Annotated in this window: 39 protein-coding genes, 1 pseudogene and 1 riboswitch; of the genes and pseudogenes, 29 read left to right on the top strand and 11 right to left on the bottom strand. The window is 69.3% G+C overall.

The features are described from left to right. Together lysX and HMPREF0321_RS03230 are read left to right on the top strand one after the other, a co-directional pair. Positions 1–3,169: bifunctional lysylphosphatidylglycerol synthetase/lysine--tRNA ligase LysX (gene lysX, locus HMPREF0321_RS03235; RefSeq protein ID WP_006944097.1), on the top strand; the 3,169-nt coding region annotated here is incomplete at its 5' end. A 148-nt stretch (positions 3,170–3,317) separates the two neighbouring features. After that, on the top strand, positions 3,318–5,009 hold the full coding sequence (locus tag HMPREF0321_RS03230) for an alpha/beta fold hydrolase (protein WP_006944131.1): 1,692 nt from the start codon (positions 3,318–3,320) through the stop codon (positions 5,007–5,009). A gap of 119 nt (positions 5,010–5,128) precedes the next feature. Here HMPREF0321_RS03230 and HMPREF0321_RS03225 read toward each other — a convergent pair whose 3' ends face one another. The 3 genes from HMPREF0321_RS03225 to HMPREF0321_RS03215 are packed head-to-tail and all read right to left on the bottom strand — an operon-like array spanning position 5,129 to position 7,871. Continuing rightward, entirely contained in the window at positions 5,129–5,797 is a 669-nt protein-coding gene (locus HMPREF0321_RS03225) for a methionine ABC transporter permease (RefSeq protein ID WP_006944079.1), read from the bottom strand. Then, a complete protein-coding gene (locus HMPREF0321_RS03220; protein WP_006944102.1) occupies positions 5,794–6,867 on the bottom strand; it encodes a methionine ABC transporter ATP-binding protein in 1,074 nt (357 codons plus the stop codon). Before HMPREF0321_RS03220 ends, HMPREF0321_RS03225 begins: the two co-directional genes overlap by 4 nt. Then, positions 6,864–7,871 carry a MetQ/NlpA family ABC transporter substrate-binding protein gene (locus tag HMPREF0321_RS03215; protein WP_006944087.1) on the bottom strand — a complete coding sequence of 336 codons (1,008 nt, stop codon included), beginning with the start codon at positions 7,869–7,871 and terminating at the stop codon, positions 6,864–6,866. Before HMPREF0321_RS03215 ends, HMPREF0321_RS03220 begins: the two co-directional genes overlap by 4 nt. 171 nt (positions 7,872–8,042) lie before the next feature. Beyond that, positions 8,043–8,154, bottom strand: a riboswitch (SAM riboswitch). A 212-nt stretch (positions 8,155–8,366) separates the two neighbouring features. Here HMPREF0321_RS03215 and HMPREF0321_RS15330 point away from each other — a divergent pair. Further along, a pseudogene (locus tag HMPREF0321_RS15330) lies at positions 8,367–8,748 on the top strand (neutral/alkaline non-lysosomal ceramidase C-terminal domain-containing protein). Positions 8,749–8,815: 67 nt separating this feature from the next. On the opposite strand, the gene msrA reads toward HMPREF0321_RS15330, so the two are convergent. Continuing rightward, positions 8,816–9,463 (bottom strand): peptide-methionine (S)-S-oxide reductase MsrA, encoded by a 648-nt coding sequence (msrA, locus tag HMPREF0321_RS03205; protein ID WP_006944083.1) that lies wholly within the window; start codon positions 9,461–9,463, stop codon positions 8,816–8,818. 154 nt (positions 9,464–9,617) lie between these two features. On the opposite strand from msrA, the gene HMPREF0321_RS03200 reads away from it, so the two are divergent. From HMPREF0321_RS03200 to HMPREF0321_RS03180, 5 genes are all read left to right on the top strand, one after another. Continuing rightward, the gene (locus HMPREF0321_RS03200; RefSeq protein WP_006944089.1) at positions 9,618–10,679 is read left to right on the top strand and encodes a GNAT family N-acetyltransferase; all 1,062 of its coding nucleotides are present in this window, start codon (positions 9,618–9,620) and stop codon (positions 10,677–10,679) included. Beyond that, complete coding sequence (locus HMPREF0321_RS03195; protein ID WP_006944113.1) at positions 10,676–11,470, top strand: hypothetical protein; 795 nt, start codon at positions 10,676–10,678, stop codon at positions 11,468–11,470. Before HMPREF0321_RS03200 ends, HMPREF0321_RS03195 begins: the two co-directional genes overlap by 4 nt. Before the next feature lie 55 nt (positions 11,471–11,525). Beyond that, positions 11,526–14,591 (top strand): glycine--tRNA ligase, encoded by a 3,066-nt coding sequence (locus tag HMPREF0321_RS03190; RefSeq protein WP_006944144.1) that lies wholly within the window; start codon positions 11,526–11,528, stop codon positions 14,589–14,591. Positions 14,592–14,732: 141 nt separating this feature from the next. Further along, entirely contained in the window at positions 14,733–15,941 is a 1,209-nt protein-coding gene (locus HMPREF0321_RS03185) for a cystathionine gamma-synthase (RefSeq protein ID WP_040014377.1), read from the top strand. After that, positions 15,938–16,282, top strand: coding sequence for a hypothetical protein (locus HMPREF0321_RS03180; RefSeq protein ID WP_006944126.1), 345 nt, complete (start codon positions 15,938–15,940; stop codon positions 16,280–16,282). Before HMPREF0321_RS03185 ends, HMPREF0321_RS03180 begins: the two co-directional genes overlap by 4 nt. Positions 16,283–16,393: 111 nt before the next feature. Here the strand turns inward: HMPREF0321_RS03180 and greA are convergent, their stop codons facing one another. Then, entirely contained in the window at positions 16,394–16,885 is a 492-nt protein-coding gene (gene greA, locus HMPREF0321_RS03175; RefSeq protein WP_006944071.1) for a transcription elongation factor GreA, read from the bottom strand. Positions 16,886–17,093: 208 nt separating this feature from the next. After that, complete coding sequence (locus tag HMPREF0321_RS03170) at positions 17,094–17,483, bottom strand: DUF4307 domain-containing protein (RefSeq protein ID WP_006944133.1); 390 nt, start codon at positions 17,481–17,483, stop codon at positions 17,094–17,096. 80 nt (positions 17,484–17,563) lie between these two features. On the opposite strand from HMPREF0321_RS03170, the gene mca reads away from it, so the two are divergent. The 5 genes from mca to HMPREF0321_RS03145 all read left to right on the top strand — a co-directional run bounded on the left by mca (position 17,564) and on the right by HMPREF0321_RS03145 (position 21,795). Next, positions 17,564–18,505 (top strand): mycothiol conjugate amidase Mca, encoded by a 942-nt coding sequence (gene mca / locus HMPREF0321_RS03165; RefSeq protein WP_006944130.1) that lies wholly within the window; start codon positions 17,564–17,566, stop codon positions 18,503–18,505. Next, on the top strand, positions 18,505–18,717 hold the full coding sequence (locus HMPREF0321_RS03160) for a hypothetical protein (RefSeq protein ID WP_006944099.1): 213 nt from the start codon (positions 18,505–18,507) through the stop codon (positions 18,715–18,717). The genes mca and HMPREF0321_RS03160 overlap by 1 nt, the downstream gene beginning before the upstream one ends. A gap of 77 nt (positions 18,718–18,794) precedes the next feature. Further along, a complete protein-coding gene (locus tag HMPREF0321_RS03155; protein ID WP_006944141.1) occupies positions 18,795–19,559 on the top strand; it encodes an isoprenyl transferase in 765 nt (254 codons plus the stop codon). A gap of 162 nt (positions 19,560–19,721) precedes the next feature. Next, positions 19,722–21,134 carry a PhoH family protein gene (locus tag HMPREF0321_RS03150; RefSeq protein ID WP_006944060.1) on the top strand — a complete coding sequence of 471 codons (1,413 nt, stop codon included), beginning with the start codon at positions 19,722–19,724 and terminating at the stop codon, positions 21,132–21,134. Between the two features lie 244 nt (positions 21,135–21,378). Then, positions 21,379–21,795 (top strand): hypothetical protein, encoded by a 417-nt coding sequence (locus HMPREF0321_RS03145; protein WP_006944082.1) that lies wholly within the window; start codon positions 21,379–21,381, stop codon positions 21,793–21,795. A 150-nt stretch (positions 21,796–21,945) separates the two neighbouring features. Here HMPREF0321_RS03145 and coaA read toward each other — a convergent pair whose 3' ends face one another. Then, complete coding sequence (gene coaA, locus HMPREF0321_RS03140; RefSeq protein WP_006944139.1) at positions 21,946–22,908, bottom strand: type I pantothenate kinase; 963 nt, start codon at positions 22,906–22,908, stop codon at positions 21,946–21,948. 89 nt (positions 22,909–22,997) lie between these two features. Between coaA and glmS the strand changes: the two genes are divergently transcribed. From glmS to HMPREF0321_RS03095, 9 genes are all read left to right on the top strand, one after another. Beyond that, positions 22,998–24,851: a glutamine--fructose-6-phosphate transaminase (isomerizing) gene (gene glmS, locus HMPREF0321_RS03135; RefSeq protein WP_006944070.1), complete on the top strand. Its 1,854-nt coding sequence runs from the start codon at positions 22,998–23,000 to the stop codon at positions 24,849–24,851. 158 nt (positions 24,852–25,009) lie between these two features. Continuing rightward, positions 25,010–25,360: a holo-ACP synthase gene (locus tag HMPREF0321_RS03130; RefSeq protein ID WP_038569133.1), complete on the top strand. Its 351-nt coding sequence runs from the start codon at positions 25,010–25,012 to the stop codon at positions 25,358–25,360. A 77-nt stretch (positions 25,361–25,437) separates the two neighbouring features. After that, positions 25,438–27,069 carry a bifunctional ADP-dependent NAD(P)H-hydrate dehydratase/NAD(P)H-hydrate epimerase gene (locus tag HMPREF0321_RS03125; RefSeq protein ID WP_083803183.1) on the top strand — a complete coding sequence of 544 codons (1,632 nt, stop codon included), beginning with the start codon at positions 25,438–25,440 and terminating at the stop codon, positions 27,067–27,069. Between the two features lie 75 nt (positions 27,070–27,144). Continuing rightward, positions 27,145–28,347, top strand: a complete 1,203-nt coding sequence (gene alr, locus HMPREF0321_RS03120; RefSeq protein WP_006944117.1) for an alanine racemase — start codon at positions 27,145–27,147, stop codon at positions 28,345–28,347. Then, positions 28,344–28,832, top strand: a complete 489-nt coding sequence (tsaE, locus tag HMPREF0321_RS03115) for a tRNA (adenosine(37)-N6)-threonylcarbamoyltransferase complex ATPase subunit type 1 TsaE (protein ID WP_006944134.1) — start codon at positions 28,344–28,346, stop codon at positions 28,830–28,832. Before alr ends, tsaE begins: the two co-directional genes overlap by 4 nt. A 255-nt stretch (positions 28,833–29,087) precedes the next feature. Beyond that, the gene (tsaB, locus tag HMPREF0321_RS03110) at positions 29,088–29,864 is read left to right on the top strand and encodes a tRNA (adenosine(37)-N6)-threonylcarbamoyltransferase complex dimerization subunit type 1 TsaB (RefSeq protein WP_006944143.1); all 777 of its coding nucleotides are present in this window, start codon (positions 29,088–29,090) and stop codon (positions 29,862–29,864) included. 50 nt (positions 29,865–29,914) lie between these two features. Next, complete coding sequence (gene rimI / locus HMPREF0321_RS16940) at positions 29,915–30,586, top strand: ribosomal protein S18-alanine N-acetyltransferase (protein ID WP_006944125.1); 672 nt, start codon at positions 29,915–29,917, stop codon at positions 30,584–30,586. Continuing rightward, on the top strand, positions 30,583–31,641 hold the full coding sequence (gene tsaD / locus HMPREF0321_RS03100; RefSeq protein WP_006944093.1) for a tRNA (adenosine(37)-N6)-threonylcarbamoyltransferase complex transferase subunit TsaD: 1,059 nt from the start codon (positions 30,583–30,585) through the stop codon (positions 31,639–31,641). The genes rimI and tsaD overlap by 4 nt, the downstream gene beginning before the upstream one ends. Beyond that, entirely contained in the window at positions 31,638–33,488 is a 1,851-nt protein-coding gene (locus tag HMPREF0321_RS03095; protein WP_006944078.1) for a glycoside hydrolase family 3 protein, read from the top strand. The genes tsaD and HMPREF0321_RS03095 overlap by 4 nt, the downstream gene beginning before the upstream one ends. Positions 33,489–33,616: 128 nt before the next feature. On the opposite strand, the gene HMPREF0321_RS03090 is transcribed toward HMPREF0321_RS03095, so the two are convergent. Together HMPREF0321_RS03090 and HMPREF0321_RS03085 are read right to left on the bottom strand one after the other, a co-directional pair. Continuing rightward, positions 33,617–34,387, bottom strand: a complete 771-nt coding sequence (locus tag HMPREF0321_RS03090) for a hypothetical protein (RefSeq protein ID WP_006944111.1) — start codon at positions 34,385–34,387, stop codon at positions 33,617–33,619. A gap of 313 nt (positions 34,388–34,700) precedes the next feature. Beyond that, the gene (locus tag HMPREF0321_RS03085) at positions 34,701–35,960 is read right to left on the bottom strand and encodes a class I SAM-dependent methyltransferase (protein WP_006944100.1); all 1,260 of its coding nucleotides are present in this window, start codon (positions 35,958–35,960) and stop codon (positions 34,701–34,703) included. A 291-nt stretch (positions 35,961–36,251) separates the two neighbouring features. Between HMPREF0321_RS03085 and groES the strand changes: the two genes are divergently transcribed. Together groES and groL are read left to right on the top strand one after the other, a co-directional pair. Then, positions 36,252–36,545: a co-chaperone GroES gene (gene groES / locus HMPREF0321_RS03080; protein ID WP_006944132.1), complete on the top strand. Its 294-nt coding sequence runs from the start codon at positions 36,252–36,254 to the stop codon at positions 36,543–36,545. A 145-nt stretch (positions 36,546–36,690) separates the two neighbouring features. Then, positions 36,691–38,304, top strand: coding sequence for a chaperonin GroEL (groL, locus tag HMPREF0321_RS03075; RefSeq protein ID WP_006944135.1), 1,614 nt, complete (start codon positions 36,691–36,693; stop codon positions 38,302–38,304). Between the two features lie 195 nt (positions 38,305–38,499). On the opposite strand, the gene HMPREF0321_RS03070 is transcribed toward groL, so the two are convergent. Next, entirely contained in the window at positions 38,500–38,718 is a 219-nt protein-coding gene (locus HMPREF0321_RS03070; protein ID WP_006944081.1) for an RNA-binding S4 domain-containing protein, read from the bottom strand. 228 nt (positions 38,719–38,946) lie between these two features. Between HMPREF0321_RS03070 and shbA the strand changes: the two genes are divergently transcribed. The 3 genes from shbA to guaB all read left to right on the top strand — a co-directional run bounded on the left by shbA (position 38,947) and on the right by guaB (position 42,582). Next, positions 38,947–39,624, top strand: a complete 678-nt coding sequence (gene shbA, locus HMPREF0321_RS03065; protein WP_006944091.1) for an RNA polymerase sigma factor ShbA — start codon at positions 38,947–38,949, stop codon at positions 39,622–39,624. Next, a complete protein-coding gene (locus HMPREF0321_RS03060; protein ID WP_006944072.1) occupies positions 39,621–40,916 on the top strand; it encodes a hypothetical protein in 1,296 nt (431 codons plus the stop codon). The genes shbA and HMPREF0321_RS03060 overlap by 4 nt, the downstream gene beginning before the upstream one ends. 139 nt (positions 40,917–41,055) lie before the next feature. Then, entirely contained in the window at positions 41,056–42,582 is a 1,527-nt protein-coding gene (gene guaB / locus HMPREF0321_RS03055; RefSeq protein WP_006944074.1) for an IMP dehydrogenase, read from the top strand. Between the two features lie 324 nt (positions 42,583–42,906). On the opposite strand, the gene HMPREF0321_RS03050 is transcribed toward guaB, so the two are convergent. Next, entirely contained in the window at positions 42,907–43,479 is a 573-nt protein-coding gene (locus tag HMPREF0321_RS03050) for a hypothetical protein (protein ID WP_006944069.1), read from the bottom strand. 72 nt (positions 43,480–43,551) lie between these two features. On the opposite strand from HMPREF0321_RS03050, the gene HMPREF0321_RS03045 reads away from it, so the two are divergent. After that, positions 43,552–44,541: a bile acid:sodium symporter family protein gene (locus HMPREF0321_RS03045; RefSeq protein ID WP_006944076.1), complete on the top strand. Its 990-nt coding sequence runs from the start codon at positions 43,552–43,554 to the stop codon at positions 44,539–44,541. A gap of 9 nt (positions 44,542–44,550) precedes the next feature. Beyond that, positions 44,551–45,294 (top strand): GuaB3 family IMP dehydrogenase-related protein (locus HMPREF0321_RS03040; protein ID WP_006944128.1); only part of this gene is annotated, 744 nt, incomplete at its 3' end.

Genomic DNA, 45,294 nt, shown 5'->3' with positions numbered 1-45,294 from the left:
CCGGAACTCGGAAGAGCCCGGTATCCGCCGTCGTTTCCGTCCGGCGCACACCGTCCTCGCCGTCGTCATGGGGCTTTCGGTGTTGGACTCGCTCGCGCGTCTCGTGTTCGCGCACCAGGTCACCCAGATGATCAACCGTCTCCACGTGCGCGGCGTCTATCGCGACTGGGCGCAGTTCCAGACGTCGCCGGGTGTGTCCGCGGCCATCCTGGCTCTGAGTGTCACGTCGTTCGTCGTCGTGCTCCTCGCACGCTCCGCGTTCCGAGCGCGGTTCAGTTCCGGCTCGAAGGCGGCGGCACTCATCAGCCTCATCGGAGGTCTGTTCCTGTCGTTCGTCGTCGCGTTCTTGCTCACCCTGTCGTTCCCGCGTGATCTCGACACCCTCGGGCAGAAGTTCGTCTGGTCGGTCCGCAGCACGTTCGGCGTCAGGACGCCGCCGGCCAGCCCGGGTTTCGGAGGGCACCAGGGGTACGAATGGACCTTCGTCGTCGCGAGCACGGTGTCGACCCTCGTCCTCATCTTCTCGCTGCTCGTCCTCTGGCGTTCGGGCCGCGGCTCCGGGCTGATCGACGCCGACGAGGAACTGCGCATCCGCCGTCTCCTGCTCGAGCACGGCGAGGACGACTCCCTGGGGTATTTCGCCACGCGTCGGGACAAGGCCGTCGTCTTCGCCCCCGACGGCCGCGCCGCCGTCACGTTCCGCAACGAGGGGAGCGTCAGCGTCGCGTCCGCCGACCCCATCGGGCGAGCTGAGTCCTGGGACGACGCCATCGCCGTGTGGCTCGGCCAGTGCCGCGAGCACGGGCTGTACCCCGCCGTCCTCTCCGCCAGCACGAGGGGAGCGCGCGCCTACATCGAGGCGGGGCTCAAGGCGTGGTCGCTCGGTGACGAGGCCATCATCGACACCGACACCTTCTCCTTGCGCGGGCGCTCGATGCGTCCCGTCCGCCAGGCCGTCACCCGCGTCGAACGCTGCGGCTACACGACCCAGGTACGCCGCCACGACGAACTGGGCGACGACGAACTGGCCGAACTCTCGCGGCTCGCCGACAAGTGGCGCGGCAACGAGACCGAGCGCGGATTCTCGATGGCCCTCAACCGGCTTGGTGACCGCGCGGACGGGCGCTGCGTCGTCATCACCGCCCACGACGCCCGTGGCGCCGTGCGGGGGTTCCTGTCCTTCGTCCCGTGGGGCTCGCGCGGGCTGTCGCTCGACCTGATGCGCCGCGACCGTCAGGCCGAGAACGGCCTCAACGAGTTCATGGTCACGCACCTCGCCGAAGCGGCACCCGCACTGGGCATCCGGCGCATCTCGTTGAACTTCGCAGTCTTCCGCAACGTCTTCGCCGATGCGGACGAGGTGGGCGCCGGCCCCATCACCCGCGTCACGGACAAGGCGCTCTCGATCGCGTCGAAGTTCTGGCAACTGGAGACGCTCTACCGCTCGAACGACAAGTACCACCCCGAATGGGTGCCGCGCTTCCTCTGCTACGACGCCGAGCTCACCGTCCCGCGTGCCGGTTTCGCGACGGGTGTGGCCGAGGGTTTCGTCCCCCTCATCGGGCCGCGATTGCTCGTCGGGCCCAAGCCGGCCGACCATCAGCCGCCGCGCCCCGAAGCCGTCTTCGTCGAGCGAGTCCAGGCCCTCGAGGCGGACGCACTCACCCCGCGGATGCCCGAGCCGCGCCGCAGCGAACAGCAGCGCGTGCGCCGCGAGAAGCTCGCCCGCATGGAGGCCGGCGGCGTCGAGGGCTACCCCGTCGCAGTGCCGCGCACCGCGCGCATCGAGGACGTCGTCACGGCGCACGGCCGGCTTCCCGCCGATCACCGCACGGGCGAGCGCGTCTCCGTCACGGGGCGGGTGCGGGCCCTGCGTGACTTCGGTGGCGTCAGCTTCGTCGTGCTCGACGAGGACGGCGCCCGCCTCCAAGCGATGGCGACGCGCGACGTCACCCCGGCCGAGAAGTACGAGCACTGGCGACACTGGATCGACCTCGGGGACATCGTCTCGGTGACGGGCGAGATCGTCACGTCGAAGCACGCAGAGCTGTCGGTGCACGTCAGCGACTGGCAAATGGCGGCGAAGTGCCTGAGCCCGATCCCCGACCTGCACTCACCGTTCTGCGACCCCGACGCGCGCATCCGCAACCGCTCGCTCGACCTGATCGTCAACCGTGACTCGATGGACACGCTGCTGCGCCGATCACGTGGCGTGCGGGCGTTCCGTGACGCGTTCGACGCACTCGGGTACACCGAGGTGGAGACGCCGATGCTGCAGGCGGTGCACGGTGGGGCGTCCGCGCGCCCGTTCAAGACTCACATCAATGCTTACGGCATGGAGCTGTTCATGCGCATCGCTCCCGAGCTGTACCTCAAGCGGCTCGCCGTCGGCGGCATGCAGAAGGTGTTCGAGCTGAACCGAAACTTCCGCAACGAGGGCGCAGACGCGACCCACAACCCCGAGTTCACCTCGCTCGAGGCCTACGACGCCTACGGCGACTACCTGACGATGCGCGACCTGACGCGCGAGGTGCTCCTCGCCGTCGCGAGGGCCGTCAACGGTGGGGAGTTCGCCGAACGCCCCCGCCCCGACGGCACGATCGAGCGTGTCGACCTATCCGGACAGTGGCCGACGATCCCCGTGCACGAAGCCGTCTCCAGGGCCTGCGGGGTGACGCTGACGTCGGCGTCGTCGCGGGACGAGGTGGCTGCGGTCTGCGCGGCGCACGGCGTCGACGCGCCGCGCGAGAAGAGTGCGGGTGAACTCGTCGTCGAGCTGTACGACGAACTCGTCGAGGGCCAGACCATGTTCCCGACGTTCTACATCGACTTTCCCGTCGAGACGTCACCGCTCGCCCGCGCGCATCGCGGCGACCCCAGGCTGTCGGAGCGCTGGGACCTCGTCGCGTTCGGCGCCGAGATCGGCACCGCCTACTCGGAGCTCGTCGACCCGATCGAACAGCGAAAGCGCCTGACGGAGCAGTCCCTCAAGGCCGCGGCCGGTGACGTCGAGGCGATGTCGCTCGACGAGGCGTTCCTCAGCGCTCTCGAGTACGCGATGCCGCCGACGGGTGGGCTCGGCATCGGCGTCGACCGCTCCATCATGATGATGCTCGGTGCGCCGATCCGTGCGACGCTCGCGTTTCCGTTCGTGCGCCCTCAGGGTTGATCACACTTGTCGAGCGACATGCCCAGTGTGACGAACTTTACACAAAGGTTACACAGGGGAGACACACAGCGCATTCCAAGGGGCATGATCGAACACGGCGCCACACGCTCGTGGACGCGCGGTTCACCAGGCCATCCAGGGAGTACGCATGAAGAAGACCATCGGCGCCGTGGGCGCTGCGTTCAGCCTGCTGGGCGTCGGGCTGTCGGCCCCCGTCACGGCGGCGAGTTCCGTTCCCGCTCAGGGCGCGACGCCCACTGCGGACGCCTCCTCGTCCTACACCCCGCCGCCGGTCACCTGGGGTACCTGCGCGAACGCGCGCCTGAGCAAGGCCGGCGCCCAGTGCGGCTTCGTCGAGGTGCCCCTCGACTACGCCAAGCCCAAGGGCGAGAAGATCAAGATCGCCGTCTCCCGCATCAAGCACAAGACGAGCGACGCCAAGAAGCAGGGCATCATGCTCGTCAACCCAGGTGGCCCGGGCGGCTCCGGTCTGACGCTGTCGCGCCTCGGCGGCGCCGTGCCCAACAAGGGCGGCGACCCGTACGACTGGATCGGCTTCGACCCGCGCGGCGTGGGCTCCAGCGTCCCGACCCTGGCCTGCGACGGCAACTACTTCGGCTACAACCGCCCTGACTACCGGGTGACGAAGGCCGGCACGTCGCAGGCCTGGCTGAAGAAGTCGGCCGCCTATTCCGCGTCGTGCTCCAAGGCTGCCGGTGCGAAGCTCATGCCGCACATGAAGACGATCGACAACGTGCGCGACATGGACTCGATCCGCAAGGCGCTCGGTGAGAAGCAGATCAACTTCTACGGCTTCAGCTACGGCACGTACCTCGGCCAGGTCTACGCCACGATGTTCCCGAAGCAGACGCGTCGCATGGTCATGGACGGTGTCGTCGACCCGCGCGACGTCTGGTACGACGCGAACCTCAACCAGGACATCGCGTTCGACAAGAACATGGACGTCTTCTTCGACTGGGTCGCGGGCAACGACGCGACGTACCACCTCGGCACGAGCGGCAAGGCCATCAAGAAGCAGTGGTATTCGATGCGCGACAAGCTCGCGAAGAAGCCCGCAAACGGCAAGATCGGGCCTGACGAGTGGACCGACGCCTACCTCAACGCCGGTTACTACGTCTTCGGCTGGGAGGACGACGGCGCCGCCCTGGCCGCTGCGCTGCAGAAGGGTGACTTCGGCCCGACGACCGCGTTGTACGACGACGCCAACGGCTCCGGGCCGGGCTCGGACAACAGCTACGCGGTCTACCTCGGCACGCAGTGCACCGACATCAAGTGGTCGAACGTGTGGAGCAAGTGGCTCTCGGACAACTCGAAGGTCGACAAGAAGGCGCCCTTCGAGACGTGGGCGAACGCCATGTTCAACCTCCCGTGCACGAGCTGGCCGGTCAAGGCGACGAACGCGCAGGCCATGAAGATCGACGGTTCGAAGGTCGGGCCGGTGCTGCTCATCGCCGAGACCCACGACGGTGCGACGCCGTTCCCGGGCGCGCTTGAGGTGCGCAAGCGCTTCCCGAAGAGCGCTCTCATCGAGGGCGTCGGTGGAACGACGCACTCCGGTTCGCTCAATGGCATCGCCTGCACGGACGACAAGATCTCCGCCTACCTCCTCACTGGCGCGATGCCCGCGCGGGCGGGTGGACCGGGCCACGCCGACGTCGAGTGCGACCCCGTGCCCCAGCCGGAGCCCGGCCCCGCCAACGAGGTGACGGAAAGCGCGTCCAGCACGAAGAAGAAGCACCACCACGTCCAGCAGCGTGAGGGCATGCAGGCCGACCTGCGCTCGAGCCTGCAGAAGGTCGCCACCGTCGGCGCTCGCTGACGCACGGTTGGTCTGACGGACGCTGGTCTGACGCGTCCTGACGGCGAAGGGCCGCGATCATCCTCTTCGGATTCTCGCGGCCCTTCGTCATGCTCGCGCCGAGCAGCGCGGAGGGTGTCTCAGTGACGCAGCGCCTTGCGGGCCAGAGCGTTGCCGATGAACTGGGCGATCTGAACGAAGACGATGATGACGACGACGGCGGCCCACGTCACGGCCCAGTCGTAGCGGCGGTAACCGTAGGACAGGGCGAAGTCACCGATGCCGCCGCCGCCCATGGCGCCGACGACGGCCGTCATGTCGATGACCGCGACGAGCGCGAACGTGTAGCCGAGGATCAGCGGCGCCAGCGCCTCGGGGATGAGCACGGTGCGGATGATGCGCCACGGACTCGCCCCCATCGCTTGCGCCGCCTCGATGACGCCGGGGTCGACGCTCACGAGGTTCTGCTCGACGATGCGGCTGATGCCGAAGGTCGAGGCGATCGTCAGCGGGAAGATCATCGACTTCGCACCGATCGTCGAGCCCGTGACGGCGAGCGTCAGCGGCCCGAGAGCGGCGGCGAAGATGATGAACGGGATCGGTCGGATGATGTTGACGAGAACGTTGAGCACCGTGTGCAGAACTCGGTTCTCGAGGATGCCGCCGCGTCGTGTGGTGTTGAGCAGCACGCCGAGGGCGAGGCCGAGCAGGCCGCCCATGATGATCGTCGCGCCGACCATGAGCAGCGTCTCGCCCACCGCGGTGACGATCGTGGGGCGCAGCGCCTCCCAATCGGTTGCGGGCATCATGCGGCGACCTCCTCGACGTCGGCGGCGAGACGCAGTTCGTCGAGCACGGTGGTGACGGCGGCGTCGTCGCCGCGCAGGGCGAGCGTCAACGTCGTCAGGGTGTCGTCCTTGAGCGGTGTGAGGCCGCCGTGCACGATCTCCGGTTCGACGCCGTGTGCGGACATGCCGGCCAGGACACGGCCGAACTCGCGCGGGTCGTGAACCGTCAGCGTCGCGAGGCGCCCGTCGTGGGCAGCGCGCAGCCGGGCGCTCTCGCGTGCGTCGGGCACGTTGCGCAGGGTGGCGTCGACGAGGCGGCGCGTCGCGTCCGCCTTCGGCGCGCCGAGGACGTCGACGGTGCGCCCGGACTCGACGATGCGGCCGGCCTCGAGGACGACGACGGCGTCGGCGAGTTCACGCACGACGTCCATCTCGTGGGTGATGACGACGATCGTCACGCCGAGCTCGTCGTTGACGCGGCGCAGCAGCGCGAGGACGTCCTTCGTCGTGTCGGGGTCGAGCGCGGACGTGGACTCGTCGGCGAGCAGGATCTCCGGGTTCGTCGCGAGCGCACGGGCGATGCCGACGCGCTGCTTCTGCCCGCCGGAGAGCTCGTCGGGGTAGGCCCACGCCTTCTCGGTGAGCCCGACGAAGCTGAGCAGCTCGGTGATGCGCGCCTCCTGGCGCGCCTTGTCCCAGTCGGCGACCTCGAGGGGGTAGGCGACGTTGGCGTACACCGTGCGCGAGCGGATGAGGTTGAACTGCTGGAACACCATGCCGATGCGACCGCGCAGCTCGCGCACCTGCTTCGCGGACAGCGACGCGAGGTCGACGCCGTCGATCTCGACGTGGCCGCGCGTCGGCGTCTCCAGGCCGTTGATGAGACGGACGAGGGTGCTCTTGCCGGCGCCGGAGAAACCGATGACGGCGACGATGCGTCCGCGCTCCACCTGCGTCGTGATGCCGTCGAGAGCCGTCACCTGGTTCTTGCCGCGGGTGAACGTCTTGCCGACATCGTGGAAGGCGACGGCGGGCGGGGTGTCACTCGCCGGCGCGGCGGCCTTCGTCAGTGTGGGGGAGGGGCCCGTCACTTCGATCCCTTCGCCTTGATCTGGGCCTCGAGCTTCGCGAGGATGCCCTGCACGTCGGAGGCGGAGTTGTTCACGAGGACGCTCGTGCCCTTCGTGCGCTCCTCGATGAGCTTCTCGACGCTCGGGTCGTGGTAGGCCTTGACGAACTTGGCGTAGTCGGCGTTGTCCTTGTCCGCGGCGCGCGCGACGACGACGTTGATGTACGGCTTCGACGAGGCCGCATGCGGGTCGTCCTTGAACAGGGCCTTGCTCGGGTCGAGCTTCGCATCCGCGGCGAAGTTGTTGTTGACGATCGCGCCGTCGACGGACGGCAGCGCAGCGGCGGTCTGCTCGGCGTTGACCGCTGTGACGGTGACCTTCGAGGCGCCGGCGTCGATGTCGGCCGGGGTCGACAGCGAGGTGCCACCACCCTTGAGCTTCAGCAGTCCGGCGCTCTGCAGCAGCAGCAAGGCGCGTGCCTGGTTCGTCGGATCGTTGGGGATGGCGATCTTGCCGCCCTGGGGGAACTGGCCGACGCTCGTGTGCTTCTTCGAGTACAGCGCCAGCGGGACGATGTACGTCGCCCCGATGGGCGTGAGGTTCTGCTTCGCCTTGGTGTTGTAGTCGGCGAGGAATTGCAGGTGCTGGAACTGGTTGAGGTCGACCTGGCCCTCGGAGAGCGCGGGGTTGGCCTGGGTGTAATCAGAGAAGTTGACCGGCTCGATGTCGAGGCCGTACTTGTCCTTGCCCACCTTGACGAGCTGGTTCCAGTACGGGTCCGACGCCTCCGTCGTGCCCACCTTGAGGTGGGTCAGCTTGTCGTCACTGCTCCCGCCGAACACCTTGGCCCCGATGCCGGCGGCCAGCGCGACGACGAGGACGCCTGCGCCGATCGCGACGTACTTGCCGGTGTTGTTCTTCGGTTTCGGGGGCAGGGCGCTCGCGCCGTTCTCGGCGCTCGTGGCGTCATGCGTGGACGAGGCGGGCGTCGAGGTCTCGTCGGCGGGGGTGTGCTTGTCGGTCATGATCTCTCCTGGTGAGGCGGCAAGGATGCGAATGCGCGGAGCTGGCGCGGGTGCGCGGAGTCAGCGTGAAGGCGGGGGCGCCGGGGTGGGGCGCGGTGTCGTGCGGGGCATGCCTTTCGGGGCCTGGGCAGCGCAACGGAAGGCTCACGAGGATGCCGTCACGTTGGGTGCCGAGCGTGCTTGCCGCGTGGTCGACGCGGCCGGGTCATCACCTGGAGCACCCCGCCACGCGTGTGAGGGTTGCCGTCCGACCAGCCAGGGCTTTGCATCGGATCTCTTGACCAGCAGCGAGATTAGAGCCGCGCACGACAAAGCGTCAAGTTGTGGCACTGGAGATGAGACGTGGGCGAACATTGTGACGTGCGACATCCGGGGTGGCTGATGCGGCGTCTTTCGCCGTCGAGGCTCGGGTGAGTGATTTCTTCACACCGCTTGGACGATCGTCTAGGTGGGTGATGAGTGTGACGTCGGTCACGCGCCGAGGGCCCCGGCGTCGTGTTCGACGACGCCCCACCCGGGCAGCACTTCGGTGGCGTCCTGACCCAGCCGGACGCCACGTGCTCGGCTGGTTCGAGCGTGCGGGCGGTCTTCCGCGGCGGCCACCCGAAGAATGACTTCCGCACGAGGGGCACGTTCGTCAAGGTGCAGCGTCAGGTCGGCTCGTCGTGGGTCGACGTCCGACGACCACGACTGGGACACCTCGTACGTCTGGTCGCGCGAGGGCGTCTCGTACTCGCGATGCACCGTGGAGTGGCGCATACGTCGCGGCACGCCCGCGGGCACGTATCGCCTCGTGCAGCAGGGCAACTGGAAGAACGGGTGCAACGGCAAGGTCAGTGCCCATACCGGAACGAGCCGGGCCTTCCAGGTGCGCTGAGACGGCCGGTGCGCCGCGGTGGCCGGTTGATTGGCCGCCGGCTCAGCGGCCGCCGTGCATGTCGTCGTCAGCGTGGCGGGAGGACGTCCGTCTGCGCGGGCAGGTCGGCGACGCCGACGGGGCACGTGACGCCCTTGAAGCCGTGGTTGCAGTAGCCGCCCGGGTGCTTGGACAGGTACTGCTGGTGGTACAGCTCCGCCGGCCAGAAGGGGCCCGCCTCGTCGGCCGGGCGCATCTCGGTCGTGATGGCGCCGCGGCCCGCGTCGTCGAGTGCCTCCTGGAAGAGCGCGGACGTCTCGCGGGCAGCGCGCTCCTGCTGCGGCGTCGTCCAGTAGATCGCCGAGCGGTACTGCGTGCCGACGTCGTTGCCCTGCCGGTTCGCGGTCGTCGGGTCGTGGTTCTCCCAGAACGCCTTGAGAAGCTCGCGTTCGGACACGCGCGACGGGTCGTAGGCCACCATGACCGTCTCGGTGTGGCCCGTGCCGCCGCCACAGACGTCCTCGTACGTCGGCTCGGTGGCGTGGCCGCCCATGTACCCGACGGCCGTGGTGACGACGCCCGGAATCTTCCAGAAGATGCGTTCGGCGCCCCAGAAGCAGCCCATCGCGACGTACAGGGTCGCCGAGCCGTCGGGCAGTTCGGAGAACATCGGCACGTCGAGGACGTCGTGCAGGTCGCTCGCCTCGGGCGTTCGGGTGTGCTTTCGAGTGAACATGAGGTGCCTTTCCTTCGGGTTCCGAGACAACACCGCCGGCGGTCGAGGCATTCCGGCCCGAGCCTCCGCCGGCATGAACGGGTTGTCGCGCGATCCAGGCGGACGCGCCGAAAAACCGGTTGCGTACGCAGCTGGTGCTGAGTGCAATGTCGCCATGCGCATTCGTCAGATCGGCCCGTCCGACCCGCTGTTCGACACCTGGGCGCAGGTCTTCATGACGGTGGGCCACGAGCAGTGGGGCAAGCACACGACCGCCTACCCCGCCGACGAGCTGCGCGCCATGTGGGGCAAGGAATCCGAGACGCGTCATGCGTTCGTCGCCGTCGAGGGGGAAGCCTCATACGACGACGACGCCGTTGGGGGAGCAGCCGACATCCAGGATGATGGCGTGGACACAGCGGCTGGCGTCGTCGGTGCCGCCGAGCTCGTCCTGCCGCGCCGCGACAACACCCACCTCGCGTTTCTCCACCTCGACGTGCTGGCTCCCGCGCGACGACGGGGTGTCGGCTCGGCGCTGCTCTCAGCCGCGGAGGAGATCATGCAGGACGAGGGACGTACGACGGTCCTCGTCGAGACGCAGACGCCCGTCGGCCAGCCTGACGCCGGGGGCGCCTTCCTCGCTGCCCGCGGGTTCGCCCAGGCCCAGACGTGCGTGCGCAACGCTCAGCGTCTGCCGGTCAGCGACGCCGTCGCCGCACAGATGCGTGCCGCCCTCGCGTTCGACGACGAGTATGTCGTCGAGACGGCCGTCGACGACCTCCCGTCGCAGTGGCTCGAGGAGCGGGCCCGTCTCGGAGCGATGATGTCGACCGACACCCCGCTCGGTGACGTTGCGATCGAACCGGAGACGTGGGATGCCGCGCGGGTGCGCGAGCTGTTCGACACCGCACGCGCTCAGGGCCGACGCGTCGTCGAGGCCGTGGCGTGGCACCGATCGACCGGGCAGATGGCCGCGCTCACGCACGTCAGCGTTCCCGCGGAGACGCCTTGGATTGCCTACCAGGACGACACCCTGGTCGAGGCCGCGCACCGTGGGCGCCGGCTCGGCTACCGGGTCAAGGCTGCGGTGTCGCTGCTGCTGCCGCAGGTCGCGCCGGGCGTCGAGGTGCAGCGCACCTGGAACGACGAGACGAACACCCACATGCTGCGGATCAACTCCGAGCTCGGCTACGAACGCGAGGGCACGATGATCGAATGGCAGAAGAGGCTTGCATGAGCCCGTCCGGGGCGCCCGTACGCGAGGTGCTCGGCATCGAGGTGACGCACGAGCAGCTGCTGCAGTGGCGCACGTGGACGATGCCGGTCAATCAGCCGTTCGTCGTGCCCCGCAGCGTCGCGCACGACCTCGGCCTGCGCGACGAGCCCGAGCGGGTGACGTTCGAGCTCAAGGACACGTTCCTGCTGTACGGCGTGGACGATCAAGCCATCTGCTGGCTCGATCGCGCGGCGGAGCGCGCCTTGCCGGCGTCTCTGAGGCGAGCGCAACCCACGCGTCACCTCTGGCGTAGCGGTGACGACGCGTCGGCCATCGCGCGCGACCTCGAGCGCGTCGTGGCATACGTCGTCGAGGGGCGGCGCGCGAGTCGTCATCGCGAGATCACCGAGCGGGCCTGGGGCGACATCGACGCCGTGCTGCCAGGCGCCCGTGAAATCGCGGGGACGTTCTCGCGCGCCAGCGGGCCCAACTGCTTCGGTGCCGTTCTCGCCGCGGCCGGCATGGACGGCGCGCGTGAGGAGTGGATGCAGCGCGAGCCCATCGAGGCGTGGCTGCGAGAGCGGACGCGGTTGCTGCCGCGTCATGACACCGACGACGGCCTCGGTGTGGTCCATGTCTGGCGCAACCCCGACGGCCTGATCGACCACGCGGCCGTCAGCCTGGGTGGTGGCTACGCGCTCCACAAGCCGTCGTGCGGATGGATGTCGCCGACCAAGGTGCTGACGACGCGGGAACTCGTGGCGAGCGCCCGCATTCCCGGGCGGCGCGTGCGCCGTCATCGTCTGCTGTGACGCCGTGATCGGGACGAATGGGCGGGGCGCGTGCGCACTCGGTAACCTGGGGCGCGTGACCGACGTGCTGACGATGCAAGATGCCCTGTTGACGCTGCAGAAGTACTGGACCGACCGCGGATGCATGGTCGTGCAGCCCTACAACACCGAGGTCGGTGCGGGGACGATGAACCCCAACACCGTCATGCGCGTGCTCGGGCCCGAGCCGTGGCACGTCGCGTACGTCGAGCCCTCCGTGCGCCCGGATGACAGCCGCTACGGCGAGAACCCGAACCGATTGCAGACGCACACGCAGTTCCAGGTCATCCTCAAGCCCGACCCGGGCAACCCGCAGGAGCTCTACCTCGGCTCGCTCGAGGCGCTCGGCATCGACCTCGACGCGCACGACGTGCGCTTCGTCGAGGACAACTGGCAGCAGCCAGCCATCGGCGCGTGGGGCCTGGGTTGGGAGGTCTGGCTCGACGGCATGGAGGTCACGCAGTTCACATACTTCCAGCAGGTCGTCGGGCAGAACCTCGAGCCTGTCGCCGTCGAGCTGACGTACGGCATGGAGCGCATCCTCATGGCGCTGCAGGGCGTCACGCACTTCAAGGACATGGCGTACGCCGAGGGCATCAGCTACGGCGAGGTGTTCGCGCAGAACGAGTACGAGATGTCGCGCTACTACCTCGACGACGCCGACGTCGACGCGGCCCGCGCGTTCTTCAAGGAGTACACCGACGAGGCTCAGCGCCTCATCGACGCGCGCCTGCCGGTGCCGGCGTGGACGTACGTGCTCAAGAGCTCGCACGCGTTCAACATCCTCGACAGCCGCGGCGCCGTCTCCACGACGGAGCGTGCACGCTCGTTCTCCCTCATGCGCCGCCTCGCTCGCGAGACCGGTGCACTGTGGAGCGAGCGTCGCGCCGAACTCGGTCACCCGCTGCTCAAGGGCGACGCGGCGACGTCACGCGTGCGTGAGCTGGCGGAGGCGGCCGCGTCGGCGCCCAACGTCACCCAGCCCGTCGAGAAGCCCGAACCGGCGCCCACCGCAACCGAACTCGGCGACGCGCCGCAGACGTTCGCGTTCGAGATCGGCGTCGAGGAGATGCCGCCGCACGTGCTCGACGCGACGATTCCCGCCGTGCGCGAGGCCGTCGCGTCGGCGCTCGCCGGCACCCGCCTCGAGCACGGCGACGTCGCCGTCGTCGGCACGCCGCGCCGCATCGTCGTCACCGTGCCCGGGGTCAGCGCGCACGAGCCGGACTCCGAGACCCTCGCCAAGGGCCCGAAGGTCGCGGCCGCCTACAAGGACGGTGCGCCGACGAAGGCCCTCGAGGGCTTCGCGCGCGGCAAGGGCGTCTCCGTCGACGACGTCGTCACCGCCGAGTTCGACGGTGCCCAGCACGTCGCCGTCAAGCAGACGCAGACGGGGCGCGGTGTGCTCGAGGTGCTCGGTGAGATCGTCGCCGACGTCGTCTCCGGCCTACGCAGCGACAAGAACATGAAGTGGAACGACCCGCAGCTGACGTTCAGCCGCCCGATCCGCTGGGTCGTCGCGCTGTGGGGCAAGCACGTCGTCCCCGCGACGGTGGGCTCGCTCACCACGGGCCGCACGACGTACGTCGCGCGCACCGCAGCGCAGCCGCACGTCGACGTCGCGGCTGCCGACGAGCTCGTCCCGACGCTCGAAGCGGCCGGTTTCGTGCTCGACCCGACCGCGCGACGACGGCAGGTCGTCGACGGTGCCCTGGCGCTCGCGAAGAGCGTCGGCGGCACGATCGACATCGACGGCGAGGCGGGTCTCGTCGACGAGATCACGAACCTCGTCGAGGAGCCGCACGGTGTGCTCGGCACCTTCGAGGAGCGCTACCTCGAGCTGCCCGAACAGATCCTTACCACCGTCATGCGCAAGCACCAGCGCTACCTGCCGGTGCGCGACGCCTCCGGCACGCTCATGCCGTACTTCGTCACGATGGCCAACGGCTCGATCGACGACGACGTCGTGCGCGCCGGCAACGAGTCGGTGCTGCGGGCCCGCTATGAGGACGCGGCGTTCTTCTGGGAGGCCGACCTCAAGGTTCCGCTCGACGACTTCCGCGCGCAGATCGACAAGCTGACGTTCGAGAACCGTCTCGGTTCGTTCGCGCAGCGTGCGGACCGGATCAAGGACGTGTCGACGAAACTCGCTGCTTCCGTTGAACTCACGGGCGATGAGCAGGCAACGTTGTCGCGCGCCGGCGCGCTCGCGAAGTTCGACCTGTCGACGGCGATGGTCGTCGAACTGTCGAGCCTCGCCGGAACGATGGCGCGCGAATACGCGCTGAAGGCGGGGGAGACCGCGGCTGTGGCCGATGCCCTGTTCGAGATGGAGAAGCCGCGCTCGGCGGGCGACTCGCTGCCCTCCTCGACGCCGGGCGCGCTGCTCGCGCTGGCCGACCGGTTCGATCTGCTCACCGCGATGTTCGCCATCGGCGCGAAACCGACAGGCTCGTCCGACCCGTTCGCGCTGCGCCGCGCGGCGCTCGGCGTCGTGTCGATCCTGCGCGGTGTGCCAGCCGTGGCCGCCATCAGCGTGAGCGACGGTCTCGACGCTGCCGCCGCGCGACTGCGTGAGCAGGGCGTCGAGGTCTCGGACGAGGTGCTCGCATCGGCTCTCGAGTTCGTCGAGGGCCGCTTCGGCCAGCAGCTGCGCGACGAAGGCGTCTCGGCGGCGCTCGTCACGGCCCTCAGCCCGAGCGCCGGAACGCCCGGTCGCGCCGCCGCGGTGCTCGCCGACGTCGAGGCTCTGCGCGATGACGAGGCGTTCCGCGCCCTCGTGCAGGTGACGCAGCGCATCACGCGCATCGTGCCTGCGGGCACCCAGCCGGGCTTCGATGCGTCCGTGCTCACCGACGAGGCCGAGAAGACGCTGGCTCCGCTCGTCGAGGCACTGCCCGACCACTCGGGCGACTCGCTGACGCAGTGGTTCGCGGACGCCTCGGGTCTCACCGAGCCGCTCAACAGGTTCTTCGACGACGTCCTCGTCATGGCTGACGACGAGGCGCTCAAGGCCGCTCGCCTCGGCCTGCTGCAGAGCGTCATCGCCAAGGCGCCGGCCGGCATCGACTACAAGGAACTCGACCGGGCGCTCGACGTCTGACCCGAGCGAACCCGATGGCCTCACCCCGAGTCGACGAGGTGGGGCCGTCGTCGTGTCCCGAGTCGCCGTGTGCAGTGCGGCCTCGGTGCCGGATTCACACGACTTTCGAGGTTGTCGGTGCGCAGCACTAGGCTTGTCGGCATGACGCACGACAACGAGAACGCAGACCTCTCCGACCTCTCGACCCTCGGTTTCACGACCCGCGCGATCCACGCGGGGCAGGAGCCCGACCCGCGCACCGGCGCGGTCGTTCCGGCCATCTACCAGACCTCGACGTACAAGCAGGACGGCGTCGGCGGTCTGCGTGAGGGCTACGAGTACAGCCGCTCGGCCAATCCGACGCGCACGGCGCTCGAGGAGTGCATCGCCGCTCTCGAGGGCGGCGCCAAGGGTTTCGCGTTCGCCTCCGGTCTCGCGGGCTCGGACACCGTCATCCGCTCGATCCTGCGCCCGGGTGAGCACATGGTCATCCCCACCGACGCCTACGGCGGCACCTACCGCCTCGTCGACAAGGTGACGAAGAGCTGGGGCGTCGAGTACTCGACGGCACCCATCTCCGACGTCGACGCCGTGCGCGCCGCCGTAACCGACAAGACCAAGCTGATCTGGGTCGAGACTCCGACCAACCCCAAGCTCGGCATCGCCGACATCACGGCGCTCGCGGCCGTCGCGCACGAGGCGGGCGCACTGCTCGTCGTCGACAACACGTTCGCCTCGAGCTACCTGCAGCAGCCGATTGCGCTCGGCGCCGACATCGTCGTGCACTCGACGACGAAGTACTCGGGCGGCCACTCCGACGTCGTCGGGGGAGCGGTCGTCGTCGCGAAGAACATCGGCGTGCCCGAGTTCGAGGACGCCGCGGAGCGCATCGGCTTCCACCAGAACGCGATCGGCGCCATCTCCGGTCCGTTCGACAGCTGGCTGACGTTGCGCGGTCTCAAGACGCTGTCGGTGCGCATGGAGCGTCACTGCGACAACGCCGAGAAGATCGTCGAGTTCCTGGCGAGCCGTGACGACGTCACGAAGATCTACTACCCGGGCCTCGCCTCGCACCCGGGCCACGACGTCGCCGTCAAGCAGATGAAGCGCTTCGGCGGCATGGTGAGCTTCGAGGTGGCCGGCGGCATGGAGCGCGCGCTCGAGGTCTGCAATGCCACGAAGATCTTCACCCTCGGCGAGAGCCTCGGCGGCGTCGAGTCGCTCATCGAGCACCCGGCGAAGATGACGCACGCCTCCGTCGCCGGCACGGACCTCGAGGTACCGGCCGCCCTCATCCGTCTCTCCGTGGGCATCGAGGAGGCCGACGACCTCGTCGCCGACCTGCGAAACGCACTCGACTCCACGCGATGACCGGTGTCGTCGTGCGCCTCGTCCTCGCGGGCGTGGCGCTCGTCGCGGCGCTCTACCTGCTGCGTCGCGCCCGGGCGGCGCGCGCCGCGTGGGCGCGCAACGAGGCCGGCATCACGCGGGCGGAGCAGTGGTGGGCCGACACGCAGGGCGGCCCGTTCGACCAAGACCGCCCCGAGCCTCCGGCCGACGTCGTCGCCCACCTTGGGGCGCGGGGCCCGCGCACCGATCTGCGTCGGCCACGGCCGGCCCAGGCCGAATGGGTCTGGGGCTGGCTGCTGCTCGGCGTCAGCGCGCTGCTGGCCATCTCGGTCGCGGCGCAGGTGACGACTGGCACCGTCTGAGGCGGACCAGCCGGCCGCGCACACCGGAGCCGGCGCACGCGTCGCGTCGGATGCACGAAGAGGGCAACCCCACCACGGGGTTGCCCTCTTCGTGTCGTGCCGAACGATGCGTCAGCCGGCGTACGGCTTCGCGTCGACGATCTTGACCTCGATCGTCTTGCCGTTCGGGGCGTCGTAGGAGGTCTCCTCGCCGACCTTCTTGCCCATGATCGCCTCACCGAGCGGCGACTGCTCGGAGTAGACGTCGATGTCGGCGTCCCCGGCGATCTCACGGCTGCCGAGCAGGAACGTCTCGGTGTCACCGAACATCTCGACGGTGACGACCATGCCGGAGTCGACGATGCCGTTGTCCTTCGGTGCCTCCCCGACGACGGCGTCGCGCAGCAGTGACTCGAGCTGGCGGATGCGGGCCTCCATCTTGCCCTGCTCCTCCTTGGCGGCGTGGTAGCCACCGTTCTCCTTGAGGTCGCCCTCCTCGCGCGCGGCTTCGATGCGCTTCGCGATGTCGGAACGGCCCTCTCCCTTGAGGTGCTCGAGTTCCGCCGAGAGACGGTCGTATGCGTCCTGCGTCAGGAAGCTGGAGGAGGTGGTGGTCTCGCTCACGGTCTTCTCCTTGCTGTGCTTTCGGGTCTCGCACGGTCTCCCGCACGAAAGAACAAGGCCAAGACGCTGCGGTGTCCGCCGGCGGCGGTGCGCGTCTCAGCCCAGGTGAAACCACCATTCTAGCGCCATGGCGCGAGAACGCACGTCGTCGACGGCTCTTGCGCGCGTCGTCAGCGACAGAGTGTGCCGCGGCATCGACGCCGCGACGTCACTCGGCCTGAGCCTTCTCGCCGGTGTAGTGACACTCCTTGACGGTGCCCGAGACGGCGCGCGACGTGGTGCGCACGACGTCGGTGTACGTCGTCGAGTCGTAGGGGCTCGGCTTGAGCGAGACCGACTTCGAACCGAGGACGTCGCGGCGGTCATTGAGCGCGATGAGCGTGCAGGTCACCGGCTTGTCCTTGTCGCTGGGGATGACGTCCCAGCTCACCTGGATGCGATCGTCGGAGAGCACCTTGAAGCCGTGTTGGTTCGCGGTGACCGTGTTCGACGTCCACTGGATGCCGAACCAGATGCAGAACGCCGTCATGAGGACCACGCCGAGCGTGCCGATGATCCACCACTTGCGTTGTTCGGCCCGTGGGCGTTCGAGGGGCACTCGCTCTCCTTTGTCACAATGGGTGCTGCGCGGGTTCGCCTGCGGAGCAGTTCAACAGGTCTCACGATACGAGGTGTCAGGTGGCAGGCGGATTCCGGCTCATGGCGGTGCATGCGCACCCCGACGACGAATCGAGCAAGGGCGCAGCGACGATGGCGCGCTACCTCGCCGAGGGGGACGACGTCACCGTCGTCACCTGCACCGGCGGCGAACGTGGTGACGTGCTCAACCCGCGCCTCGTCGACGACCCGCAGGTCAAGAGTGACCTCGTCGCGCTGCGTCGCGCGGAGATGGCGAAGGCGCGCGAGGTCGTCGGCTTCGAGCACGTCTGGCTGGGCTTCGTCGATTCGGGTCTGCCCGAGGGGGACCCGCTGCCGCCGCTGCCCGACGGATGCTTCGCGCTGGAGCCGCTCGACATCACCGTCGAGGCGCTCGTGCGGGTCATCCGCGAGCGCCGCCCCCACGTCGTCACGACGTACGACGAGAACGGCGGTTACCCGCACCCGGACCACATCATGACGCACGTCGTGACGATCGCCGCCGTCCGCGCGGCGGGCGATCCGGACGCCTACCCGCACGCCGGTGCGCCGTGGCAGCCGCTCAAGGTCTACTACGACCGCACCTTCACCCGCGCGAAGCTGAGCGCCTACCACGAGGCCCTCGTGAAGGACGGGCGCGATTCGCCGTACCCCGAATGGCTGGAGCGCCGCAGCGACCGGCCCGAGGGGCGCGTCACGACGCGGGTGCGCTGCGACGAGTGGTTCGACGTGCGCTCGCGCGCGTTGCTCGCCCACGCGACGCAGATCGACCCCGACGGCATGTTCTTCGCGCTCGACGCGCGCGAGCAGGGCGAGGCGTGGCCGACAGAGGAATGGGACCTCGCACTGAGCGCGGTGCCGCTCACCCCGGACGAGGACGACCTGTTCGCCGGGCTCGGATCACCCGAGCAGGCGGATGCACTCGCGACGAGCGGCGCTGTCACAATGGTGATCGACGACGTCGCCGAACGGAAGGAACACTGATGGGCGGCAACGAATCCGTCGAGGTCACCGCAGGCATCTGGGGTTTTCTCGTGCTCTTCGGCCTGGCGCTCGCGTGCTGGTTTCTGTTCCGTTCGATGAACACGCACCTGCGCAAGATGACGTTCACCGAGCGCGAGCAGAGCGTCGGCGCACGCGAGGCAGACTCCGCGCCGCGCGGGGACGACGACCCGATCGGCAGCGCACAGCACTGATCGTCGCGGCGCCGGGGCAGGCCACCTGCTCCGGCGTTGCTATCGTCAACCCAGCGCCACACCACGAGGAGGCAGCCATGCGCGGACCGGGCGACGTGCTGTACACCGCCTACGAGCGCCAACTCGTCAAGGGCCTGCCTCCTGAGCGTCTCCCGCGTCACGTCGGCCTCATGCTCGACGGAAACCGTCGCTGGGCGAAGAAGAGGGGCGCGAACACCGCGCACGGTCACAAGGCGGGCGCCGACAACATCGAACCGTTGCTCACGTGGTGCGAGGAGCTCGGCATCGAGGTCGTGACGCTGTGGTTGCTGTCGACCGACAACCTCAAGCGCAGCGAGACCGAGCTCGCGCCACTGCTCGCCATCATCGAGGACGTCGTCGACGAACTCTCCGCAGCCGGCAACCGCCGGTTCAACCTCGTCGGCGCCCTCGGGCTGCTGCCGGAGGCGACGCGCACCCGGCTGGAGAACGCCGTCAGCGCGACGCAGGACGGCGACGGAATGGTCGTCAACATCGCCGTCGGGTACGGCGGGCGTCAGGAGATCGTCGACGCTTTCCGCGCCATCCTGCTCGACGCGGCCGAGCGCGGTGAGGACATGACGCAGCTCGCGCAGCGTCTGACGATCGACAGCGTCGGCGACTACCTCTACACGAAGGGCCAGCCCGACCCGGATCTCGTCATCCGCACCTCGGGGGAGCAGCGCCTCGGCGGCTTCCTGCTGTGGCAGTCGGCGCACAGCGAGTTCTACTTCTGCGAAGCGTTCTGGCCCGACTTCCGTCGCGTCGACTTCCTGCGCGCGCTGCGCGCCTACGCCGAACGCGAGCGTCGTTTCGGGTCGTGACGCGTCGCTGCGGCGGCCATTCACGTGAAGTTCATGCAGGCTTCTCAGGCTGGCCGCCGACCTGCGGTGGCGCCGCCGTTAGCGTCGAGGACGAGGGGTGCACGACGGCTCCTCGCGGGCGCCCGGCCGGCGCGTTCGCACCCGTGACCCGAGGAATCGACGATGACCCTGGCGGACACCCTCACGACGGAGGGCGCCGCGGGCGCGCTCACCTCGACCACCCAGCTCGAATCGGGCCTCAGGCCCGGAACCGATGACGGCGCGACGACGAACGCCGCCGTCGCCCAGCGCGTCAAGACGTACGTGCTCGACACGTCCGTGCTGTTGTCCGACCCGCGCGCGTTCACCCGGTTCGCCGAGCACCACGTCGTGCTCCCAGTCGTCGTCGTCACCGAGCTCGAGGCCAAGCGTCATCACCCCGAGCTCGGCTACTATGCGCGTGAGTGCCTGCGCCTGCTCGACGACCTGCGCGTGCGTCACGGCCGCCTCGACCACCCCGTCCCGATCGGTGATGGCGGCACGCTGCGCGTCGAACTCAACCACACCGACCCCGCCGCCCTGCCCGCGGGTTTCCGACTCGGTGACAACGACTCGCGCATCCTCGCGGTCGCCGCCAACTTCGCGGCCGAGGGCAACGACGTGACGGTGGTGAGCAAGGACCTGCCGATGCGCATCAAGGCGTCCGCAACCGGGCTGTCGGCCGATGAGTACCGCGCCGACGGGGTGCCCGACTCGGGGTGGACGGGCATCGTCGAACGCAGCGTCGACGCGAGTGAGATCGACACCCTGTACGCGACGGGGCGCGTCACGCTCGACGGCCTCGAGGATCTGCCCGTCAACACCGGCGTCATCCTGAGCGCCGACGGCGAGGCGTCCGGTTCGGCGCTCGGGCGCGTCATGCCGGGAAACGTGGTGAAGATCGTGCGCGGCGACCGCGACCTGTTCGGGTTGTACGGCCGCTCCGCCGAGCAGCGCATCGCCATCGACCTGTTGAGCGACCTCGACGTCGGCATCGTCAGCCTCGGCGGGAAGGCCGGCACCGGCAAGAGCGCGCTCGCGCTGTGCGCGGGCCTCGAGGCGGTCATGGAGCGTCGCGCGCACCGCAAGGTGATCGTCTTCCGCCCGCTGTACGCCGTCGGCGGCCAGGAGCTCGGATACTTGCCGGGCAGTGAGAACGACAAGATGGGCCCGTGGGCTCAGGCGGTGTTCGACACGCTCGGCGCCGTCGTGAGCAAGGAGGTCGTCGACGAGATCATCGCGCGCGACCTGCTCGAGGTGCTGCCACTGACGCACATCCGTGGGCGTTCGCTGCACGACGCGTTCGTCATCGTCGACGAGGCGCAGTCGTTGGAGCGCAACGTGCTGCTGACGGTGCTGTCGCGCATGGGCCAGAACTCGCGCGTCGTGCTGACGCATGACGTCGCGCAGCGCGACAACCTGCGGGTGGGGCGCCATGACGGCATCGCCGCGGTCGTCGAGAAGCTTAAGGGGCACGCACTGTTCGGGCACGTGACGTTGACGCGGTCGGAACGCAGCCCCATCGCGGCGCTCGTGACGTCGGTGCTCGCGAACTGACGGCCGGCGCGTGGGCTGATCGTCGCGCCGGTGCTCGCGAACTGACGGCCGGCGCGTGGGCTGATCGTGTCGCCGACGCGTGGGGCCTGACGGGGTCTGGCCGCGTGCCCGCTGCGTCCGATGTGAGCCGGTGGCGGCGGTGTCGGTGTGGCGCGCGCGCAGTGGGCTCGTGACTGGGTAGCGTGTGCTTCGACGATCCGCCGCGGGGAGGTGGCGGGTCACCGATCGTGAGGAAGGCTCGACCGTGCGTCTCGTCCAGAACAAGCTCTTCGGGATCGCGTACTGGGTTGTCGCGTTCGTCGCGACGGTCTTCGCCGCGGTCAGTGCCGGGAAGGCGTCGTCGGGTGCGGCGCCGGAGTTCGGGGAGAGCAAGCGCACGGGCGTCGGCTCGCAGTTCCTGTTCGGCGCGGGGGGTGGCTTGCTCGCGGGTCTCGCGGTGGCGGCGCTGTTCGCCGTCGTCTGGATGGCGTTGTGGGCGGCGGATCGCCGTCGTCACCCGGATGAGGAGTCGCGCGACGACTTCGACACTCTCGACGATCTGGATGACGACTTCGACGCGGCCGAGCGCCGCCACGGGGCCTTCGACCAGGACGACGAGGTCTTCGAGCGCGACGACGTCCGCGACCGTCTCGATTCCGACGAGCACGCCCGCACCCACTGACCCGTCAGGGGTGCAGGACCGCCTTGCCCGCAGACCACCAGCTTGACGGCCGCATCGGTACGCGCCGGTGCAGGTGCGCGAGTTGCTCTGACGTCCCGCTCGCCGACCGCTCATTGCGCAGGCAACCTTGCGTGATGGCGGCGAGGGACATCACAGCTTCCTCAGTTTGACGCTGTCGACGGCGTGGTTGCTGCTCTTGCGCAGGATGGCGGTGGCGCGGCCGCGGGTGGGTTGGACGTTGTCGATGAGGTTGGGCAGGTTGATGCTCTCCCAGATGCGGGTGGCGAGGGTGACGGCTTCGTCGTCGTCGAGTCGGGCGTAGCGGTGGAAGTAGGAGTCGGGGTCGGCGAACGCAGTTTCGCGTAGGCGCAGGAACCGGTTGATGTACCACTCGCGGATGTCGGTTTCGCGGGCGTCGACGTAGACGCTGAAGTCGAAGAAGTCGCTGACGGTGAGCGTCGAGCGGGTGGGTTGCCCGGGCGTCGAGACAGGTGGTTGCAGGACGTTGAGGCCTTCGACGATGAGGATGTCGGGTTGGCGCACGACGATCTTCTCGTCCGGCACGATGTCGTAGACGAGGTGGCTGTAGACGGGCGCTTCGACTTCCGCCTTGCCGCCCTTGACCTCGGCGACGAAGCGGACGAGGGCGCGTCGGTCGTAGCTCTCGGGGAAGCCTTTGCGGTCCATGATGCCGCGGCGTTCGAGTTCGGCGTTGGGGTAGAGGAAGCCGTCGGTGGTGATGAGTTCGACGCGGGGCGTGTCGGGCCAGCGCGCGAGCAGTTCTTGCAGGACGCGGGCGGTCGTCGACTTGCCGACGGCGACGGAGCCGGCGACGCCGATGATGAAGGGCGTCTTGGCGGGGCGTTCCTGGAGGAAGTCCGTCGTCGTGCGGTGCAGGTTCTGCGTCGCGGCGGCGTAGAAGTTGAGCAGGCGCGACAGGGGAAGGTAGACGTCCTCGACCTCGGCGAGGTCGATGCGTTCGCCGAGCCCGGCGAGGCGGCGCACGTCGTCGCTCGTCAGGTCGATGGGGTGGGTGTCGCGCAGGCGGGCCCAGTCGGCTCGGGTGAGTTCGACGTAGGGGCTCGGCAGCGGCGGGTGGTGGGCGCGGGTCACGGTGTCATTGTGCCAAGTCCGTGCGGGGACGGGTTCGTGAACGTTCGGGGATTCGTGGGCGGCGCGCGCGTGCCGGTAGTCTGAATCGCATGTGTGGAATCGTTGGATACGTCGGCTCGAAGGTCGACGAGCGCGCTGAGGCCGTCGTGATGGAGGGCCTCGCCCGCCTCGAGTACCGCGGCTACGACTCGGCCGGCATCGCCCTGGTGACGGGCGATCACGTCTCGACGGCGAAGAAGGCCGGCAAGCTGGCCAACCTGCGCGCCGAGCTGGAGAACCACCCGCTTCCCGCGAGTGCGACCGGCATCGGTCACACGCGCTGGGCTACGCACGGTGGCCCGACGGACGCGAACGCCCACCCGCACCGTGGCGGCACGGACGGCAAGCTCGCGCTTATCCACAACGGCATCATCGAGAACTTCCACCCGCTGCGCGCGCAGCTGCTCGAGGACGGCGTCGAGTTCGCGTCCGAGACGGACACCGAGGTCGTCGCGCACCTGCTCGCGAAGGCGTACGCGGACGATCTGAAGGCCGCGATGCTCGAGGTCGTCAACCGTCTCGAGGGCGCGTTCACGCTCCTCGCCGTGCACGCCGACAGCCCGAACCAGGTCGTCGCGGCGCGCCGCAACTCGCCGCTCGTCATCGGCCTCGGTGAGGGCGAGAACTTCCTCGGCTCCGACGTCGCCGCCTTCATCGGGTACACCAAGGAGGCGATGGAGGTTGACCAGGACCAGGTCGTCGTCATCACCCCCGAGGCCGTCGAGGTGTGCAACTTCGACGGTTCCGCGGCGCAGGGCAAGACGTTCCACGTCGACTGGGACGCGGCGTCCGCCGAGAAGGGCGGCTACGACACGTTCATGGAGAAGGAGATCTTCGACCAGCCGGACGCGGTGCGCGACACGCTGCTCGGCCGTACGGACGAGGCGGGGCGCCTGGCGCTCGACGAGATCCGCATCTCCGAAGAGGACCTCAAGGCCATCGACCGCATCACGATCGTCGCGTGTGGCACCGCCGCGTATGCGGGCATGGTCGCCAAGTACGCGATCGAGCACTGGACGCGCATCCCCGTCGAGGTGTCGCTCGCGCACGAGTTCCGCTACTGCGACCCGATCGTCTCCGAGCGCACGCTGGTCGTGTCGATCTCGCAGTCGGGCGAGACGATGGACACGCTCATGGCCGTCAAGCACGCCAAGGAGCTCGGCGCCCGCACGCTGTCGATCTGCAACACGCATGGCGCGACGATTCCGCGCGAGTCCGACGCCGTGCTCTACACGCACGCCGGCCCGGAGATCGCGGTCGCCTCGACGAAGGCGTTCCTCGCGCAGATCACGGCCTGCTACATCCTCGGCCTCTACCTCGCGCAGCTGCGCGGCGGCACGTACGCCGACGACGCGGCCAAGGTCATGGGCGAGCTGCAGGAGATGCCGGCCAAGATCGAGGAGCTGCTCGGCCACCTCGACCGCACCCGCGAGATCGCCCGCTTCATGGCCGACACCCGCTCGGTGTTGTTCCTCGGCCGCAACGTCGGCTACCCGATCGCGATGGAGGGTGCGCTCAAGCTCAAGGAGCTCGCCTACATCCACGCCGAGGGCTTCGCCGCCGGTGAGCTCAAGCACGGCCCGATCGCGCTGATCGACGCCGGGCAGCCGGTGTTCATCGTGGTGCCCGGCCCCGACACGCCGCACGGTCTGCACGGCAAGGTCGTCTCCAACATCCAGGAGATCCGTGCGCGCGGCGCACGCACGCTCGTCATCGCGGAGGAGGGCGACGAAGCCGTCGTGCCGTTCGCGGACGAGGTCATCCGCATCCCGAAGTCGGCTCCGCTGCTCGCACCGCTGCTCGCCATCGTGCCGCTGCAGGTGTTCTCCCTCGAACTGTCGACGGCCAAGGGCCTCGACGTCGACCAGCCGCGCAACCTGGCCAAGAGCGTCACCGTGGAGTGACGCGCGCCGACGCCGACGGGGCGCTCCCACCATCATGTGGGGGCGCCCCGTCGTATGCCGGCGACCTGCGTCGCGAGGCCCGGTCGACCCGTTCGTCAACGACGGCGCCGTGTTGCTCGGGGGCGCGGTCTCGAGGCGACAAGTGATTGACTGAACGCATGATCGTGGGAGTGGGCATCGACGTCGTCGAGATCGACCGGTTCGCCGAGACACTGGAAAGCTCGCCCGGAATGCGTGAGCGGTTGTTCACACCGCTGGAGCGTGATCTGCACGTGCGCTCGCTCGCGGCCCGGTTCGCGGCGAAGGAGGCGTTGAGCAAGGCGCTCGGCGCGCCGCCCGGGATGAGCTGGCAGGACGCGGAGGTCGACACCAACGCGCAGGGGCAACCGTTCCTGCGCACGGGCGGGACGGTCGCCTCCCGCATGGACGACCTCGGCGTCGACGCCCTGCACCTCTCGCTGACTCACGACGGTGGCATCGCGTCGGCCGTCGTCATCGCGGAGGCATGACGATGAGTTGCACTACGGGTCACGGCAGCTGGGGCGACGGTGGCTTCGCGTCGGCCGTCGGTCGAGGAGGCATGACGATGGAGAACGACATCGAGTACGTCGGGCGGCTCGACGGTGACGACCTGCTGCGGACGGCGTCGGTGACGTGGGTTCGTGAGGCGGAGAAGGCGAGCGGCGAGCTGCTGACGAGCGGCACGCTCATGCAGCGCGCTGCCGCTGCGGTGGCGCGCGTCGTCGCCGATGAGGTGCGCAGGCTGCGCGCTGAGCGCGTCGTCGTGCTCGTCGGGCCTGGGAACAACGGAGGTGACGCGCTGTTCGCTGCCCGTGACCTCGCGCGCGACTTCGGAGTGCGTGCCGACGTCGTGCTCGTGGCCGGCAAGGCGCACGAGGAGGGTCTCGCCGCGGTGCACGACGCGGGTCTCGACGTCATCGAGCACCCGCAGGGGCCGCACACCGAGTGCGGTGGCGAACACTGCGACGGGCCACGCTCGCTGCAGACCATCACCGCCGCGGACCTCGTCGTCGACGGCATTCTGGGCATCGGCGCGCGCGCCTCGCGGGGCTCGAGTGGCTCGCATGGCAAGGACGACTCGGACGCGGCGCCGTGGGCATCCGCCGTACGGGCGATCGGGTGCGAGACGCACGTCGTCGCCGTCGACTGCCCGACACCTGGCATCACGGCTGACCGCACGGTGACGTTCGGAGCACTCAAGACGACGATGCTGCTCGACCCACGCGCGGCGGGTGAGGTGGGAGTCGTCGACATCGGGCTCGCCGAGCTCGACGGTCTCAGCACCGATGCGCTGCGATGGAGCGTGCAGCAGTATGCGGGGCGCTGGCCGACTCCTGGACCGCACGACCACAAGTACACGCGCGGCGTCGTCGGCATGGCGACGGGCAGCAACGCGTTTCCCGGTGCGGCGGTACTCGGGACGGTGGCGGCCGCGACAGCCGGCGCCGGCATGGTGCGGTACGTGGGGCCGTCACGTCCGTCCGACCTCGTGCTCGCCGCCGTCCCCGAGGCCGTCCACGGCATGGGCCGGGTGCAGGCCTGGGTCGTTGGCTCTGGCATCGATGGCGTGAGCGAGCGCGAGAAGAACTCCGAACGCTACGAGAGCGCGATAGAGGTGCTCGGCGAGGCCGTTCCCGTCGTCATCGACGCCGGCGCGCTGACGTGGCTCGACGAGATCGAGCGGCCCGAGGGCAGCGTCACCGTCATCACGCCGCATGCGGGAGAACTCGCGTCAGCGCTGACGCTGCTCGGCATCACCGACGACGGTGACGACGTGACGCGTGAGGCCGTCGAAGCCGACCCCGTGCGATGGGCTCGTCGCATGGCCGACGAGACGGGATACGTCGTGCTGCTCAAGGGCGGCGCGACCGTCATCGCGCGTCCGGCGCAACGATCAGCCGATGGCATCGCGTACGACCGGGCTGTCTTCGTCGAGAACCGCTCGCCGAACTGGCTCGCGACGGCCGGGACGGGCGACGTCCTCGCGGGCATCGTCGGGGTGGCGCTCGCAGCGGGGATCGAGGCGTCGGCAGCATGCAGCGTCGCGACCTACATCCACGGGCGGGCGGCGCACCTGGCGAACCCCGGCGGCCCGGTGCGGGCGCTCGACGTCGCCTCGAACGTCGGACGCGCGATCGCCGAGCTCGTCGAGATCAAGACGAGATTCGACGACGACCTGCACACCGGCCGCCTCTGAGGCGGCGGGTCAGTGGCGTGCGGCCGGCAGGCAGCGTCGGGCGATGATCGGCTGGGGTGCGAAAATGGCGTCACCATGACTGACTCACCTGCCCCAGCACTGCTCGGCAACGCGCCGGCGCGCGTCGTCGTCGATCTCGATGCCATCGCCGACAACGCCAACGAGATGACGCGTCGCGCCGAGGGCGCCTCCGTTCTCGGTGTCGTCAAGGGCGACGCGTACGGTCACGGTCTCGTGCCGAGCGCCCGCGCCGCCGTCAGCGGGGGCTCGACGTGGCTCGGTGTCGCGCAGTTGGCTGAGGCGATGACGCTTCGTCGCGCGGCCGCCGAGGGCGCCGGCGACCTCGACGTCCCGGTGCTGTCGTGGCTGCACGCTCCCGGCTCACCGTTCGCCGAGGCCATCGAGGCGCGCATCGACCTCGGGGTGCCGTCAGTCGGCGAACTCGACGGGATCGCTGCCGCGGCGCGCCGCGTCGGGCGTCGGGCGCGCGTGCACCTCAAGGTCGACACGGGCCTCGCCCGCAACGGCGCCTATGGGGACGACTGGCCGCGCCTCGTCGAGGCTGCGAAGGCTGCTCAGGCAACGGGTGACGTCGAGGTCGTCGGATTGATGACGCACTTCGTGCGCGCGGACGAACCCGGCCACCCCGAGAACACCGCCCAGATCGAACGGTTCACGTCCGCCGCAACCGACTGTGAAAGTGCCGGGTTCGAACTCGAGGTGCGGCACATGTCGAACTCGCCGGCGACGTTCTTCCTGCCAGAGGCGCGCTTCGACCTCGTCCGCCCCGGGCTCGCGCTCTACGGGCTCTCGCCTGCACCCGACCTCGCGACGAGCGAGGAGCTGACGCTGCGCCCCGCGATGTCGATCACCGCGAACGTCACGGTGACGAAGCGCGTACCGGCCGGGCAGGGCGTGAGTTACGGCCACACGTACACGACGCCGCGTGGGACGACGCTCGCCGACATCCCCGTCGGGTACGCAGACGGCGTGCCGCGCGCCGCGTCGAACGTCGGCCCGCTCCTGGTGGCGGGCGCGCGCACCACCATTGCCGGCCGCGTCTGCATGGACCAGATCGTCACCGACGCCGGGGACGCCGCCGTCGCGGCCGGCGATGAGGTCGTGCTGTTCGGGCGCGCGTCCGACGGCACCCAGGGCCCGAGCGCCCAGGACTGGGCTGACGCCGCCGGCACGATCAGCTACGAGATCGTCACGCGCATGAGCACGCGGCTGCCGCGCGTCTATACGGGAAGCCTGGCGAAGGAGCTCGGACTGTGAATGACCTGGTGATTCGCGGCAGCAAGTACCTGCCCGACGCCGACGCGACGACCGCGTTCGGTGCGGCGGTCGCGGGTGTGCTGCGCGCGGGGGACGTCGTCGTCATGACGGGCGATCTCGGAGCAGGCAAGACGACGATGACGCGCGGCCTCGGTGCGGCACTGAACGTGCGGGGTGATGTCACGAGCCCGACGTTCGTCATCGCGCGTGAGCACCCGTCGCTGGGTGACGGGCCGGCCCTCGTCCACGTCGACGCCTACCGACTCGGCGGGTTCGGTGAACTCGACGACCTCGACCTCGACACGTTCGTCGACGACGCGGTCACCGTCGTCGAATGGGGCGCCGGGATGGCCGAGGGGCTGTCCGAGGACCGGATGCACCTCACGTTGACCGGGCTCGACGACCGCACCGTCACCGTCGAGACGGCCGGGCCGCGCTGGGCGGACATCGACCTCGTCGCGGCTCTGGGGCTCGTCGCCGACTGAGCATCGCAGCCAGCACCTGCATCGCTGCACGAGAAATGTGCATCTGCACGAGGAATGTCACGCACATTCGTCCTGCAGATGCACATTTCTCGTGCAGCGGTCGTGACCGTGCTGCAGTCGCAGCCGCAGCCTCGGGCAACGTGTGCGTTCCGCGTCGGCCGGTACCTCGCCCGGAGCTGCTCGACGTGAGCCCTCCGCGCCCAGCCGGCCGGCAGCTTCGTCAGGCGAGTTGCGTCCCGCCGATAAGCTGGACGGGTGCTTCTCGCGATCGATACGTCCACCTCCGCCGTCACGGCAGCCCTTCACGACGGGCGTGACGTCGTCGCCCGCACCTCGACGATCGACGCGCGGCGTCACACCGAGATCCTGGCACCCGCGATCGAGGCGATGTTCGCGGAAACCGACGTGGCGCCCGCAGACCTGTCACGCGTCGCCGTCGGTGTGGGGCCGGGGCCGTTCACCGGGTTGCGCGTCGGCATCATGACGGCGATGACGTTCGCGTACGCCCTCGACCTGCCCATCGGTGGTGTGTGCTCCCTCGACGCCCTCGCGCATCGTGCGCAGACGCTCGGGATGCGCGGTCCGCTGCTTGTCGCGACGGACGCGCGCCGCAAGGAGATCTACTGGGCGCATTACGACCTCGACGGTGGGCGGATCGCGGCAGGAGACCCGGGCGTCGACAAGGCCGCCGCGGTCGCCGAACAGCTCGGTGACATTCCCGCCGTCGGTCGCGGTGCGAGGCTCTACGCCGACGTTCTCCATGACGCGACGCGGGCAGCCGCGGTCGGCGGTCATGGGACGGCCGGCGGTAATGGGGCGGCCGGCGCTGTCGACACGTCCGGCGACGCGGCCCTGACGGGAGCAGGCGAGGCTGAGGTGCTGCTCGACGTCGACGCTGCCGACCTCGCGATCGTCGCGCACCAGCGCGTCATGGCGGGGGAGCGCCTGCTCGACACCGAACCTCTCTACCTGCGCCGCCCTGACGCCGTGCCCGCTGCTGCGGCACCCATCGCGCGCGTTCTCGGTCGATGAACAGCGTTGCACCGCAGGGTTTGTCGGCCATTCCTTCGAGCGATTCGTCAGTGGTCAGCCCCGTGGACCACACCGCGTCACCAGAGCCCGCTGCGCAGCCTGCCGCGGCGACGGCGAGTGCCGACGTCGCCCTGCGCCCCGCCACCTGGCGCGACATCGAGACCCTCGCGGCCCTCGATGCGCAGCTCTTCGAGCACGACGCGTGGCGCGAACGCACGTGGTGGGACGAGTTCGCCGCACGCCCGCGCCGTCAATACGTCGTCGCAGTGGGCGCTGCTGTGCCGCAGCAGCGCGTCGTGGCTGACGGCACGGCGCACGCCCCAGAGGCCTCGCCGGACGACGCCGATGACCGCGAGCCAAGCGCACCGTCGATGCCGCGAACCGACGGCGCACCTCACGTCTCGGCGAATGGTCACCCAGAACACATCCTCGGCTACGCCGGGCTCGACGTGGCCGGCAGCACTGCCGACGTCATGACGATCGCCGTCACCCCCGAGGCGCGCGGCACAGGGCTGGGGCGTCGGCTGCTCGATCACCTCGTCACAGCCGCCACGCACGCGGGCGCCGAAGCCCTGCTGCTCGAGGTGCGCGCCGACAACGACCCTGCGCTGCGTCTCTACGAACGCGCCGGGTTCGATCGCCTCACCGTGCGCCGTCGCTACTACCAACCCGGTGACGTCGACGCCGTCATCATGCGCAAGCTCCTGAAGGAGACCCGATGAGCCTCACCGCCACCCGCGAACCCCTCGTCCTCGGCATCGAGAGTTCGTGCGACGAGACAGGCATCGGCCTCGTGCGCGGCACGACGCTGCTCGCCAACGAGGTTGCGAGTTCGATGGATCTGCACGCCCGCTTCGGTGGTGTCGTGCCCGAGATCGCGAGCCGCGCGCACCTCGAGGCGATGATCCCGTCGCTGAGTCGCGCCTGCGACACGGCGGGCGTCAAACTCGCCGACGTCGACGCGATCGCCGTCACCGTCGGCCCAGGTCTCGCCGGTGCGCTCATGGTCGGTGTCGCGGCAGCGAAGGCCCTGTCGATCGCCCTCGACAAGCCGCTCTACGGCGTCAACCACCTCGCGGCGCACGTCGCCGTCGACATGCTCGAGCACGGCCCGCTGCCGGAACCGACGATGGGGCTGCTCGTCTCCGGCGGCCACACGAACCTGCTCTACGTGCCCGACATCGCGACGGACGTGCGCAGCCTCGGCAACACGATCGACGACGCGTGCGGCGAGGCGTTCGACAAGGTAGCGCGCGTACTCGGCCTGCCCTACCCGGGCGGCCCGGCGATCGACGAGGCGGCCAAGGACGGCGACCCGAAGGCCATCCCGTTCCCGCGTGGGTTGTCGACGAAGAAGGACCTCGAGAAGCACCGGTACGACTTCTCGTTCAGCGGCCTCAAGACGTCCGTCACCCGCTGGGTCGCGACGAAACAGGCTGCCGGGGAAGAGGTGCCGGTCGCCGACGTCGCCGCGTCCTTCCAGGAGGCCGTCGTCGACGTCATCACGAAGAAGGCCGTCATGGCTTGCCGCGACTACGAGTGCGACAACCTCATGGTCGGCGGCGGCGTCTCCGCCAACTCGCGGCTGCGGACGGTGCTCGAGCAGCGTTGCACGTCGGCGGGCATCTCGATCCGCGTGCCGAAACTGAGCCTGTGCACCGACAACGGCGCGATGGTCGCGACGCTCGGCGCGCACCTCGTCGCGAAGGGCATCGCACCGTCGTCGCTCGCCGTGCCCGCCGACTCCTCCATGCCGATCGGACAGGTGATGGGATGACCACCCCGCGCACCCCCGCAACCACCCCTGTTGCCGGCACGCCTGACGTCGCCCCCGCGGGCGTCACCTTCGCCGCCGACCAGGCCCGACTCGCGCCCCGCCGACGCCGCGTCCGCCTGACGGTAGTCGCCGTCGCAACGTTGTCGATGACGCTCGCCTCGTGCAGTTCGTCGGACGACGGCAAGCCCGCGTCATCGTCCGGATCGTCGTCGGCATCGTCGAACGCGTCCGGTTCGGCCGGCGCATCGGCGCCGGCTGACGGAAATCGCACCCAGGCCGACACGGGCCTGCCGACACAGGCAGAGCTCGACGCCGCGACGGATGACGTCTCGAAGCTGACGACGAAGCAGCTCGCCGGGCAGGTCATCGTCGGGTACTACCAGGGCACGAGCCCGCAGGCGGCCGCCGATGCAGTGCGTCGCAATGGCCTCGGCGGGGTCATCGTCATGGGCGACAACGTGCCGAGCAACCCCACGGACGAGTCAGCGGGCTTGCCGGCCGTCACGAAAGCGGTGCAGGGCGCCGTCAAGGAGAGCGGACGGTCGTGGCCGGCCGTCATCGGCATCGATCAGGAGGGCGGTCCGGTCACCCGCATCACCTCCGGCGTCACCCCGCTGCCGGGTGCGATGGCCTACGGCGCCGCCGACGATGCGGCGCTCGCGACGCAGCTCGCCAAGGACGAAGGCCAGGAGCTGCGTTCGCTCGGCGTGACGATGAACTTCGCACCCGACGCGGACGTCACCGTCGGCCCCCATGACCCGACGATCGGCGTGCGCTCGCCGAGCAGCGATCCGCAGCGCGTCGCGCGGGCTGTCAACGCGCAGGTCGCCGGTTACCAGCAGAGCGGCATCGTGCCCGTCATCAAACACTTTCCGGGCCACGGCTCGGTGACGACGGACACGCACGTCGACTACGCCGTCCAGGCTCAGTCTGTCGAGCAGCTCATGAAGCGCGACTGGGTGCCGTTCGCCTCGGCGATCAAGGCCGGCGTGCCGGCCATCATGACGGCGCACATCGTCGTCAAGGACGTCGACCCCAACGTGCCGAGCACACTCTCGCCGAAGGTGCTCACGGGCCAGTTGCGCGACAAACTCGGGTTCAAGGGGCTCATCGTCACCGACGGCATGAACATGGGCGCGATCGTCAAGAAGTTCGATCGCGGCGGCGCTGCAGCGGTGTCGGCGCTCAAGGCCGGAGCCGATGTCGTGCTCATGCCCGCCGACGCGAGCGCGTCGGTGAGCGCCATCGAGAAGGCCGTCGCCTCAGGAGAACTGACGCGCCAGCGGCTCATCGAATCCGCCGCGCGCATCGTCGCGACGACGCGGCACCAGCACGTCAGTGCGCCCGACGCGTCGGTGCGCGGTTCCCATGACGACGACGCGCGCCGTCTCGCGAAGGCGTCGATCACCCAGCTCGGCGGGCGCTGCGGGCGTGACCTCGTCGGGAGCCGTGTGCGGGTCGAAGGGGGGACGGCGGAACATCGAGCGACGCTGACGAAGGAGCTGAAGGCCCGCGGCGTTGACGTCGGACTGCAGGGCACACGGGTGAACCTGCTCGAAGGGGGCGTGTACAACGCAGGCGAATCGTCCGCCGGCGGGGGAGCGGAGGCGGCGTCGCCCGGCACGTCAGGAGCGATCAAGGCCGGAAACAGCGGCGTGCAGATCGCCCTCGACACGCCCTACCCGCTCGCTCTGCGCGGCTCCGACACCGTCGGACTCGCGGCCTACGGTTCGACGCAGCCGACGTTCGCGGCGCTCGCGGACGTCCTGACCGGCAAGGCCAAGGCCGGCGGGACGCTGCCCGTCGCCGTCGGCAAGGACGGGGTGGGCTCTTCAGCCTGTCGATGAGCGTGCCGCCTTCCGGCGGACCGTCATGCTCCGTGCGTGCGCCCCAATGAGGGATCGAGCGAAATGGGTGAGTTCGAGCGCTGTGGCGCTCGCTTTCGCCCATTTCGCTCGAACTCGCTGACACGGCGTCAACGAAACAGCCAAGCATGCACGAGCGAACCGAGCACCCAGCTGATGCCGACGAACGCCGCGAAGCCCGCGAAGCCTGAACGTCGCTGATCGGGCGCAGGGGCCGTGGAACGGCCGAACCATCCCTCGCGCATCAGGTACCACACGAGGCCGACGCCCATGGGGCAGCCGAAGATCCAGAACCAGCTCCAACGGGTGCCGAAACGGGGCTGGCGGGTGAACAGCGATCCCAGCGCGATGAGCACGCTGAGCAGCATGACGACCCCGTAGGTCTCGACGGTGCCCGAGCCGTCGGCGTAGCTGATCGTGCCCAGCGGCGTGAGCGCGCGGACCGTCGTGACGCGCGTCGACGCAGCCTGGGTCGCGAGCGATCGGTAGAGGGCGGCCGACGGGCTGGACGCGGGGTCGGGCCAGCCATCCTTGGCGATGCGCCAGCCGGTGACGCTGAAGTCGCGCGTCACGTGCAGCCCCGAACTGTCGCTCCAGGCGATCTGCTGCTCCTGCGTCGACGAGAGCGTGCCCGCGCCGTCGCCGCCGTTCTCGCGCGGGGTCGTGAAGCCCGAATCCTGCCATTCCTGGGACAGGGGGTCGGCGAGGCCCGGCGTGAAGTGACCGCTCGGGCCGTCGTCGGAGGGGCGCTGCACGACGAGCCAGTGCACGTCGTCGTGCCGCTGCAGGGCGTTCGCCGCGTCGGCCACACTGCCGGAACGCATCGGCGAGGCGAGGATGCTGACGGCCCACACTGCCCAGAGGATGACAGCGACGCCCATCAGCCACGTCGCCGTGCCACTGCGCCCGGGCGCGGACGGTCGTCGGCCTGTGGTTTCGGCAGGGGCAGGTGGTACAGGCGTCGAGCCTTCGGAGAGGGCGCCCGCCTCGGACGTTTGCATGTTCGTCAGTATCGACGGCTCGAGTGCGTCCGAGCTGGGGCGTGGATCTCGGTCAGGTCACGGTTCGCACGCCCATCCTCGAGATCGAGCGATACGGGAGAGTCCGAGCGCTGTGGTGCTCGGATTCGCCCACATCGCTCGATCTCACGGATGCGTCATGGGGCGGGGCGTCAGGGAGGTGGGGCGGCGAGCGTCACAGCGGTTCGACGACGAGTGCCAGGCGCTCGCCGTCGAGCGTCGCGAGCACGACCGTCAGGGCGTTCCAGCCCTTGAGCTTGAGCGAGCGGCGCAGCGCGTCGGCGTCGACGTCCACGTCGCGTTTCTTGATCGTGAGGCGCCCGACGGCGCGCTCGCGCAGGTAGGCGCGCAGCGTCTTCTCGTGCAGCGGCACGGAGTCGAGCACGCGGTAGGCGCGCCCCAGCAGCCCGATGTCGACGAGCGCATCGGCCGTGACGTAGCCGTAGCCGGGCGTGAACTCGTGGCCGCCCGTGGCGTCGAGCAGCGCCCCGACGAGGCCGCTGCGCGTCAACGCCTTGTCGGCCTCGTAGAAGTACGGTCCGAGTGACGCGCGGCTTGCGGGCGCGGCGTCGATGCCGTCGAAGTCGGCCTCGATGACGTGCAGGACGTCGGGCGGGACGCGATCGCCGGACGACCTCGAGTCGCCCGGCCGGGGACGCACGATCGTCGCAGTTCTGCCGACGTCACGGACGGCGGCGCCCCACCACACGCTCGCCTCCACGACGTCGCCGGCGTAGGAGACGAACTCGACCTCACAACCGCTCGGCACGTCGTGATGGGCCAGGCTCGGCGAGAGCTTGGCGCCTGCCGCGGGGGCGGCAGCCGCGACGTGCTGGATCAGCTCCCAGGTCGGCGTCAGCGCCGCGAGGGAGAACGTGCGCTTCGTGCGCCCGCGGATGTCGGCGACGCCGGGCGTGCGGCGTGCCGGGTCGAACCACCGGGCGGCCCCGGGTTGGTCCAGCGAAGCCGCGACATCCTCGACCCGCCCCGTGACGACGCGACTGCCGGGAAACGACGCGAGGTTCTGGGCGGCCAGAGCCGCGGTTTCCGGATCCGCTTCGACGCCGATGACGTCGAGCCCGGCCTGTGCGAATCCGACGGCGTCGGAACCGATTCCGCAGCCACCGTCGATGACGAGGCTCGCCCCGGCGTCGAGGAACCGCTGCGCGTGCAGACGGGCGATGGGTGCGCGCGTGGCCTGTTCGAGGGCGTCGGGGGTGAAGAACATCGACGCCGCCGCATCACCGAACTTGTCGACGGCCCTGGCCCGCAGCCGGGACTGGGTGAGCGCAGCGGCGACGAGTTCGGGGGAGTGCCCTGCGGCGCGCAGCCGCGTCGTCAGCATGACGACGTTCTTCTCCTCGTAGGGCGGGAGCGAGGCGAGCAGCGCGCGTCCGTCGTCGGTGAACAACTCGTGCACGACGCTCGCATCCATGGCCGCCATTGTGTCATCGGGGGCCCTCGGAGCAGCCCCCGATGCGCTGTGGGCGAACATCGGAAACGAGTTGGCACTCGGCTTGACCGAGTGCCAACGGCGTTACTAGATTCGGTTCCAGCACTCACCCCTGGGTAGTGCCAGTGAGCTCATCCCTCGACCCCCGCGACGGCGAGGCGATATCGGCCCACATGCATGCCACACCGCCACCGGTGGGTGGTGTGGCCAGGGAACGAAAGCATCCGTCCCGCCCGAGAAGATCGGGCGGTCTGCGAAAGGGAAGGTCCTACCGTGTCGGTCAACATCAAGCCGCTCGAAGACCGCATCGTCGTCAAGGCCGTCGAGGCCGAGCAGACCACGGCCTCCGGCCTCGTCATCCCGGACACCGCCAAGGAGAAGCCGCAGGAGGGCGAGGTCATCGCCGTCGGCCCCGGTCGCATCGACGACCACGGCAACCGCGTTCCGGTCGACGTCGCCGTCGGCGACAAGGTCATCTACTCGAAGTACGGCGGCACCGAGGTCAAGTTCGCCGGTACCGAGTACCTCATCCTCTCCGCTCGCGACGTGCTCGCGGTCGTCTCCTGACGATCCGTCGAGCCAGCAGGTGACGACGAGCCCGGCTCAGGTCTGACGGCCGGGCCGGGCTCGTCCTTTCCGCTCACTCGCATTCCACACTCTTCCGCTTCGCGCGCCACGCGCCGCGCGGAGCCTTCGAACGAAAGGTTGAACCATGGCCAAGACGCTTGAATTCAACGACGACGCCCGCAAGTCCCTCGAGCGCGGTGTCGACGCGCTCGCCAACGCCGTCAAGGTGACGCTCGGCCCCAAGGGCCGCAACGTCGTCATCGACAAGGCGTGGGGCGCCCCCACGATCACGAACGACGGTGTGACGATCGCCCGCGAGGTCGAGCTCGAGGACCCGTACGAGAACCTCGGTGCGCAGCTCGCCAAGGAGGTCGCCACCAAGACGAACGACGTCGCCGGTGACGGTACGACGACCGCGACGGTTCTCGCCCAGGCGCTCGTCAAGGAGGGCCTGCGCAACGTCGCTGCGGGCGCTGCTCCGTCCGGCCTGAAGCGCGGCATCGACAAGGCCGTCACGGCCATCAACGACCAGCTGCTCGCCAACGCGCGCCCCGTCGACGGTCAGGACGACTACGCCAAGGTCGCCTCGCTGTCCGCTCAGGACGCGACGATCGGTGGCCTCATCGGTGAAGCGTTCGCGAAGGTCGGCAAGGACGGCGTCATCACCGTCGAGGAGTCCTCGACCGCCGAGACGAAGCTCGAGTACACCGAGGGCATGCAGTTCGACAAGGGCTACCTCTCGCCGTACTTCGTCACCGACCCCGAGCGCATGGAGGCCGTCCTCGAGGACGCCTACATCCTCATCAACCAGGGCAAGATCTCGGCCATCGCCGACCTGCTGCCCGTCCTCGAGAAGGTCGTGCAGTCCGGCAAGCCGCTGCTCATCATCGCCGAGGACATCGAGGGCGAGGCCCTCTCCACGCTCGTCGTCAACAAGATCCGCGGCACGTTCAACGTCGTCGCCGTCAAGGCCCCCGGCTTCGGCGACCGCCGCAAGGCGATGCTGCAGGACATCGCGATCCTCACCGGTGGCCAGGTCATCGCCGAGGAGGTCGGTCTCAAGCTCGAGAACGCCGACCTCGACTCGCTCGGCCAGGCACGCCGCATCCAGGTGACGAAGGACAACACGACGATCATCGACGGCGCCGGCGCCGCTGATGACGTCGCAGGCCGCGTCAAGGAGCTCAAGTCCGAGATCGAGCGCACCGACTCCGACTGGGACCGCGAGAAGCTCCAGGAGCGCCTCGCCAAGCTCGCCGGCGGCGTCTGCGTCATCGCCGTCGGTGCGCACACCGAGGTCGAGATGAAGGAGAAGAAGCATCGCATCGAGGACGCCATCGCGGCCACGCGTGCGGCCATCGAAGAGGGCATCGTCGCGGGTGGTGGTTCGGCCGTCATCCACGCGTCGTCCGCTCTCGACTCGCTCTCGCTCGAGGGTGACGAGGCGACGGGTGCCACGCTCGTCGGCAAGGCCATCGCCGAGCCGCTGCGCTGGATCGCCGAGAACGCCGGCCTCGAGGGCTACGTCGCCGTCTCCAAGGTGCGCGAACTGCCCGTCGGCCAGGGCCTCGACGCCGCGACCGGCGAGTACATCGACCTCGTCGACGCCGGCATCATCGACCCCGTCAAGGTGACCCGCTCCGCGCTCACCAACGCCGCCTCCATCGCCTCGATGGTGCTCACGACCGACACCCTCGTCGTCGAGAAGAAGGAAGAGGAAGAGGCCCCGGCCGCCGGCGGCCACGGCCACAGCCACTGATCCTTCCCAAAGCTTCGTCTTCCGGCGGGGGTCTGAGCGGGGCGCATGCGTCCCGCTCAGACCCCGGCTCGGCGCGACGAAGCTTTGGGCGTGACAGACGAATCCCGCCCCGTCCCACACTTCGCAAGCTCAGTGTGGGACGGGGCGGGATTCGTCTGTCACGGGTCCATGTCGCGCCGGGGTGTGGAGCGGGCGTCAGTTCGTGACGCGCACGCACTCGTCTTCGAGGCACACGACGCTGCCGACCTTGATCTGCGCGCTACGACGCGTGTCGACCTCGCCGTCCACAGTCACGAGACCCTCCGTGATGACGACGCGCGCCTCCGCACCGTCCTCCACGAGATTCGCGAGCTTGAGCAACTGACCGAGCTTGATCGACTCGTCACGGATCTGAACATCGGCGTGTGCGCTCATGACGCACTCCTTTCTGAGACTGCCCCCATTGTCCCATCGCGAGCGGCGCTGAGGTGGCGCCGCGGCCCCACCTTCGTTAGCGTGGACCGTCGATCTACGGCCCCACACACCGTCAGAGCGCGACAGGCAGTACCGTCGGATCGGAATACTGAAGCGCGACCGCCCGCCCAGAAACGAGCAGGCGGAAGCCCGTCCGACAGCACGCAGCAGCCCCTTGGAGAGGCCCGCATGACGAGCGAGACCGGATACTCCTCACCCGAGGCCGAATGGCCCCGGGTGAGTTCCGCGCGCCGCCATGTAACGCTCACGACCCCAACAGCGATGGAGGAAGTGAACGGGGAAGCCTCGTCCATCGCCGCGCTGGTCTCAGCAGCGCGATCCGGTGATGACGCGGCACGGGAGACACTTCTCGACGACGTGCACCAACGTGCACTTCGCTATGCCTCGGCAAGGTTGGGGGCCTTCAGTGGCTCCCGCGAACTCGCAGCGGATGCGGCTCAGGAGGTGTGCGTGGCTGTGCTCAAGGCTCTGCCCCGCTACGTCGAGCGCGGTGTCCCCTTCGAAGCGTTCGTGTATTCGATCTGCTCGCGCAAGGTCGCCGACGTCCAGCGCGGCGCCTTCCGCTCCGCCGTGCCGACGGACGAGGTGCCCGACACGATTGACCCCGGCCTCACCCCCGAGGACGCGGCGCTCAACCTCGATACCGCGCGACGGCTGTCCGTGCTCATGGAGAAATTGACGCCGCAGCAGCGCGAGATCCTGACGCTGCGCGTCGCCGTCGGCCTCAGCGCCGAGGAGACGGGCGCGAGCCTCGCCATGTCGCCGGGCGCCGTCCGCGTCGCTCAGCACCGTGCGCTCGCGCGACTGCGCACCCTGCACGAGACCTCGGGGGAGGAGCTTCGATGACACCGCCCGCCACCCGCTTCGACGTCGAGGCCAACCTGCGTGACATCGCCGAGGACGACGCCCTGCTCGACGCTCTCGGAGCCCGCTCCGTCGTCGAGTCGCCGTGCTCACGCGGCACGACGGTTCCCCCCTCGGAGGCGCGCTGCGTCTCCGCCCTGCGCCCCGCCCGGTTGCGGCCCGTTGTCGAGCCCCCGGCCCCCGAAGGTGACGACGACCTGGAGCGCAGCCCCGGCGAGCAGGCATTGAGCGACCTGTTCACCGCCTGGACACGTGAGATCGACGCGACCTGCGAGGCCGTGACGCAGCCGTCGCGTGCCGAGGTGACGAGCCGGCGCGCGGCACACAACAAGGACGTGTCGGCCCACCCCGTCATCGACACCAACACCACAGCTTCGCGCGAGAACGAGTTCGCCGGCGGTGGCCGCTACCTCGCGACCGGACGACCTACCTCGAAGCGCCGTACGCGGCGTGCTTGGAGTGGACGTGCCAGTCTCACGGCCGTCTCCGCCGGCGCCGTCGTCGCGCTGTCCAGCGTCGCCGCTGCCGTCAACGGCGGAAGCCTGTCGACCGTTCTCGCGCCGCTGCACCTCGACTGGAGCAACGCGCGCGCCGTCGCCGAACCAGACGTCCCCCGAGTGCAGGCCACGGCCGTTCCCACCCCGACGACACTGCCCGGACCGGTGGCCGCCGCGCCGAGTGCACCGGCGCGATCGAGTGCGCACGGTGGACCGAGTCGGGGCCAGAGTGCCGGTCGTGAGGCAGCCCGACCCGAAACCGGCCCGCAATCGGGCGCCGAGCGTTCGGGTGAGGTCTCAGTCGCCGGTTCGATGATTCCGGAGCAGGTTCCCTCGAGCGTGGCGATGACGACGACGCGCGGCGACGCGCCGCACCGCACGACGCCCGGAACGCGCGGCCAGCGCTCGCCCCAGTCGACGACGCAGCCCCCGTCGACGGGTTCGGCGTCCAGCTCGCGGCCCAGCACGTCGCGTCCGACGGGCTCGTCCGGATCGACCTTGCCCGGTTCGCCCTCGAGCACGTCCAAGCCGAGCAGCTCGAGCACATCCAAGCCGAGCAGTTCGCGTCCGTCGCCGTCGCACTCGCAGCCCACGTCGCCGACCAGCCCGACGACGCCTTCGTCCGGCACTGCGACGCCGACGAGTCCGGCCACGCCGCCTACCACGCCATCGGCGTCGAGCATGCCGACGCCCTCCGACACGGTTTCGGACCCGGGCGCCGCGCAGACGAGCGTCGGCGCCACCGCGACGGGAAGCCCGTCGGCCGAATCCGACTGACGGTAGCTGCGGCGCGGTTCGTCATTGAGCCCGGTTGCTGGCTCGCACAGACCGGAGCTGCGGCGGGCTCGTCGTGCAGCCACCTGTGCCGTCGTCACGCGCGGTGAGGGCAGGGGCCGGAGTGTCCTAGACTTGATGAATGGCTTTCGGTTCTGACAATGTCACTGACGTTCCTCCGAAGTTCGCGACGCTGGGCCTCACCTATGACGACGTTCTGCTGCTGCCCGGCGAGACCGACGTCATCCCGTCCGAGGTCGACACGACGGCGCAGCTGACGCGCGAGATCACCCTCAACATTCCGCTCGTTTCGGCGGCGATGGACACCGTCACCGAAGCGCGCATGGCGATTGCCATGGCGCGCGAGGGTGGCATGGGTGTACTGCACCGCAACCTGTCGATCGAGGATCAGGCCTACCAGGTCGACCTGGTCAAGCGCACGCAGACGGGCCGCATCACGAACCCCGTGACGATCGGCCCCGACAAGACGCTCGAAGAGCTCGACGCGATCTGCGGCCAGTACCGCGTCTCCGGGCTGCCGGTCGTCGTCGAGGACGACACGCTCGTCGGCATGATCACCAACCGCGACCTGCGCTTCACGCCGGTCGCGGAGTGGGCGACGACGAAGGTGCGCGACGTCATGACGCCGCAGCCGCTCGTCACCGCTCCAGTCGACATCTCGAACGACGACGCGACGGCGATCCTGCGTCAGCACAAGCGTGAGCGCCTGCCGCTCGTCGACGACGACGGGCGTCTCGTCGCGCTCATCACCGTGAAGGACTTCGTGAAGTCCGAGCAGTTTCCGAACGCCTCGAAGGACGCCGAAGGCCGCCTGCTCGTCGGCGCCGCCGTCGGCTACTTCGGTGAGGCCTGGCAGCGCGCGACGACGCTCATCGAAGCGGGCGTCGACGTGCTCGTCGTCGACACCGCGCACGGCCACGCCAAGCTGTTGCTCGACATGATCCGCAAGCTCAAGGCCGACCCCATGACGAAGCATGTGCAGATCGTCGGCGGAAACGTCGCGACCCGCGCAGGCGCGCAGGCACTCGTCGACGCTGGCGTCGACGCCGTCAAGGTCGGTGTCGGCCCCGGCTCCATCTGCACGACGCGCATCGTCGCCGGCGTCGGCGTCCCGCAGGTCAGCGCCGTCTACGAAGCCGCGCAGGCCTGCCAGCCCGCCGGCGTGCCCGTCATCGCCGACGGCGGCCTGCAGTACTCCGGCGACATCGCGAAGGCCCTCGTCGCAGGCGCCTCCACCGTCATGGTCGGCTCTCTGCTCGCGGGCACCGAAGAATCACCCGGCGAAGTCGTCCTCATCAACGGCAAGCAGTTCAAGGCCTACCGCGGCATGGGCTCACTCGGAGCGATGAGCTCACGCGGCAAGAAGTCCTATTCCAAGGACCGCTACTTCCAGGCCGACGTCATCAGCGACGACCAACTCGTCCCCGAAGGCATCGAAGGCCGCGTCTCCTACAAGGGCCCCGTCAGCAACGCCGTCCGCCAACTCGTCGGCGGCCTGCACCAGTCGATGTTCTACGTCGGCGGCTCGACGATCCCCGAACTGCAGAAGCGCGGCCAATTCGTGCGCATCACCTCCGCCGGGCTCAAAGAAAGTCACCCCCACGACGTCCAAGGCATCGTCGAAGCGCCGAATTACTCCATTCGCTGACTTGTGCCGTCCGGATCCGGGAGCGGCAACGTCATGCGCCACGAAGGCGACCCCGGTCACTCGCAAGCTCGCGACGGGGTCGCCTTCGTGCGTCTGCGTCGTCGGGTGCTGCGGTCGTGGGAGGGTTCGGCCACCGCTTGCGGAGTTCGGGGCCTCGCTGACGTCCGTGTCGGTCGTGGTGCGGTCGTGGGAGGGAGCGGCTGGTACGGGTGGCCACGGACGTCGCCCGAAAACGCCTCATGGATGACGCCATTCCGGGCAACGATCAGTTCAGCTGGCCTCGCTGGTGCGCGTTGGATGGAGTCACCGGTGAAGCACCTCGGATCAGTCACGAAGCCTCTTCGTCGCGACGACGCCCACATCAGGACGCGCGGGCAGAACTGCCTCGAGCGCACAGAGGTATGAGTCGCCCCAGGTGACGCGGGTGATGCTGGTCGTGCGGTAGGCCAGAGGCTCCTCGCGCCAAGCGGCATCGGCATCGACCTCGTGCATCCACGTCCAACGCTTGTCGATCAGAACCGGGACGCCCACCCACATGGCGTCCTCGAGCTTCCGCTCGCGTTCGATCGCGATGAGCCGACCCCGCGTCGGCGCCGATTCCAGGAGACCCCTCGTCGAGTCCAGATCGAGATGGAGCGGCGACTCAGGCCAGTCGGTCCGCGTCTTGGCGAACGCGTCCTCGAAGCCTGCGCGTCTGCGCACCGCGATCACGTCCTTCAGACGAATAGCGGTGAACCCGTCGGGGTACCCGCCGTCGCGCGCGTTCGCGATGAGAGCCCACTTCTTGCCGACGGCGCTCACGTAGCCCCAAACGGTTTCAGAAGAGCGAGGGTTGCGATGGACGTCCACGAGGCTGCGATCGATACGGACCTTGTCGAGCTTCTTCGCGGCATCCATGCGAAGAGCGTAGCCACGCCGAGGAAGACACTGCAGGTTTTCATCATCGAGGACCGGTGATACTCATGACCCGTGCGCTTCATCACCAAGTACCTCGACGGATACGTCCTCGCCCTGCTCGGAATGGTCGCCCTGGCGTGCCTGCTGCCGGCACGCGGCGGTGCCGTCGCGCCCGTCGAATGGGCGACGAACATCGCCATCGGGCTGCTGTTCTTCCTCTACGGCGCGCGCCTCTCGACCGAGGAGACGAAAGAGGGCTTCCGCCACTGGCGCCTCCACCTGCTCGTCCTCGCGTTCACGTTCGTCGCGTTCCCACTGCTGGGCCTCGTCATCCGGCCCATCGCTGACACGTTCCTGCCCCACACCCTCAGCCTCGGACTGCTGTACCTGACGCTGCTGCCGTCGACCGTGCAGTCGTCCGTCACGTTCACCTCACTCGCGCGCGGCAACGTCGCCGCGTCGATCTGCGCCGCCTCGTTCTCCAACATGCTCGGCGTCGTGCTCACGCCCCTGCTCGTCATCGGTGTCATGGGCGGGCAGGCCGCGTTCAGCCTCGACTCGGCGGAGAAACTCGTCGTCCAACTGCTGCTGCCGTTCATCCTCGGCCAGTTCTGCCACAAGCGCCTCGGCGGCTTCCTCGCCGAACACAAGCAGGGCCTGACGTACCTCGACCGCGGCGGCATCATGCTCGTCGTCTACTCCGCATTCAGCGCGGGCATGCGCGAACACATATGGAGTCACGTCACCGTGTGGCAGGTCGTGGCGCTGCTTCTCATCTGCGCTGTGCTGCTCGCCGTCGTCATGGTCGGCTCGTACGTGACGGCGCGCCGCCTCGGCTTCTCGCGGGCCGACCAGGTCGCCATCGTGTTCTGCGGATCGAAGAAGTCGATGGCGTCCGGCTTGCCGATGGCGACGGTGCTGTTCCCCTCCGGCGTCGGACTGCTCGTGCTGCCCCTCATGATGTTCCACCAGCTGCAACTCATCGTCTGCGCGCAGGTCGCGCGCCAGTGGCCCGACGAACCCGCCCCCGGGCGGGCGCCGGAAGACGGCGCGAGGGAATAGGATCGACGCGTGACTGAGATCGAGATCGGCAAGGGCAAGCGCGGTCGCCGCGCGTATTCACTCGACGACATCGCGATCGTCCCGTCGCGCCGCACGCGCGACCCGCGGGAGGTGTCGACGTCGTGGCAGATCGACGCCTACCACTTCGAGCTGCCCGTCATGGCCGCGCCGATGGACTCGCTCATGTCGCCCGCGACGGCCATCGCGTTCGGCAAGCTCGGCGGCCTGCCGATGCTCGACCTCGAGGGCCTGTGGACGCGCTACGAGGAGCCCGAGAAGCAGCTCGCGCAGATCGCGACGTGCAGCCCTGACGAGGCCACCGCCCGCATGCGCGAGATCTACGCCGAGCCCATCAAGCCCGAACTCATCACCGCACGCCTCAAGGAGATCCGTGACGCGGGCGTCACCGTCGCCGGCGCCCTGACACCGCAGCGCACGCAGGAGCACTGGCGCACCGTCGTCGCGGCGGGCGTCGACCTGTTCGTCATCCGCGGCACGACCGTCTCGGCCGAGCACGTCTCCGGCGCGTCCGAACCGCTCAACCTCAAGCGCTTCATCTACGAGCTCGACGTCCCCGTCATCGTCGGCGGCGCGGGCACCTACACCGCTGCGCTGCACCTCATGCGCACCGGCGCGGCCGGCGTCCTCGTCGGCTTCGGCGGCGGCGCCGCGCACACGACGCGCCGCACGCTCGGCATCCACGCGCCCATGGCGACGGCGATCTCCGACGTCGCGGCGGCGCGCCGCGACCAC

Source organism: Dermacoccus sp. Ellin185 (assembly GCF_000152185.1).
Classification (GTDB): domain Bacteria; phylum Actinomycetota; class Actinomycetes; order Actinomycetales; family Dermatophilaceae; genus Dermacoccus; species Dermacoccus nishinomiyaensis.
Note: the sequence above shows the minus strand (reverse complement) of the source record. Positions and strands in the feature narration are given on the sequence as shown.

What these genes read in the sequence shown, in the direction of transcription:
- HMPREF0321_RS03230 (WP_006944131.1), top strand. Translation starts at nt 3,318, where the DNA reads ATGAAGAAGACCATCGGCGCCGTGGGCGCTGCGTTCAGCCTGCTGGGC.
- HMPREF0321_RS03225 (WP_006944079.1), bottom strand. Translation starts at nt 5,797, where the DNA reads ATGATGCCCGCAACCGATTGGGAGGCGCTGCGCCCCACGATCGTCACC.
- HMPREF0321_RS03215 (WP_006944087.1), bottom strand. Translation starts at nt 7,871, where the DNA reads ATGACCGACAAGCACACCCCCGCCGACGAGACCTCGACGCCCGCCTCG.
- msrA (WP_006944083.1), bottom strand. Translation starts at nt 9,463, where the DNA reads ATGTTCACTCGAAAGCACACCCGAACGCCCGAGGCGAGCGACCTGCAC.
- HMPREF0321_RS03200 (WP_006944089.1), top strand. Translation starts at nt 9,618, where the DNA reads ATGCGCATTCGTCAGATCGGCCCGTCCGACCCGCTGTTCGACACCTGG.
- HMPREF0321_RS03195 (WP_006944113.1), top strand. Translation starts at nt 10,676, where the DNA reads ATGAGCCCGTCCGGGGCGCCCGTACGCGAGGTGCTCGGCATCGAGGTG.
- HMPREF0321_RS03185 (WP_040014377.1), top strand. Translation starts at nt 14,733, where the DNA reads ATGACGCACGACAACGAGAACGCAGACCTCTCCGACCTCTCGACCCTC.
- HMPREF0321_RS03180 (WP_006944126.1), top strand. Translation starts at nt 15,938, where the DNA reads ATGACCGGTGTCGTCGTGCGCCTCGTCCTCGCGGGCGTGGCGCTCGTC.
- HMPREF0321_RS03160 (WP_006944099.1), top strand. Translation starts at nt 18,505, where the DNA reads ATGGGCGGCAACGAATCCGTCGAGGTCACCGCAGGCATCTGGGGTTTT.
- HMPREF0321_RS03155 (WP_006944141.1), top strand. Translation starts at nt 18,795, where the DNA reads ATGCGCGGACCGGGCGACGTGCTGTACACCGCCTACGAGCGCCAACTC.
- HMPREF0321_RS03150 (WP_006944060.1), top strand. Translation starts at nt 19,722, where the DNA reads ATGACCCTGGCGGACACCCTCACGACGGAGGGCGCCGCGGGCGCGCTC.
- glmS (WP_006944070.1), top strand. Translation starts at nt 22,998, where the DNA reads ATGTGTGGAATCGTTGGATACGTCGGCTCGAAGGTCGACGAGCGCGCT.
- HMPREF0321_RS03130 (WP_038569133.1), top strand. Translation starts at nt 25,010, where the DNA reads ATGATCGTGGGAGTGGGCATCGACGTCGTCGAGATCGACCGGTTCGCC.
- HMPREF0321_RS03125 (WP_083803183.1), top strand. Translation starts at nt 25,438, where the DNA reads ATGGAGAACGACATCGAGTACGTCGGGCGGCTCGACGGTGACGACCTG.
- alr (WP_006944117.1), top strand. Translation starts at nt 27,145, where the DNA reads ATGACTGACTCACCTGCCCCAGCACTGCTCGGCAACGCGCCGGCGCGC.
- tsaD (WP_006944093.1), top strand. Translation starts at nt 30,583, where the DNA reads ATGAGCCTCACCGCCACCCGCGAACCCCTCGTCCTCGGCATCGAGAGT.
- HMPREF0321_RS03095 (WP_006944078.1), top strand. Translation starts at nt 31,638, where the DNA reads ATGACCACCCCGCGCACCCCCGCAACCACCCCTGTTGCCGGCACGCCT.
- HMPREF0321_RS03090 (WP_006944111.1), bottom strand. Translation starts at nt 34,387, where the DNA reads ATGGGCGTCGCTGTCATCCTCTGGGCAGTGTGGGCCGTCAGCATCCTC.
- HMPREF0321_RS03085 (WP_006944100.1), bottom strand. Translation starts at nt 35,960, where the DNA reads ATGGATGCGAGCGTCGTGCACGAGTTGTTCACCGACGACGGACGCGCG.
- groL (WP_006944135.1), top strand. Translation starts at nt 36,691, where the DNA reads ATGGCCAAGACGCTTGAATTCAACGACGACGCCCGCAAGTCCCTCGAG.
- HMPREF0321_RS03070 (WP_006944081.1), bottom strand. Translation starts at nt 38,718, where the DNA reads ATGAGCGCACACGCCGATGTTCAGATCCGTGACGAGTCGATCAAGCTC.
- shbA (WP_006944091.1), top strand. Translation starts at nt 38,947, where the DNA reads ATGACGAGCGAGACCGGATACTCCTCACCCGAGGCCGAATGGCCCCGG.
- HMPREF0321_RS03060 (WP_006944072.1), top strand. Translation starts at nt 39,621, where the DNA reads ATGACACCGCCCGCCACCCGCTTCGACGTCGAGGCCAACCTGCGTGAC.
- guaB (WP_006944074.1), top strand. Translation starts at nt 41,056, where the DNA reads ATGGCTTTCGGTTCTGACAATGTCACTGACGTTCCTCCGAAGTTCGCG.
- HMPREF0321_RS03050 (WP_006944069.1), bottom strand. Translation starts at nt 43,479, where the DNA reads ATGGATGCCGCGAAGAAGCTCGACAAGGTCCGTATCGATCGCAGCCTC.